57 protein-coding genes and 4 tRNA genes (1 of these 61 only partly in view) are annotated in these 54,045 nt (G+C 71.8%); 28 read left to right on the forward strand and 33 right to left on the reverse strand.

What is annotated here, in order from left to right; genetic code table 11:
* The 3 genes from JCO01S_RS16415 to JCO01S_RS06030 all read left to right on the forward strand — a co-directional run.
* Positions 1-168, forward strand: a 168-nt coding sequence (locus JCO01S_RS16415) for a DUF2017 family protein (protein ID WP_157074502.1), incomplete at its 5' end; no start/stop codon positions are given.
* A complete protein-coding gene (gene murI, locus JCO01S_RS06025; protein ID WP_068252306.1) occupies positions 165-983 on the forward strand; it encodes a glutamate racemase in 819 nt (272 codons plus the stop codon). The genes JCO01S_RS16415 and murI, both read left to right, overlap by 4 nt.
* Entirely contained in the window at positions 980-1,747 is a 768-nt protein-coding gene (locus JCO01S_RS06030; protein ID WP_068252309.1) for an MBL fold metallo-hydrolase, read from the forward strand. The genes murI and JCO01S_RS06030 overlap by 4 nt, the downstream gene beginning before the upstream one ends.
* Here the strand turns inward: JCO01S_RS06030 and JCO01S_RS06035 are convergent.
* On the reverse strand, positions 1,735-2,382 hold the full coding sequence (locus JCO01S_RS06035; protein WP_068252312.1) for an HAD family hydrolase: 648 nt from the start codon (positions 2,380-2,382) through the stop codon (positions 1,735-1,737). The two genes, JCO01S_RS06030 and JCO01S_RS06035, sit on opposite strands and share 13 nt — an antisense overlap.
* A gap of 54 nt (positions 2,383-2,436) precedes the next feature.
* On the opposite strand from JCO01S_RS06035, the gene JCO01S_RS06040 reads away from it, so the two are divergent.
* Entirely contained in the window at positions 2,437-3,462 is a 1,026-nt protein-coding gene (locus JCO01S_RS06040) for a S66 family peptidase (RefSeq protein WP_068252314.1), read from the forward strand.
* Here JCO01S_RS06040 and JCO01S_RS06045 read toward each other — a convergent pair.
* Positions 3,452-4,321 (reverse strand): alpha/beta hydrolase family protein, encoded by an 870-nt coding sequence (locus JCO01S_RS06045; protein ID WP_068252317.1) that lies wholly within the window; start codon positions 4,319-4,321, stop codon positions 3,452-3,454. The two genes, JCO01S_RS06040 and JCO01S_RS06045, sit on opposite strands and share 11 nt — an antisense overlap.
* 46 nt (positions 4,322-4,367) lie before the next feature.
* Here JCO01S_RS06045 and rph point away from each other — a divergent pair, with 46 nt between their 5' ends.
* Together rph and rdgB are read left to right on the forward strand one after the other, a co-directional pair.
* Positions 4,368-5,123 (forward strand): ribonuclease PH, encoded by a 756-nt coding sequence (gene rph / locus JCO01S_RS06050; RefSeq protein WP_068252319.1) that lies wholly within the window; start codon positions 4,368-4,370, stop codon positions 5,121-5,123.
* Positions 5,120-5,752, forward strand: a complete 633-nt coding sequence (rdgB, locus tag JCO01S_RS06055) for an RdgB/HAM1 family non-canonical purine NTP pyrophosphatase (protein ID WP_068252322.1) — start codon at positions 5,120-5,122, stop codon at positions 5,750-5,752. The genes rph and rdgB overlap by 4 nt, the downstream gene beginning before the upstream one ends.
* 5 nt (positions 5,753-5,757) lie before the next feature.
* Here the strand turns inward: rdgB and JCO01S_RS06060 are convergent.
* The 5 genes from JCO01S_RS06060 to JCO01S_RS06080 form a co-directional block, all read right to left on the reverse strand.
* Positions 5,758-5,840: transfer RNA gene (locus tag JCO01S_RS06060), tRNA-Leu, on the reverse strand.
* Between the two features lie 25 nt (positions 5,841-5,865).
* Positions 5,866-6,621 carry an energy-coupling factor ABC transporter ATP-binding protein gene (locus tag JCO01S_RS06065; protein ID WP_068252502.1) on the reverse strand — a complete coding sequence of 252 codons (756 nt, stop codon included), beginning with the start codon at positions 6,619-6,621 and terminating at the stop codon, positions 5,866-5,868.
* Positions 6,618-7,391 carry a cobalt ECF transporter T component CbiQ gene (cbiQ, locus tag JCO01S_RS06070; protein WP_068252325.1) on the reverse strand — a complete coding sequence of 258 codons (774 nt, stop codon included), beginning with the start codon at positions 7,389-7,391 and terminating at the stop codon, positions 6,618-6,620. Before cbiQ ends, JCO01S_RS06065 begins: the two co-directional genes overlap by 4 nt.
* Positions 7,392-7,715 (reverse strand): PDGLE domain-containing protein, encoded by a 324-nt coding sequence (locus tag JCO01S_RS15880; protein WP_068252331.1) that lies wholly within the window; start codon positions 7,713-7,715, stop codon positions 7,392-7,394.
* Positions 7,712-8,404 carry an energy-coupling factor ABC transporter permease gene (locus JCO01S_RS06080; protein WP_068252334.1) on the reverse strand — a complete coding sequence of 231 codons (693 nt, stop codon included), beginning with the start codon at positions 8,402-8,404 and terminating at the stop codon, positions 7,712-7,714. The genes JCO01S_RS15880 and JCO01S_RS06080 overlap by 4 nt, the downstream gene beginning before the upstream one ends.
* Before the next feature lie 173 nt (positions 8,405-8,577).
* Between JCO01S_RS06080 and bcp the strand changes: the two genes are divergently transcribed.
* On the forward strand, positions 8,578-9,045 hold the full coding sequence (bcp, locus tag JCO01S_RS06085; RefSeq protein WP_068252337.1) for a thioredoxin-dependent thiol peroxidase: 468 nt from the start codon (positions 8,578-8,580) through the stop codon (positions 9,043-9,045).
* 17 nt (positions 9,046-9,062) lie between these two features.
* Positions 9,063-9,383 carry a DUF3618 domain-containing protein gene (locus JCO01S_RS06090; protein WP_068252341.1) on the forward strand — a complete coding sequence of 107 codons (321 nt, stop codon included), beginning with the start codon at positions 9,063-9,065 and terminating at the stop codon, positions 9,381-9,383.
* A gap of 60 nt (positions 9,384-9,443) precedes the next feature.
* Here the strand turns inward: JCO01S_RS06090 and JCO01S_RS06095 are convergent.
* Both JCO01S_RS06095 and JCO01S_RS06100 read right to left on the reverse strand, forming a co-directional pair.
* Positions 9,444-9,519: transfer RNA gene (locus JCO01S_RS06095), tRNA-Lys, on the reverse strand.
* 68 nt (positions 9,520-9,587) lie between these two features.
* Positions 9,588-10,262, reverse strand: a complete 675-nt coding sequence (locus JCO01S_RS06100; protein WP_068252345.1) for a copper resistance CopC family protein — start codon at positions 10,260-10,262, stop codon at positions 9,588-9,590.
* A 105-nt stretch (positions 10,263-10,367) separates the two neighbouring features.
* Here JCO01S_RS06100 and JCO01S_RS06105 point away from each other — a divergent pair.
* A tRNA-His gene (locus tag JCO01S_RS06105) sits at positions 10,368-10,443 on the forward strand.
* A gap of 40 nt (positions 10,444-10,483) precedes the next feature.
* Here the strand turns inward: JCO01S_RS06105 and JCO01S_RS15885 are convergent.
* Positions 10,484-10,624, reverse strand: a complete 141-nt coding sequence (locus JCO01S_RS15885; protein ID WP_169796901.1) for a hypothetical protein — start codon at positions 10,622-10,624, stop codon at positions 10,484-10,486.
* A 211-nt stretch (positions 10,625-10,835) separates the two neighbouring features.
* On the opposite strand from JCO01S_RS15885, the gene JCO01S_RS06110 reads away from it, so the two are divergent.
* Positions 10,836-11,888 (forward strand): phosphatase PAP2 family protein, encoded by a 1,053-nt coding sequence (locus tag JCO01S_RS06110; RefSeq protein WP_084342683.1) that lies wholly within the window; start codon positions 10,836-10,838, stop codon positions 11,886-11,888.
* A 27-nt stretch (positions 11,889-11,915) separates the two neighbouring features.
* On the opposite strand, the gene orn is transcribed toward JCO01S_RS06110, so the two are convergent.
* A complete protein-coding gene (gene orn / locus JCO01S_RS06115; RefSeq protein ID WP_068252356.1) occupies positions 11,916-12,539 on the reverse strand; it encodes an oligoribonuclease in 624 nt (207 codons plus the stop codon).
* Positions 12,540-12,606: 67 nt separating this feature from the next.
* On the opposite strand from orn, the gene JCO01S_RS06120 reads away from it, so the two are divergent.
* Positions 12,607-13,902: a PrsW family intramembrane metalloprotease gene (locus JCO01S_RS06120; protein WP_084342691.1), complete on the forward strand. Its 1,296-nt coding sequence runs from the start codon at positions 12,607-12,609 to the stop codon at positions 13,900-13,902.
* Here JCO01S_RS06120 and JCO01S_RS06125 read toward each other — a convergent pair.
* Positions 13,899-14,582, reverse strand: coding sequence for a 4'-phosphopantetheinyl transferase family protein (locus JCO01S_RS06125; protein WP_068252362.1), 684 nt, complete (start codon positions 14,580-14,582; stop codon positions 13,899-13,901). The two genes, JCO01S_RS06120 and JCO01S_RS06125, sit on opposite strands and share 4 nt — an antisense overlap.
* An 82-nt stretch (positions 14,583-14,664) precedes the next feature.
* On the opposite strand from JCO01S_RS06125, the gene JCO01S_RS06130 reads away from it, so the two are divergent.
* From JCO01S_RS06130 to JCO01S_RS06140, 3 genes are all read left to right on the forward strand, one after another.
* A tRNA-Arg gene (locus JCO01S_RS06130) sits at positions 14,665-14,738 on the forward strand.
* Between the two features lie 120 nt (positions 14,739-14,858).
* Positions 14,859-16,571, forward strand: coding sequence for a GTPase domain-containing protein (locus JCO01S_RS06135; RefSeq protein ID WP_068252365.1), 1,713 nt, complete (start codon positions 14,859-14,861; stop codon positions 16,569-16,571).
* The gene (locus JCO01S_RS06140) at positions 16,568-18,229 is read left to right on the forward strand and encodes a GTPase (RefSeq protein ID WP_084342684.1); all 1,662 of its coding nucleotides are present in this window, start codon (positions 16,568-16,570) and stop codon (positions 18,227-18,229) included. The genes JCO01S_RS06135 and JCO01S_RS06140 overlap by 4 nt, the downstream gene beginning before the upstream one ends.
* A 34-nt stretch (positions 18,230-18,263) precedes the next feature.
* On the opposite strand, the gene JCO01S_RS06145 is transcribed toward JCO01S_RS06140, so the two are convergent.
* Complete coding sequence (locus tag JCO01S_RS06145) at positions 18,264-18,518, reverse strand: PspC domain-containing protein (protein WP_068252367.1); 255 nt, start codon at positions 18,516-18,518, stop codon at positions 18,264-18,266.
* Between the two features lie 359 nt (positions 18,519-18,877).
* Between JCO01S_RS06145 and JCO01S_RS06150 the strand changes: the two genes are divergently transcribed.
* The 3 genes from JCO01S_RS06150 to JCO01S_RS06160 all read left to right on the forward strand — a co-directional run bounded on the left by JCO01S_RS06150 (position 18,878) and on the right by JCO01S_RS06160 (position 21,796).
* Positions 18,878-19,351, forward strand: a complete 474-nt coding sequence (locus JCO01S_RS06150; protein ID WP_068252369.1) for a single-stranded DNA-binding protein — start codon at positions 18,878-18,880, stop codon at positions 19,349-19,351.
* 50 nt (positions 19,352-19,401) lie between these two features.
* Positions 19,402-21,084 (forward strand): energy-dependent translational throttle protein EttA, encoded by a 1,683-nt coding sequence (gene ettA / locus JCO01S_RS06155; protein ID WP_068252371.1) that lies wholly within the window; start codon positions 19,402-19,404, stop codon positions 21,082-21,084.
* 106 nt (positions 21,085-21,190) lie between these two features.
* Positions 21,191-21,796, forward strand: coding sequence for a pentapeptide repeat-containing protein (locus JCO01S_RS06160; RefSeq protein ID WP_068252374.1), 606 nt, complete (start codon positions 21,191-21,193; stop codon positions 21,794-21,796).
* A 41-nt stretch (positions 21,797-21,837) separates the two neighbouring features.
* Here JCO01S_RS06160 and JCO01S_RS06165 read toward each other — a convergent pair whose 3' ends face one another.
* A complete protein-coding gene (locus JCO01S_RS06165) occupies positions 21,838-22,446 on the reverse strand; it encodes a TetR/AcrR family transcriptional regulator (RefSeq protein WP_068252377.1) in 609 nt (202 codons plus the stop codon).
* Between the two features lie 85 nt (positions 22,447-22,531).
* On the opposite strand from JCO01S_RS06165, the gene JCO01S_RS06170 reads away from it, so the two are divergent.
* The 4 genes from JCO01S_RS06170 (at position 22,532) to moaA (ending at position 25,675) form a co-directional block, all read left to right on the forward strand.
* On the forward strand, positions 22,532-23,686 hold the full coding sequence (locus tag JCO01S_RS06170; protein ID WP_068252380.1) for an acyl-CoA dehydrogenase family protein: 1,155 nt from the start codon (positions 22,532-22,534) through the stop codon (positions 23,684-23,686).
* Between the two features lie 71 nt (positions 23,687-23,757).
* Positions 23,758-24,246 (forward strand): MogA/MoaB family molybdenum cofactor biosynthesis protein, encoded by a 489-nt coding sequence (locus tag JCO01S_RS06175; protein ID WP_068252383.1) that lies wholly within the window; start codon positions 23,758-23,760, stop codon positions 24,244-24,246.
* A complete protein-coding gene (locus tag JCO01S_RS06180) occupies positions 24,246-24,683 on the forward strand; it encodes a molybdenum cofactor biosynthesis protein MoaE (RefSeq protein WP_068252386.1) in 438 nt (145 codons plus the stop codon). Before JCO01S_RS06175 ends, JCO01S_RS06180 begins: the two co-directional genes overlap by 1 nt.
* On the forward strand, positions 24,680-25,675 hold the full coding sequence (gene moaA, locus JCO01S_RS06185) for a GTP 3',8-cyclase MoaA (protein ID WP_068252508.1): 996 nt from the start codon (positions 24,680-24,682) through the stop codon (positions 25,673-25,675). The genes JCO01S_RS06180 and moaA overlap by 4 nt, the downstream gene beginning before the upstream one ends.
* A gap of 7 nt (positions 25,676-25,682) precedes the next feature.
* Here the strand turns inward: moaA and JCO01S_RS06190 are convergent, their stop codons facing one another.
* The 12 genes from JCO01S_RS06190 to JCO01S_RS06245 form a co-directional block, all read right to left on the reverse strand.
* Positions 25,683-25,922, reverse strand: a complete 240-nt coding sequence (locus tag JCO01S_RS06190; RefSeq protein WP_068252387.1) for a MoaD/ThiS family protein — start codon at positions 25,920-25,922, stop codon at positions 25,683-25,685.
* Positions 25,922-26,791, reverse strand: coding sequence for an NTP transferase domain-containing protein (locus tag JCO01S_RS06195; protein ID WP_068252388.1), 870 nt, complete (start codon positions 26,789-26,791; stop codon positions 25,922-25,924). The genes JCO01S_RS06190 and JCO01S_RS06195 overlap by 1 nt, the downstream gene beginning before the upstream one ends.
* Positions 26,788-27,273 (reverse strand): cyclic pyranopterin monophosphate synthase MoaC, encoded by a 486-nt coding sequence (moaC, locus tag JCO01S_RS06200; protein ID WP_068252392.1) that lies wholly within the window; start codon positions 27,271-27,273, stop codon positions 26,788-26,790. The genes JCO01S_RS06195 and moaC overlap by 4 nt, the downstream gene beginning before the upstream one ends.
* Entirely contained in the window at positions 27,270-28,502 is a 1,233-nt protein-coding gene (locus JCO01S_RS06205) for a molybdopterin molybdotransferase MoeA (RefSeq protein ID WP_068252395.1), read from the reverse strand. The genes moaC and JCO01S_RS06205 overlap by 4 nt, the downstream gene beginning before the upstream one ends.
* Positions 28,499-29,686 (reverse strand): ThiF family adenylyltransferase, encoded by a 1,188-nt coding sequence (locus JCO01S_RS06210; protein WP_068252398.1) that lies wholly within the window; start codon positions 29,684-29,686, stop codon positions 28,499-28,501. The genes JCO01S_RS06205 and JCO01S_RS06210 overlap by 4 nt, the downstream gene beginning before the upstream one ends.
* 22 nt (positions 29,687-29,708) lie before the next feature.
* On the reverse strand, positions 29,709-30,458 hold the full coding sequence (gene narI / locus JCO01S_RS06215; protein WP_068252400.1) for a respiratory nitrate reductase subunit gamma: 750 nt from the start codon (positions 30,456-30,458) through the stop codon (positions 29,709-29,711).
* Complete coding sequence (gene narJ, locus JCO01S_RS06220; RefSeq protein ID WP_218002232.1) at positions 30,455-31,219, reverse strand: nitrate reductase molybdenum cofactor assembly chaperone; 765 nt, start codon at positions 31,217-31,219, stop codon at positions 30,455-30,457. The genes narI and narJ overlap by 4 nt, the downstream gene beginning before the upstream one ends.
* Positions 31,216-32,898, reverse strand: coding sequence for a nitrate reductase subunit beta (gene narH / locus JCO01S_RS06225; RefSeq protein ID WP_068252406.1), 1,683 nt, complete (start codon positions 32,896-32,898; stop codon positions 31,216-31,218). The genes narJ and narH overlap by 4 nt, the downstream gene beginning before the upstream one ends.
* Positions 32,898-36,638: a nitrate reductase subunit alpha gene (locus tag JCO01S_RS06230; RefSeq protein WP_068252409.1), complete on the reverse strand. Its 3,741-nt coding sequence runs from the start codon at positions 36,636-36,638 to the stop codon at positions 32,898-32,900. Before JCO01S_RS06230 ends, narH begins: the two co-directional genes overlap by 1 nt.
* A complete protein-coding gene (locus tag JCO01S_RS06235) occupies positions 36,635-37,396 on the reverse strand; it encodes a helix-turn-helix transcriptional regulator (RefSeq protein ID WP_084342694.1) in 762 nt (253 codons plus the stop codon). The genes JCO01S_RS06230 and JCO01S_RS06235 overlap by 4 nt, the downstream gene beginning before the upstream one ends.
* Positions 37,397-37,604: 208 nt before the next feature.
* Positions 37,605-38,558, reverse strand: coding sequence for an acyl-CoA thioesterase (locus JCO01S_RS06240; protein WP_245634344.1), 954 nt, complete (start codon positions 38,556-38,558; stop codon positions 37,605-37,607).
* A 39-nt stretch (positions 38,559-38,597) separates the two neighbouring features.
* Positions 38,598-40,730, reverse strand: a complete 2,133-nt coding sequence (locus JCO01S_RS06245) for a RecQ family ATP-dependent DNA helicase (RefSeq protein ID WP_068252415.1) — start codon at positions 40,728-40,730, stop codon at positions 38,598-38,600.
* Between the two features lie 88 nt (positions 40,731-40,818).
* On the opposite strand from JCO01S_RS06245, the gene JCO01S_RS06250 reads away from it, so the two are divergent.
* The 3 genes from JCO01S_RS06250 to JCO01S_RS06260 are packed head-to-tail and all read left to right on the forward strand — an operon-like array spanning position 40,819 to position 42,733.
* Positions 40,819-41,286 carry an acyl-CoA thioesterase gene (locus JCO01S_RS06250; RefSeq protein ID WP_068252419.1) on the forward strand — a complete coding sequence of 156 codons (468 nt, stop codon included), beginning with the start codon at positions 40,819-40,821 and terminating at the stop codon, positions 41,284-41,286.
* Entirely contained in the window at positions 41,283-41,912 is a 630-nt protein-coding gene (locus JCO01S_RS06255) for a DUF8185 domain-containing protein (protein ID WP_068252424.1), read from the forward strand. The genes JCO01S_RS06250 and JCO01S_RS06255 overlap by 4 nt, the downstream gene beginning before the upstream one ends.
* Before the next feature lie 20 nt (positions 41,913-41,932).
* A complete protein-coding gene (locus tag JCO01S_RS06260; protein WP_068252427.1) occupies positions 41,933-42,733 on the forward strand; it encodes an inositol monophosphatase family protein in 801 nt (266 codons plus the stop codon).
* An 18-nt stretch (positions 42,734-42,751) separates the two neighbouring features.
* Here the strand turns inward: JCO01S_RS06260 and JCO01S_RS06265 are convergent, their stop codons facing one another.
* From JCO01S_RS06265 to pepN, 5 genes are all read right to left on the reverse strand, one after another.
* Positions 42,752-43,549, reverse strand: coding sequence for a glycerophosphodiester phosphodiesterase family protein (locus JCO01S_RS06265; RefSeq protein ID WP_068252430.1), 798 nt, complete (start codon positions 43,547-43,549; stop codon positions 42,752-42,754).
* A 141-nt stretch (positions 43,550-43,690) separates the two neighbouring features.
* On the reverse strand, positions 43,691-45,382 hold the full coding sequence (locus JCO01S_RS06270; protein ID WP_068252434.1) for a glycoside hydrolase family 13 protein: 1,692 nt from the start codon (positions 45,380-45,382) through the stop codon (positions 43,691-43,693).
* Positions 45,379-45,783: a globin gene (locus tag JCO01S_RS06275; RefSeq protein WP_068252437.1), complete on the reverse strand. Its 405-nt coding sequence runs from the start codon at positions 45,781-45,783 to the stop codon at positions 45,379-45,381. The genes JCO01S_RS06270 and JCO01S_RS06275 overlap by 4 nt, the downstream gene beginning before the upstream one ends.
* 12 nt (positions 45,784-45,795) lie before the next feature.
* Entirely contained in the window at positions 45,796-46,710 is a 915-nt protein-coding gene (locus JCO01S_RS06280; RefSeq protein ID WP_068252441.1) for a mechanosensitive ion channel family protein, read from the reverse strand.
* Entirely contained in the window at positions 46,710-49,265 is a 2,556-nt protein-coding gene (gene pepN / locus JCO01S_RS06285) for an aminopeptidase N (protein WP_068252444.1), read from the reverse strand. The genes JCO01S_RS06280 and pepN overlap by 1 nt, the downstream gene beginning before the upstream one ends.
* Before the next feature lie 91 nt (positions 49,266-49,356).
* Between pepN and JCO01S_RS06290 the strand changes: the two genes are divergently transcribed.
* From JCO01S_RS06290 to trmB, 4 genes are all read left to right on the forward strand, one after another.
* A complete protein-coding gene (locus tag JCO01S_RS06290; protein WP_068252447.1) occupies positions 49,357-49,962 on the forward strand; it encodes a mycothiol-dependent nitroreductase Rv2466c family protein in 606 nt (201 codons plus the stop codon).
* 25 nt (positions 49,963-49,987) lie between these two features.
* On the forward strand, positions 49,988-50,455 hold the full coding sequence (locus JCO01S_RS06295) for a ribose-5-phosphate isomerase (RefSeq protein WP_068252450.1): 468 nt from the start codon (positions 49,988-49,990) through the stop codon (positions 50,453-50,455).
* Between the two features lie 118 nt (positions 50,456-50,573).
* On the forward strand, positions 50,574-51,656 hold the full coding sequence (locus JCO01S_RS06300; RefSeq protein ID WP_068252453.1) for a PP2C family protein-serine/threonine phosphatase: 1,083 nt from the start codon (positions 50,574-50,576) through the stop codon (positions 51,654-51,656).
* Positions 51,657-51,679: 23 nt separating this feature from the next.
* Positions 51,680-52,399: a tRNA (guanosine(46)-N7)-methyltransferase TrmB gene (gene trmB / locus JCO01S_RS06305; RefSeq protein WP_084342687.1), complete on the forward strand. Its 720-nt coding sequence runs from the start codon at positions 51,680-51,682 to the stop codon at positions 52,397-52,399.
* A 4-nt stretch (positions 52,400-52,403) separates the two neighbouring features.
* Here trmB and efeB read toward each other — a convergent pair whose 3' ends face one another.
* Together efeB and efeO are read right to left on the reverse strand one after the other, a co-directional pair.
* On the reverse strand, positions 52,404-53,723 hold the full coding sequence (gene efeB / locus JCO01S_RS06310) for an iron uptake transporter deferrochelatase/peroxidase subunit (RefSeq protein ID WP_068252456.1): 1,320 nt from the start codon (positions 53,721-53,723) through the stop codon (positions 52,404-52,406).
* Positions 53,720-54,045, reverse strand: partial view of an iron uptake system protein EfeO gene (gene efeO / locus JCO01S_RS06315; RefSeq protein ID WP_068252460.1) — the 3' end only. Its footprint extends 838 nt past the window's final position; 326 of the gene's 1,164 nt are visible here — the last part of the coding sequence; the start codon falls outside the window, past its right edge; its stop codon occupies positions 53,720-53,722. The genes efeB and efeO overlap by 4 nt, the downstream gene beginning before the upstream one ends.

A 54,045-nucleotide genomic window follows, 5' to 3' on the forward strand; every position in this document is an offset into this window, starting at 1 on the left:
GGCGAGCGGCTCGGCCTGCGCACCGACGAGGACGCCACCCGCCTCGAGGAGGTCGCGACCGACCTCGGCCCCGACGACCCGGCCCTCTTCGTGCTGAGCGTCTACGACTTCTTCACCTGGTTGCAGGAGTCGCTCACCCGCGCCCTCACCGCCGGGGGCGGGGAGTGAGCCAGCAGGACCCGAGCGGGCCCATCGGCATCTTCGACTCCGGGTTCGGCGGGCTCACCGTGGCCCGGGCGGTCATCGACCAGCTGCCGCACGAACCCGTCGCCTACCTCGGGGACACCGCCCGCGCACCGTACGGCCCGCGCCCCATCGCGCAGACGCGCGGCTTCGCCCTGGAGTGCCTCGACCGGCTCGTGGACCACGGGGTCAAGCTCCTCGTCATCGCCTGCAACACCGCCAGCGCGGCGGTGCTGCACGACGCCCGGGAGCGCTACTCGGTGCCCGTCGTCGAGGTCATCCGCCCGGCGGTCCGCCGGGCCGTGCTCGCGACGCGCAACAACCGGGTGGGCGTGATCTCCACCGAGGGGACCCACCGTTCGCGCGCCTACCTGGACGCCTTCGCGGCCGCCCCGCAGACGCACGTGATCTCCCAGCCGTGCCCACGCTTCGTCGAGCTCGTCGAGGCAGGGACGACCTCCGGCCCGGACGTCCTCGAGGTCGCCCACCGCTACCTCGACCCCCTTCGTGGTGCGGGGGTGGACACCCTCGTCCTGGGCTGCACCCACTACCCGCTGCTGACCGGCGCCCTCTCCTACGTGATGGGTGAGGATGTCACGCTCGTCTCATCTGCCGAGGAAACGGCCAAGGGCGTCTACCGTGTCCTTGCAGACCAGGGTCTGCTGCGCCCCGAGTCGCTGCCGGAGCCGGAGCACGGCTTCACCACGACCGGCGACCCGGAGCGCTTCCGGGTCCTGGCCGGCCGCTTCCTCGGCCCCGAGGTGGCGGACGTGTTCGGCGACCGAGGAGGAGACGGGTGAGGCTGACCGTCATCGGCTGCTCCGGCTCCTTCGCGGGACCCGAGTCCCCGGCGTCGTGCTACCTGGTCAGCGCCGAGCACGAGGGGAGAACCCACCACCTGGTCCTCGACCTCGGCAACGGGGCGCTCGGAGCCCTGCAGCGGCACGTGGACCCGGCGGACGTCGATGCCGTGCTCGTCAGCCACCTGCACCCCGACCACTGCATCGACCTGACGGGGCTCTACGTCACCCGGACCTACCACCCCGAGGGCGTGCCCTCCGACCGGCTGCCCATCCACGGGCCGAGCCGGACCGAGCAGCGGCTGCACGAGGCCTACGAGGGTCTCGGGGCGGAGGGGATGAGCAGCGTCTTCGAGTTCCACACGCTCGCCCCGGGGACGCCGACCCGCATCGGGCCCTTCGTCGTCGACGCCTTCCCCGTGAACCACCCCGTCGAGGCCTTCGGCTTCCGGGTCACCGCCGACGGCGCCGTCCTGGCCTACAGCGGTGACACCGACACCTGCGAGGAGCTGACCCCGCTGCTCACGGGGGCGGACCTGGCGCTCGTGGACTCGGCCTTCGTCGAGGGTCGGGACGAGGTCCGTGACATCCATCTGACCGGGCGCAGGGCCGCTGAGGCGGCGGTCGCGGCCGGTGGCGTGCGCCGACTGATGCTCACGCACATCCCGGCGTGGAACGACCCGGAGGTCTGCCGGTCGGATGCCGCGGCGGTCTGGCCGGGCGAGGTCGAGCTGGCCCGCCCGGACACGACCTACGAGGTCTGAGCCGGGGCGAGGGCGAGCAGCCCGTGCAGCGACTCCTCGAGCCGGTCCGGTGCGGCCGACGCGAGGACGTCGCGGGGATGGGTGGCCTCCGGGCGGCACACGGCGTAGGTGGCCAGCCCCGCGGCGCGCCCCGCCTCGATGTCGTGCGTGGTGTCGCCGACCATCCAGCTCCCTTCTGCGCCGAGGGCCCCCAGCGCCCGGTGGATGACGTGCGGGGCCGGCTTGGCGGGGAAGCCGTCGGTGCCCTGCACGTGGTCGAGGTGCTCCGCGAGCCCCAGTGCCGTGACGAGATCGCGCGCCATCGCCGTGCCCTTGGTCGTGGTCACCGCGAGCAGCCAGCCGCGTTCCCGGAGCGTCGCCAGCACCTCCGGCACCTCGGCGAAGGGGGCCGAGCTGCGGGTGAAGCGCGCCGGGTAGATCCGGCGGTAGCTCGCCGAGAGCGCGGCCGGGTCACCGTCGGGTGCCAGCCGGGCGAAGGTGTCCTCCAGCGGCAGCCCGATGAGCGGGCGCACGAGATCTGCAGGTGGGACCGGCAGCCCGTGCTCGGCGATCGCCTCGCGCTGGCTGGCGATGATGTCGGGCAGCGAGTCCACGAGCGTGCCGTCGAGGTCGAAGCAGATCGCAGGTACAGGCATGGGGGAGACGTTAACCCGATCGACCTCGCCCCTACGGGCTGGTTGGATGGAGCCATGCCCGCGCGCCTGCCCGACCCCCTTCGCCCCGGTGACACGATCGCGGTCACCGCCCCCAGCAGCGGTGTGCCGGCCCCGCTGCTGCCGCGTCTCGACGCAGCCGTGGAGCAGCTGCGGGGGCGTGGCTTCGAGGTGGTCGAGGGTGCCTGCCTGCGCGAGGGGGAGCATCACGTCAGCGGTTCGAAGCAGGCGCGTGCCGACGAGCTCATGGCCTTCCTCGTCGATCCCGACATCGCCGCCGTCGTCCCGCCGTGGGGCGGCGAGACCGGGATCGACCTGCTGCCGCTGCTGGACACCGACCTGCTCGCCGAGTGCGAACCCTGTTGGTACGTGGGCTTCTCCGACACCACGACGACGATGCTCCCGCTGACGCTGCGTGCCGGGTGGGCGACGCTGCACGGGTGCAACCTGATGGACACGCCCTACGAGCCGGCGCCGGGGCTGCTGCACTGGCTCGACGTGGCCACGAGCGAAGGGGGGACCCTCACCCAGACCGCCGCGACGCACCGGCGCGCCGCAGGGTGGGACGACTACGAGGCCGATCCACGGGTGTCGCGGATGACGCTGACCGAGCCGACGCGGTGGCGCAGCCTCTCGGGGGAGACGGTGGACGTCGCGGGGCCGCTCGTCGGTGGCTGTCTGGAGGTGCTGTCGCCGCTGGCGGGGACCCCCTTCGGTGATGTGCCACGGTGGGCGGCGGAGCAGCCCGACCCACCCGTGGTGCTGCTGGAGGTGGCCGAGCGGGACGCCTACGACGCCTGCCGGATGCTGCACGGGCTGCGACTGTCCGGGTGGTTCGACCGGTGCGCCGGAGTCGTGCTCGGCCGCACCCCGGCGCCGGACTCACCGACGATGACCCACCACGAGGCGGTGCTCGATGCGCTGGGGGACCTCGACGTGCCGGTGGTCCTCGACATGGACTTCGGGCACCAGCAGCCGATGATGCCGCTCGTGCTCGGGGCGCCCACCCGGGTCGAGGTGAGCGCGGGGCACCAGCGGGTGACCCAGGACCTCAGCCGGTAGGTCGGTCGGACGGGTGACGATCTCCCGTGGCGCCGACGACCCACTCCGCGACCCGCTCGCCGATGATCTCGGGGGAGCGGGCGAAGGAGAAGTGGTTCACCGGCTTGCCCGGGTCGTCCGCGTCCTTGGTGAAGGTGAACCGCTCGGTGCGCGCCGAGGGCAGCTTCTCGATCAGGGCGTCGACGGCCGCCCGAGGAGCGAGGTGGTCGCCGTCGAGGTCGACGACGAGCACCGGCAGGCTCCGATCGCGCAGCGCCTCGCGGATCGGGTGGCCGTCCGGCGCCAGCCGGCCGGTGCGGGCGAACGCCGCCCACTCGCGCACCAGCGTGCGCGCCTGCCGGCCGCCGAAGCCGAGCCGCTCACCGGGCCAGTAGCCCACCACTCGCGAGACGAGCGACATGAGCTGGGTCTGGGCCAGGGTCTTCAGTCCCTGCTGCCGCCGCCAGAAGGGGGTGCCCGCGCCGATGAGCACCGCCGCGTCCGGCAGCGGGTGGCCGCCCGCGAGGTGGGCGAGCAGGACGTGCCCGCCGAGGGAGTGGCCGAGCAGGACGAGCGGGCCCCCGTGCCCGGCCCGGAGCTCGGCGACGACCTTCGGCAGCCAGTCGTGGGCGATCTGGACGTACCCGTGGTCGTGGTGGCGGTCCACGGCGGGCACCGCCTCACCCTGGCCGGGGTAGTCCGCGACGGCCGCCGTGACGCCGGTCCGGGCCAGGTCGTCGACGAAGGGCTCGTAGTAGCCGGCCGGCACGCCCATGGCGGGCAGCACGAGCACGACGGGAGCCTGCGCATCGGCGGCCCGGGCCGTGTGCAGCACCGTGCGGCCGCCGTCGGACAGGGGGATCTCCGCGTGCTGCTGCATGGGCCCGAGCCTATGGGACGTGCTCGCGGTCGTTAGCCTGACGGTCATGACTGAGACGCCACGACACGACGGACGCACCCCCGAGCAGCTGCGCGAGGTGCGTATCACCCGGAACTGGCTGGACCACGCGGAGGGCTCGGTCCTCGTCGAGTTCGGGCGCACCCGGGTGCTCGTCGCCGCCTCCTTCGAGGCCGGCGTCCCGCGTTGGCTGAAGGGCCAGGGCAAGGGCTGGGTCACCGCGGAGTACGAGATGCTCCCGCGCAGCACCAACACCCGGAGCGGGCGCGAGTCCCGCAAGGGCAAGGTCGGCGGCCGCACCCACGAGATCTCCCGCCTCATCGGTCGTGCCCTGCGCGCCGTCATCGACACGAAGGCGTTGGGGGAGAACACGATCGTCCTCGACTGCGACGTCCTGCAGGCGGACGGCGGTACCCGCACGGCGGCGATCACCGGTGCCTACGTCGCACTCGTCGACGCCATCGCCGACGCGAAGGTCCAGGGGCTCGTGCCCGAGAAGGCGCAGCCGCTCACCGGCTCGATCGCCGCGGTGTCGGTCGGCGTGGTCGACGGTCGTCCGGTCTGCGACCTGGACTACCCCGAGGACTCGACCGCCGGCACCGACATGAACGTCGTCATGACCGGCGCGGGGGACTTCGTCGAGGTGCAGGGGACGGCGGAGGGGACTCCCTTCGACCGGGGCGTGCTGGACCACTTGCTCGACCTGGCCGTTGGCGGCTGCGAGCAGCTGACGAGGGCCCAGGAGGCGGCACTCGCCGACACCCCGCGGGAGCGCGTCCGATGACCTCCCGGGTCGTGCTCGCGACCCACAACGAGCACAAGGTGCACGAGCTGCAGGAGATCCTCGGCGGGGCTGAGCTCGACGTCGAGATCCTCTCGATGGCCGCCTTCCCCGAGGTCGGCGAGATCCCCGAGACCGCGGTGACCTTCGCCGGCAATGCCGGCCTCAAGGCCGATCACGTCGCCCGACGCACCGACCTGCCGGCGCTCGCGGACGACTCCGGCCTGAGCGTCGATGTCCTCGGCGGCAGTCCCGGCATCTTCTCCGCGCGGTGGTCCGGGCTGCACGGCGGCGCCGACCTGCCCCGCGAGGAGAAGGACCGGCGCAACCTCCAGCTGCTCCTCGACCAGCTCGCCGACGTGCCGGACGAGCACCGCCGGGCCGCCTTCCGCTGCGCCGCGGTCCTCGCGCTCCCGGACGGCACCACCGTGACGAGCGAAGGGGAGGTCCCCGGCCTCCTCGTGCGGGCGCCCGTGGGGGAGAACGGCTTCGGTTACGACCCGATCTTCGTCCCCGATGGCGGCACCCGCACGCTGGCCGAGTACAGCGATGCGGAGAAGAACGCGATCAGCCACCGGGGTCGGGCCTTCCGGGCCCTCGCGGAGCAGCTGCCCCGCTACCTCACCGACTGAGCCGGTGCCGAAGGCGGGACTTGAACCCGCACACCCATCGGGCACGAGAACCTAAATCTCGCGTGTCTGCCTGTTCCACCACTTCGGCTTCGCACGCAGTCTAGGCGCCCGGCTCACCGCGGCCCCGGCGCCACGTTGGCCGGGTCGAAGCCGTACGGCAGCTCGAGCCGGTGGGCGGCCATCAGCTCCCGGTCCCCGAGCACCTCGGCCGTCGACCCGTCCCCGACGATCTCTCCGTCGGAGAGGACGACCGAGCGCTCGCACAGCTCGAGGGCGTAGGGCAGGTCGTGGGTGACCATGAGCACGGTGACCTCGAGGCGGCGCAGGAGGTCGGCGACCTCGCGACGAGCGGCCGGGTCCAGATTGCTGCTCGGCTCGTCGAGCACGAGGATCTCCGGCCGCATCGCCAGCACGGTCGCGATCGCCACCCGGCGCCGCTGGCCGAAGGAGAGGTGGTGCGGCGGGCGGTCGGCGAGCTCGGCCACGTCGACCGCAGCCAGCGCCTCCTCGACCCGCTCCTGCAGCTCCTGACCCCGCAGACCGAGGTTGCGTGGTCCGAAGGCGACGTCCTGGGCCACGGTGGGCATGAAGAGCTGGTCCTCCGGGTCCTGGAAGACGATGCCGACCCGGCGCCTGACCTCCAGGAGCGAGTCGTCGGCCACCGGCAGCCCGGAGATGGTGACGTGGCCCGAGTCGGGCCGCAGGATGCCGTTCAGGTGCAGCACGAGGGTGGTCTTGCCGGCGCCGTTGGGTCCGAGCAGGGCGACGCGCTCACCCGGGTGCACGTGCAGGTCCACCCCGCGCAGGGCCGCGTGGCCGTCGGGGTAGGTGTGTCGGAGGTGGCGCAGCTCGACCACGGGGGTGCTCATGCCCGCCACCCCATCACGAGCGTCGCCGCCGCGAGGAGGACGGCCACGAGCGGCAGCGCCAGGGCGCCCAGCCACACCCGGGAGCTCGCCGGGGCTCCGTCCCCGAGGTGCAGGTCGCCGCTGTACCCCCGCGAGAGCATCGCGAGATGCACCCGCTCGCCCCGCTCGAAGGAGCGGATGAAGAGCGCCCCGGCGGACTCGGCGACGACCGGCCAGGCGGCGAGCGAGCGGCCGGCGAAGCCCCGCGACTCCCGCGCGACGCGCATCCGGCGCAGGTCCCCGGTGACGACCTCGAGATAGCGCACCATGAAGGCGAGGATCTCCACGAGGCGCCGTGGCAGGCGCAGCCGCGCCATCCCGGCCACGAGGTCCGGCGGGCGGGTGCTCGAGGCGAGGAGCAGCGAGGCCAGGGCGCCGAGGGTCCCCTTCGCCAGCAGCGCCCAGGCCCCCCACAGCCCGGCGACGGACAGCGACAGCGGACCGACCTCGACCGTTCGCCCGACGGCCACGAAGGGCATGAGCACCGCGAAGACGACGAAGGGGACCTCGACGACGAGCCGCTTGGCCAGGAGGAGGGGGGACACCCGGGAGATCACGATGGCGACCGCGAGCACGAGGGCGTGCCCGCCGAAGGCCCAGATGGACTCCCGAGGGGTGGCCACGACCGCCATGACGAAGACGAGCAGCGCGATGACCTTCACATGGGCCGGGAGCCGGTGGACGGGGGAGTCGCCGGTGGGCCTCGAGGGTCGGTCGTGCCGACCGCCCACTCAGTCCTCCTCGGAGGATCCGGTGCCGCGGCGGTGCAGCAGCCGCGTCAGGCCGAACATGAGTACTCCGACGACCACGACGCCGATGATGCCGGCGAGCCCGCCGGAGAGTCGGTCGCTATCAACGCCGGCGATGCCGTAGTCGGCCAGCGGCGAGGCGGAGCTCGCGTGCTCTCCGGCCGTGTCGGCGAAGCCGAGCCCCGCCGCGACGTGCTCCAGCCCGTCGGGGGAGGAGGAGGCGTAGAAGGAGACGACGCCGGCCAGCAGCAGCGCGACGACGACGCCGACGAGGACCACGGTCCGCACCGTGGTGCGGGGCCTCATGCCGCCACCTCCCGGGAACCGGCGGTCGCGAGGTCGGCGGGGCGCCGCCCCACGCTCCCGGAGACCAGGTCGGGGCGCGTCGCGCTGATCGAGGCGACGACGAGGAAGGTGATGACCGACTCCCCGAGCCCGATGAGCACGTGCCAGCCGACCATCGCCGTGGTCAACGCCTCCAGCGGGATCGGCGCCTGCCCCCCGATCGCGTACAGACCGACGAAGCCCAGCGCCGCCACGGGGACGGAGACGAAGGCGCCGATCGCCGCGGCCACCGGCACCGACCCGGTCCGGCGCGGCAGCAGCGCGAGGGCGGCGCGGAAGGCCAACCACCCGACCCAGACGCCGACGATGCCCATGAGGGTGACATTCGTGCCCAGGGCGGTGATGCCGCCGTCGGCGAAGAGCAGTGCCTGGACCACGAGGACCACGCTCACGCAGAGAGTGGCCGTCCAGGGCCCGACGAGGACGGCGGCCAGTGCCCCTCCGAGCATGTGTCCGGAGGTCCCGGCGCCCACCGGGAAGTTGAGCATCTGCGCCGCGAAGATGAAGACCGCGACCATCCCCGCCATCGGTGCGCTGCGGTCGTCCAGGGTGGATCGGCTCCGCCACAGCGCGATCCCGATCCCGGCAGCTGCGATGACGGCGGTCCCCACGGACGTGGGGGCGTCGAGGAATCCGTCGGGTACGTGCATCGACGGACACTCCCTTCGATGGATGCGGCGAGGACCCTCCACTATTGCACAGGGCTCGCAACTCTGGATCCGTCAGCCGAAGGGGGCCGGGCCCCGTTCCTCGGCGGCCCCGTCGGCGGCGGGATAGGTTTGGGGGCGAACCACAGGCAACGACGGCAGATTGCGAGGAACTCGTGGCCGAGCGACTGGCTCCGGGCGATCCGGCCCCCGACTTCACCCTCCCCGACGACGCCGGCGGCTCGGTGTCGCTGTCGGACTTCCGCGGGAAGCGCGTCATCGTCTACTTCTACCCGGCGGCGATGACTCCCGGGTGCACCACCCAGGCCTGCGACTTCAGCGACTCCCTGGAGGCGCTGCAGGCGGAGGACACCGAGGTCGTGGGCATCTCGCCGGACGGCCCGGCGAAGCTCGCGAAGTTCCGCGAGCGCGATGGGTTGACCATCACACTGCTCTCCGACGAGGACAAGTCGGTGATGACGGCCTGGGGCGCTTATGGTGAGAAGAAGCTGTACGGCAAGGTCGTCGAGGGAGTCATCCGCTCGACACTCGTCGTCGGTCCCGACGGCGTGGTGACCCACGCCCGGTACAACGTGAAGGCGACCGGCCACGTGGCCCGGATCCGCCGCGACCTCGGCATCTGAGAAGGACGGAACACCGCGTGAGCAACGAGAACCCGAGCATGACCAAGCTCGAGAACGACATCGTGACCAGCCGCGACCGGCTCGCCCAGACGATCGACGAGCTCGCCGAGCGGGCGGCGCCGAAGAACGTCTTCGCGCGCCAGAAGGAGCAGGCCAAGGCCTCCTTCGACAACGCGACCCGCACCGAGTCCGGTGAGCTGCGCATGGACCGCGTCGCCATCGCCGGGGCCGTCGTCGGCGGGATCATCCTGCTGAAGCTGATCTCGTCCCGTCGTTCCAAGAACAAGAAGATGACCTTCGCGGACTGGGAGCGCCAGCGGGCCAAGCGCTCCTGGTGATCCGAGGAGCGGACACAGCAGCAGGGCCCCGGTCGCGATGACCGGGGCCCTGCTGCTTGGTGGTGCGCCAACAGGGACTCGAACCCCGAACCCGCTGATTAAGAGTCAGCTGCTCTACCACTTGAGCTATTGGCGCGCGAGGAGAGACATTAGCACCGTGGACGCCGGCTGCGAAATCCGGGTGCCGCAGGCTCCCTTCGGCCGCTATCCGCGGTGGTCGTCGAGGTCGATGTCCTCCTCCTCGGAGCTGCTTCGACGACCCCGGGCGAGCAGCGTGACGGCGATGATGACGAGGATCACGCCGAGTGCGCCCACGCCCCAGATCCACCCCGGCAGGCCGCTGTCCTCGCCGGAGGCGGGGGCGGCGGAGTCGCTCGGGCCGGAGGTGGCGCTCGGCGCCGCGCCCTGCGAGGAGCTGCTGGGGGAGCTGGTGCCGCTGGAGGTGCTCGTGGCGGAGTCCGAGTCCTGCTCGCCGCCCCCCGGCGCCGTGTAGGTGAAGTCGAAGGTTCCCGAGACCGGGTGCCCGTCGGCGCTGACGACCTTGTAGGTCACGGTGTAGTCGCCCTCGGGCATGTCGGAGTCCAGCGGCTGGTAGAGCGAGTCGCCCTCGACGTCGACGGAGCCCTTGGCGACGTCCGTCGAGCCGGTCTTGACGGTGACCTCGCTCAGGTCCCCGTTGACCACCTCGTTGAAGCGCAACATGATCTCCGGAGGGGCCGCGGTCAGGCTGGCGCCGTCGGCCGGGCTGGTCTTCTCCAGGCGCGCGTGCGCCGACGCGGGGGCCGAGACCACCACCTGCGCGCAGAGCAGTGCCAGGAGGCCCGCGAGCGCGGCGGCGACGCGGAGGACGGGCGGTCGGGTGGTCCGTGTTGTGCTCACCCGTCCATGGTGCCGGACGGTGCCCGAGGGGGTGGGGGGAGGTGCGTTCGGAGCACCGCGGGAGAGCCTGTACAGTGGTCCGCGCTGCCCCGGAGGGTGGCCACGGTGGGTGTAGCTCAGTTGGTAGAGCATCGCGTTGTGGTCGCGAGGGTCGCGGGTTCGAATCCCGTCACTCACCCCAGTGTCCTGAGCCGCGACGCCGTCCTACGAGGGGTCGCGGCTCAGGACTTTTCTGTCGTCGTGTCCCGGGCCCTCAGCGCTGCGGGACCTGCGATCTGGGAGGCGTAGAGGGCGCCGAAGAGCCAGCCGGAGCCGATGATCGCCCCGACACCCGTGAAGAGCAGGCTGACCCCTGCCGACATCCCGCTTCAGCCCCGTGTCGAGGTGGACGTCCACCTTGGTCGGGGGTGCTGGACACTCGTCATCGAGGTCCTCCTCGTCATCGTCGACGGGACCGGGGTCGGTCGGCCCCCTGGTCAGGACAGGGGGTGACGGTACTCCTGGCGCCCCCGGACGATGGCGCTCGTGGGGTGTCGATTAACCATTTGTATGCGAACACGTCATAATTGATCGATGCAGTTCGTCCGCAGGTCTCCCTACGGCGTGATCCTCATCGTGTCCTTCGTGGTATTGGTGGTCGCGCTCGTGGGGTCGCAGTCCGCGGGGATTCCGCTCCAGGACCCTGAGGGCTTCCTCGGACCTGCCTACATCCGTTTCCCGCTCCTGGCGATCGGTCTGCTCTCCGTGGCCATCGTGCCGATGGCGATCCAGCGGTACGGCTGGCGTCACATCCCGAGCGGTGTGGTTCAGGTGATCCGGTCCGAGTGGAGCTGGCAGCGGGTCCTGTCCATCGCGCTGGGTTTCTTCAGCTTCTACGTCTGCTACGTCTCCTACCGGAACCTGAAGAACTTCCTCCCGGTCTACCGGGAGGGTGTCCTCTACGACGAGCAGCTGCTGGACTTCGACAAGTGGATCTTCGGCGGGACCAGCCCGGCCATCATCCTGCACGAGCTCCTCGGGACGGACGTCGCGGCACAGCTGCTCTCCCTCGTCTACCTCTCCTACCTCCCCCTCGTGCCGATCACCCTCGCGATCGTGCTCGTGATGAGCCGCAGCCACGCGGTCGGGGCCTGGTTCGCCACCGCCGTCAGCCTGAACTGGGTGCTCGGCGCCCTCAGCTACTACCTGCTGCCGGCCCTGGGGCCCATCTACGTGCGCCCCGACCACTACACCGGCCTCGCGGACACCGGCGTGAGCGGGCTGCAGCAGGCGCTGCTCGGCAACCGTCTGGAGTTCCTGGCCAACCCCATGCACAGCGAGGCCATCCACGGCGTCGCCGCCTTCGCCTCGCTGCACGTCTCCGTGGCCTTCGCGGTGGCCCTCTTCCTGCAGCGCACCGCTCAGAGCCGGACGCTGCGTGTCATCGGGTGGACCTTCTTCGTGCTGACCTTCGTGGCGACGCTCTACTTCGGATGGCACTACATCGCCGACAACATCGCCGGCGTCGCCATCGGCTACATCTCCGTCTCGGTGGGCGCCTGGGCCACCGGGTGCAGCGGCTACCGGCAGGGCGCGACGGCGCCCTCCGGTCTCGTCGAGACCTACGGCAGCCGGCAGGCCGCCTGAGCGACGCCGGTCGGTCCGGGCCCCCGGTCAGTCGACAGTGTGCCGGGCCGCGATGTCCTTCAGCGCCGCGGTCTCCAGTCCGGGCTGTGGCCGGAAGACCGCCTCCCGGTAGTACCGCAGCTCCGCGATCGACTCGGTGATGTCGGCCAGCGCCCGGTGCCCTCCGTGCTTCTCCGGTGAGGCGAAGTAGGCCCGGGGGTACCAGCGGCGGGCCAGCTGCTTGATCGAGGAGACGTCGATGAGCCGGTAGTGCAGGTGGCTCTCGAGGTCGGGCATGTCCCGCAGGAGAAAGGCGCGGTCGGTGGCGACGCTGTTGCCGCCGAGCGGCGCCCTGCCGGCCTCGGGCACGAGTTCCTTGACGTGGGCGAGCACCGCATCCTCGGCGTCACCGAGGGTCATGCCCTCAGCGAGGACGTCGAGCAGGCCCGAGGTGGTGTGCATGTCTCGCACGAAGTCGTTCATCTGGGTCAGCGCCTCCTCCGGAGGCCGGATGACCACATCGATGCCTTCACCGATCTGCGTCAGCTCGTAGTCCGTGACCAGGGCGGCGACCTCGATGAGCGCGTCGTCGCGCAGGTCGAGACCGGTCATCTCGCAGTCGATCCAGATGATGCGTTCGGAGGAGGTGGAGGAACTCACGCCCGTCACCATAGCGATCCGCCCCACAGGAGATGGTTCGGACCACCGGGTTCGGCTCCCGGTGAACTACATTGCGGCCATGAGCACGCCCCCTTCGCACCAGCCGGCGTGGCACCGCGAACAGGTGGAGGCGGTCACCGGCGGACATCTGCGCCAACCGCCGATCCCGCAGCAACCACCTGCACCCCAGCAGCACCCGCAGGTACCGCAGCCCACGTGGCCGCAGCAGCGCTACACCCCGCAGTACGTGCCCACGCAGGCGCACGCGAACCCGACCGTCCGCCCGGGGCTGCGTACGTGGCTGCTCGCCGGGTCGATCGGCGTCGTCTCGGTCTTCCTCGCGATGCTCTTCGCGCTCTACTACGGCTTCAGCTTCGGTGTCGTGGCGACGCTGGTGGGGCTGATCTTCGCGCTCATCCCGCTGGTGATCGTGCTACCGATCTTCCTGTGGCTGGACCGCCTCGAGGCGGAGCCCTGGCAGTACCTCGTCACCGCCTTCCTGTACGGGGCGCTCGGCTCGACCTTCATCGCGCTCATCGTCAACACCTCGTTCGGGATCTTCCTCACGGCCTTCACCGACCCGGCATCCGCGGGCATGCTGGGCGCGGTCCTCGTCGCGCCGCCGGTCGAGGAGTCGGTCAAGGGCGTCTTCATCCTCATCATGTGGGCCGTCGCCCGGAAGCGCTTCAACGGGCTCACCGACGGCATCGTCTATGCCGGTGTCGTCGCGGCCGGTTTCGCCTTCACCGAGAACATCATGTACCTCGCCGGTGCCCTCCAGGAGGGTGGCGTTTACGGTTTCGCCGCCACGTTCGTCATTCGTGGAATCCTCAGCCCGTTCGGGCACCCGATCTACACGAGCATGATCGGGATCGGGATCGGCATCGCCGCCACGACGGGTTCGGTGGCCCTGCGCTTCGTGGCGCCCGTGGCCGGTTGGACCGCCGGGGTGGTGCTCCACGGTCTGTGGAACTTCAGCGCCGGCTTCGGTCTCGCCGGACTGCTCATCGGGCTCGGGGTCGGCTTCGTCATCTTCTGCTGCTTCGTCGGCTTCGTGGTCTGGACCCGCTCCCGTGAGGCCCAGATCATCACCGAACACCTGCGGCCCTACGTCGCGACCGGGTGGCTGGCACCGGCCGAGCTGTCGATGTTGAGCTCGATGAAGGAGCGCCGTCTGGCGCGCGGTTGGGCCCGCAACTACGGTCGGCCGGGCAGCCTGAAGGCGATGCGCGCCTTCCAGGACACCGCCTCGGAGCTGGCCCTGCTGCGCTTCCGCATGACCCGGCAGTTCGCGGACCCGGAGACCCTCCACGATGAGCTGGTGCTGCTGGACTCGATGACGGCGCGGCGCCGGGAGTTCGCGGGGGTCGGTTAGCCCCGGCCGAGGTCGATGCGCAGCGGTCGGTCGGTGAGAGCCGCGACGGCCGCCCGGTGGTCCTGGGCCTCCGGCTCGAGGTCGGCCAGCGTGGCGAAGGGGGGCCGGGGCTCCTCGGCGCGCCAGTCCACCATGGTCGGGGGCTGCGATGGTCCGCTGACGAGGACCTCCGCGGGGTCGACGACGAGCCCGTGGCCGGTCGCCTTGAGGATCGCCTCCTTGCGGGCCCAGACACGGGCCCGGGCGACGAGCAGCTCATGACCGGACAATCCGTCGAAGGCGGGCACCTCCTCGGGCGCCAGTGTGGCCGGTGCGAATCCCTCGAAGCCGGCGTCGTCGAGCTCCTCGACGTCGACACCCACGTCGACCCCTTCGGTGACGGCGACGATGGCCAGGTTCGCGGTGTAGGAGAGGGAGAAGAACCACCCGGGTGCATCGATGGGGCTCGGCTTGCCGTGCTGCTCACTGCCGCAGGTGGCGCAGCGCCGCACGAATGCCAGCTCGGCGGGGTCCCGATCGAGCAGCTCCCCGAGGGAGCGCCGCACGAGGGCATGGCCGGTGACGAAGGGGGTGGAGTCCCGCTTGCGCTCCGCCCGAGCGCGTTCCGAGGCATCGAGCACGGTGAGGTCGGCAGAGGACTCGCTGACGCGTGCCTCACGCACGAAGACACTCAGGGACATGTGCCGATCATGGCAGGTCGGTGTGGCTCATTACACTGTGACCCGTCCGCAGGTGCTGCATCCGCCGCCCTGCCGGGCGCCAGCCCCCGTAGCTCAGCTGGACAGAGCAAGGGCCTTCTAATCCCGAGGTCGCAGGTTCGAATCCTGCCGGGGGCGCTCGTGTCCTGGGTCGCGTCATCGTTGACACGGTGACGTGCCCCAGAGGTGCCCACCCCTGCAGCTCGCAGGTGATCCGTCGCGGCATGCGGGAGGGCCCCGGGCGTATATGTTGTGCCCATGGCGACGAGCGGCGACACCCGTGACCTGCTCGCCCGGGTGGTGGCACTGCGCGACGAGGTGGAGCGCAGCCGGCTGACCCTCGAGCTCGCCTCGACCCGCGAGGCGCGTGCCGAGCGCGAGGCATTGCTGGACCAGCTCGACGACCACGTCATCCCACGGCTGGAGTCCATCGACGCCCCGCTGCTCGCGGTGGTGGGTGGTTCGACCGGTGCGGGCAAGTCCACGCTGGTCAACTCGGTGCTGCGCCAGGAGGTCAGCCGGCCGGGCGTGCTGCGTCCGACGACGACGAGACCGGTCCTCATCCACCATCCCGAGGACGAGGCGTGGTTCCGGGAGAGGAGGGTGCTCCCTTCGCTCCCGAGGGTCACCGGAGCGATCGACCCGGAGTCCGGCGCCCGTACCCTGCAGCTCGCGCCGACGGAGCTCGTCCCGCCGGGCATGGCGATCCTGGACGCCCCGGACATCGATTCGGTCGTCGCGGCCAACCGGGAGCTGGCCGCCCAGCTGCTCGCCGCGGCGGACCTGTGGATCTTCGTGACGACGGCGGCTCGCTATGCTGACGCGATCCCGTGGCACCTGCTGCGGCGGGCCGGCGACCGGGGTACCGCCGTCGCGATCGTGCTGGACCGGGTGGACCGCCCCGCCATGGCGGAGATCAAGTCCCATCTCAGCGAGATGCTCCGGGAGCAGGGGATGGGCACGACGCCGGTCTTCGCCGTCCCGGAGGTGACCCTGGACCCCAACGGACTGGTCCCCGACGAGGACATCGAGCGGGTGCGCTCCTGGCTGCACGCGCTGGCCGTCGACGAGCAGGCCCGCGCGAGCATCGTCCAGCAGACCCTCGACGGGGCGGTGCGCTCGATCGAGGAGCGCGTCGCCGCCCTCGTCGAGGCCGCCCGCGGTGAGCGGGAGCAGGTCAGTGGACTCGCGGCCGCCGCCTACCTCGCCTATGACGAGGCGGAGGAGGGTGTCGGCGAGGGGATGCGCGACGGGCAGCTGCTGCGCGGAGAGGTCCTGGCCCGGTGGCAGGAGTTCGTCGGCACGGGGGAGTTCTTCCGGCGGGTCGAGCGCGGTGTCGCCCGGCTGCGTGACCGCATCGGCGCGGCCGTGCGCAGCGGACCTCCGCCCTCACGGGAGCTGGACGAGGCCCTGCAGAGCGGCGTCAGCGCGATGATCGTCTCCGCCGCGGACACCGCGGCCGCCGACCTCACGCGCACCTGGCGGGGCACCGAGGCGGGAGAGGTGGTCCTCGCCGGTCACCCGGGCCTCTCCCGCTCCTCCGCCTCCCTCGAGGGCGACGTGGAGCGGCTCGTGCGTGACTGGCAGTCCGACGTGCTCGACATCGTCCGCTCCGAGGGCAGCAGCCGACGGGTCAATGCCCGGATCGCGGCCTACGGGGTCAACGGCGTCGGGCTCTTCCTCATGCTCGTCTCCTTCGCGCACACCGGCGGTGTCCTCGTCGCGCCCGAGGTCGCCATCGCCGGCGGTACGACAGCGCTGGCGCAGAAGGTGCTCGAGGCGATCTTCGGTGACCAGGCCGTGCGACGGATGGCCAAGCGCGCCCGGGAGCTGCTGCTGGAGCGGGTGGCCGACCTGTACGGGAGGGAGCGCGGGCGCTACACGGCCCTGCTGGACGGGGCCGCGCTCAGCGAGGCGCAGATCCGCAGGCTCGAGCGGGCCAGTCAGTCGATCGGGGAGGTGACGTCGTGAGCGGGGCCGTCCCCCTTCGTGCGGATCGCGCGGAGGCGCTCACCACCGAGGAGCTGGCCACGCGGGTCGATGCCCTCTCCGGCGCCCTGGACGCCGGAGGTGACCGCTTGGACCCGCGGGCGGCGGAGGACGCCCGCGCCGTGGCGGAGAAGGTCTCGGAGCGCACCCGGATCGTCGGGGGCCACACGGTGGTGGCCCTCGCCGGCGCCACCGGGTCGGGCAAGTCATCCCTCTTCAACACCCTCGTGGGTGCGGACGTGGCCACGGTCGGGATGCGACGGCCGACGACGTCGACACCGACGGCCGCGGTGTGGGGCACGGAGCCGGCGGGCGAGCTGCTCGACTGGCTCTCCGTGGGCAGCCGTCACCAGGTGCCCCCCGACGAAGGGGACGACCTCGACGGGCTCGTGCTGATCGACCTGCCCGACTTCGACTCCCGGCAGGTGGAGCACCGGGCCGAGGCCGAGCGCGTCCTCGAGCTCGTCGACGTCTTCGTGTGGGTGACCGACCCGCAGAAGTACGCCGACGCCGTGCTGCACGAGGATTACGTGGGCGTGCTGCGCGAGTACGGCGCGGTGACCGTCGTCGTGCTCAACCAGGTCGACCGGCTGCCCCGGGGCGGTGCCGACGAGGTGAGCGCGGACCTCTCCCGGCTGCTCACGCGCGACGGCCTGACCGACCACGAGGTGATCGCGACCTCCACCCTCAGCGGCGCAGGCACGCAGACCCTGCGCGCCCGGCTGCAGGAGGCCGTGGAGCGCTCCGACGCCTCGCGGCACCGGCTGGCCGCGGACCTGCGCTCGGCGGCCGAGTCCCTCTCGGCATCGGTGGCGGAGGGCGAGCCGCGGATCCCGCGACGGGCCGGCGGGGAGCTGGTCGACGCGCTCGCTCGCACCGCCGGGGTACCGACGGTCGTGGACGCGGTCGCCAGGGACCACCGGTTGGCGGCGTGGGCGCAGACCGGGTGGCCCTTCACCCGCTGGGTGCACGCCCTCCGGCCGGCACCGCTGCGCCGGCTCCGGCTGGACCGGGAGCGCGACCCCGATGCGCCCGACATCACCGACCGGGACGTGCGCGCGGTGCTGGGCCGCTCGTCCCTCCCGCCCCCGGCCCCGTCGGCGCGGGCCTCCGTCGACCTGGCGGTCCGGCGGGTCGGGGCGCAGGCCGGCGAGGGGCTGCCGACCCGGTGGGCGGACGCGGTCGCGCACGCGGCACGACCGGTCGAGGACGATCTCGCCGACGAGCTGGACCTGGTCCTCGTGCGCACCCCGCTGCGTGGTCGTCGACCGCTGTGGTGGGCAGTCGCGGGGGCACTCCAGGCGATCCTCGCGCTCGCGGCCGTCGTGGGCCTGGTCTGGCTCCTGCTCGGCGGCATCGTCGCGTGGTTGCAGCTGCCCGAGCTGCCCCGGGTCGAGGTCGTGGGGGCGATCACCCTGCCCTTCGTGCTGTTCGTGGGCGGGCTCCTGGCGGGGCTGCTGCTCGCCGGCCTCTCCCGGTGGCTGGCCGGCCTCGGCGCCCGGCGGCGGGCCAGGGACGCGGACCGGGCCCTGCGCAAGGCCATCGGTCAGGTGGCACGGGAGCAGGTCCTGGACCCGGTCGAGCGGGTCCTCGCCGACCACGCCCGGACCCGGGAGGGCCTGGCGGTCGTCGCCGGCTGAGACACCCCGGGCGTTGCGTCGAGCAGGACGGGCGTCAGGCCCCGTCGCGGCGCCCTCCCAGGGCCTCCTCGAGCGGGATGCTGCCGTCCTGCCACGGTGTGACGGCCCAGGCCACGAGGTACGCGGCGACGCCGACGACCGGCAGGCAGAAGGAGATGAGGACCAGCAGGCGCACCAGCCACACGTTGAGGCCGGACTGCTCGGCGAGACTTCCGCAGATCCCTGCCACGAGACGTTTCGGCCCTCGCCGGAAGCCCAGACCACGGATGGATTCGAAGACGCTGTTCATGGCCTCGACGCTAGGCGTGCTCGGCCTCGCGCGCAGTGGGGGTAGCCCCCGAGTCGGACGTGGGACCAGCACCGGCTCGGGTCAGCGCACGACGACGGTCGAGCGGAGCAGTGCCCGCCACGGTGCGCGCCTGCCGGGCCGGCCGCGGCCGCGGTCCGAGCCGCGTGCCGCAGCGCCCCGAGGCCACGGTTGCACTTCACAACCGGCGGCAGGTGCTGAGCGCTCCGCCCACATCCCCTCGCCGCGGTCCGGCGTCGTCCACAGGTGTGGTCCGCCCCTCCGAGTGCGTCCGGTGCCGAGGCGAAGGTGGTGGCACGCGCCCGGCGACGAGGCCGGGGCGTCACCGAAAGGGGAGTGCCATGAACGAGACCGAACTGACCATCGGCGGCCGGGTCGTCGCCGACCCGGAGCACCGGACCACGCGGGCGGGGATGCAGTTCACGATCTTCCGCATCGCGAGCACCGTGCGGCGGCGCAACAAGGAGGGGGTCTTCGTCGACGTGTCGACGAGCTTCTACAACGTCGCCGCGTACCGGTCGCTCGGGATGAACGCCTTCGCCTCGCTGCGCAAGGGTGACCCGGTGGTCGTCCACGGCCGCCAGACCGTCAACTCCTGGCAACGGGCCGACGAGTCGTGGGGCAGCTCGGCCGAGATCGAGGCGATGAAGATCGGCCACGACCTGACTTACGGCACCACGCAGTACGCCAAGTCCGGCACGGGCAGCGTCGAGGCCGACAGCGAGGAGGAGGCCCGGCGGGCCGACACGGGGGCGCCGGACCCGTTCGTGGCCGGGAGCGAGGAGCACGAAGGGGGTGTGCCACTGTCGGCGTGAGCCTGGCCGACGATTCGGGCGTGGGGGCGGGGAGTGGATAGCCTGCCTCCATGGCCGACTACATCTACACCATGGTGCGTGCGCGCAAGGCGCACAACGAGAAGGTCATCCTCGATGACGTCTCGATGTCCTTCTTCCCCGGAGCCAAGATCGGGATGGTCGGCCCCAACGGGGCCGGCAAGTCGACCATCCTGAAGATCATGGCCGGGCTGGACCAGCCGAGCAACGGCGAGGCGAGCCTCAAGCCGGGCGCGACGGTGGGCATCCTGCAGCAGGAGCCGCCGCTGAACGAGGAGAAGACCGTCCTCGGCAATGTCGAGGAGGGCGCCGGCGAGATCAAGGCCAAGCTGGACCGGTACAACGAGATCTCCGAGCAGATGGCCGACCCGGACGCGGACTTCGACGCGCTCATGGAGGAGATGGGCAAGCTCCAGGAGGACATCGACCACGCGGACGCGTGGGACCTGGACTCCCAGCTGGAGCAGGCCATGGACGCGCTGCGCTGCCCGCCGGCCGACGAGCCGGTCACCAAGCTCTCCGGCGGTGAGCGCCGCCGCGTGGCGCTGTGCAAGCTGCTCCTGCAGAAGCCGGACCTGCTGCTACTCGACGAGCCGACCAACCACCTGGACGCCGAGTCGGTGCTGTGGCTGGAGCAGCACCTCGCGGAGTACCCCGGTGCCGTCGTCGCCGTCACGCACGACCGGTACTTCATGGACAACGTCGCGCAGTGGATCGCCGAGGTCGACCGCGGACGCCTCTACCCCTACGAGGGCAACTACTCCACGTACCTGGAGAAGAAGCAGGAGCGCCTGCAGGTCCAGGGCAAGAAGGACGCCAAGCTCGCCAAGCGGCTGAAGAACGAGCTGGAGTGGGTCCGCTCGAACCCCAAGGCGCGCCAGAGCAAGAACAAGGCGCGACTCGAGCGCTACGAGGAGATGGCGGCCGAGGCGGAGCGGACCCGGAAGCTGGACTTCGAGGAGATCCAGATCCCGCCGGGCCCGCGCTTGGGCAGCAAGGTCATCGAGGTCACCGACCTCAAGCAGGGTTACGGCGAGCGTGTGCTCATCGACGACCTGTCCTTCACGCTTCCGCGCAACGGCATCGTCGGTGTCATCGGTCCCAACGGCGTCGGCAAGACGACCCTCTTCAAGACGATCGTCGGCCTCGAGGAGCCGATGGGCGGGACCGTCGACATCGGGGACACCGTCAAGCTGTCCTATGTCGACCAGTCCCGCGCGGGGATCGACTCCGAGAAGAACGTCTGGGAGGTCGTCTCCGACGGTCTGGACCACATCCAGGTCGGCAACGTGGAGATCCCCAGCCGCGCCTACGTCAGCCAGTTCGGCTTCAAGGGCCCGGACCAGCAGAAGAAGTCCGGCGTGCTCTCCGGCGGTGAGCGCAACCGGCTCAACCTGGCCCTGACGCTCAAGCAGGGGGGCAACGTGCTGCTCCTCGACGAGCCGACCAACGACCTGGACGTCGAGACGCTCGGCTCGCTGGAGAACGCACTGCTGTCCTTCCCCGGTTGTGCCGTGGTCATCTCCCACGACCGGTGGTTCCTCGACCGCGTCGCGACCCACATCCTCGCCTACGAGGGCACCGAGGAGAACCCGACCGCTTGGTACTGGTACGAGGGCAACTTCGAGGGCTACGAGGCCAACAAGGTCGAGCGTCTCGGTGAGGAGGCCGCGCGCCCCCACCGCGTGACCCACCGCCGCCTCACCCGCGACTGAGCCCCGCTCCGAAACGAAGGGCGTTCGCCCCCCGATCCGGGGGCGAACGCCCTTCGTCGTGTGGTGCGGGACGGTGGTGGGCGGGGACGCTCGGTAGCGTGCGGGCATGCCGTCACTCACCGAGGAGATCGCTGGTCGCTCCAGCGTCGTCGAGGAGGTCCTCACCGGCTCCCTGGCCGAGGGGGACGTGCTCGGGGACGTCGAGCTGGTCGGCTGCACCCTCCGCGACACGGAGCTGGCCGGAGCCACCCTCGCGCGGGTGCGGTTGGAGGGCTGCACGCTCGAGCGGGTCGACCTGTCCCGGCTGCGGCTCCCCGACTCCGTGGTGGACGGGTGCACGTTCACCGGCTGCCGGGCGCTCGCGACGTCGTGGTCGATGCAGCGGGCCCCGACCCTGGCGCCCGAGCCCTCGAGGTGGGTGGACTGCCAGCTGTCGATGGGCAGCTTCAGCGGGCTGGACCTCACGGGCGCGCGCCTCACGAGGTGCGTCTTGACCGAGGCCGACTTCGACGAGGCGGTGCTGCGCGAGGTGGTCTTCGACGACTGCTCGCTCGCGGGCGCCAGGTTCGTGCGGGCCGACCTGCGGGATGCCGACCTGCGCACCGCGCGTGACTACGCCATCGACCTGCGTGAGGCACGGGCGAAGGGGATGCGCGTCGACCCGGTCGGGGCGCAGGGGCTGCTCGCCCCCTTCGGCGTCGACGTCGGGTGAGCGGGGGGGGGGCGGTGGACGAACGCCGCGGCGCGAGGGGATCACCCCCTCGCGGCCCCCACCAGACGCAGGGCCAGCATCGCGTAGGTCTCGCCGATCTCCTGCTGCGTGCGTCGCACGCCCGGGTGGTACCACCGCGCCACGTCGACCACGAGGGAGAGGGCGGCCAGCGCCGTGGACTGCGGGTCGGTCACGTCGAACTCTCCGCTCGCGACGCCGTCCGTGATGATCCGCTCCACCACCGCGTCGATCTCGCGCCGGAGGGTGAGCACCTCGCGACGGTGCTCGGGGGAGAGGTGACGGAACTCGTACTGGACGATGCGCGCCACCTGGTGCTCGCGCACGTGCCACCGGACGAAGACCGAGATCACCTCCGCCAGCGCCTCGCTCGGGGAGGCCGCGGTCTCGGCCGCCTGCGCGAGGGCGTCTCGGGCCTGGCTGTGACCGACCCGGCTCAGCTGGAAGAGCAGGTCCTCCTTGCTCGCGAAGTGCACGTACACCCCGGCGGGGGACAGGCCCGCGCGGGAGGCGATGTCCCGCGTCGTCGTGCCATGGAAACCCTTCTCCGCGAAGGCATCCGCGGCCGCCTCGAAGAGGCGTCGCACGGTGGGGTTGTCGGGCACGGTCTGGCTCGGAGTGGTCGCGGACACTTTGACAGCATGCAGGGCGGGCAGGAGACTAAGCAAGCGCTTAGGCCCCGTTTCCGCACGTCACGTGCCAGAGAGGTGACAGTCCATGCCCCGCAGCATCTACGACCAGGACCACGAGTCCTTCCGGTCCTCCGTCCGTGAGTTCGTCGACCGGACGCTCGTGCCCCGGGCCGAGTCGATGATCGCCGAGCACACCATCCCGCGGGAGGTCTGGCTCGAGGCGGGCAAGCAGGGCTTCTTCGGGCTGACCATCCCCGAGGAGTTCGGTGGTGCCGGGATCGATGACTACCGCTTCAACGCGATCCTGGGGGAGGAACTGGGGAAGTTCAACGCCGCCACCTCCTCCTGCTTCGGCATCCACGGGGACATCACTGCCCCCTACATCGTGGCCCTGGGGACGCAGGAGCAGAAGCAGCGCTGGCTCCCGCAGGTGGCCTCGGGAGAGAAGATCCTCTCGATCGGCATGACCGAGCCCTCCGGCGGCTCCGACCTGGCCGCGCTGAAGACCACGGCCGTCAAGGCCGACGATGGCTCCGGGGACTGGATCATCAACGGGTCCAAGACCTTCATCACCAACGGGTACCAGTGCGACCTCGCGGTGGTGGCCGTGCGCACCGACCCGACCAAGGGTGCCAAGGGGATCTCGCTCTTCGTCCTCGAGAAGGAGGACGAGGGCTTCACCAAGGGCAAACCGCTGGACAAGGTGGGCCAGCCGGAGTCCGACACCTCCGAGCTCTTCTTCGACAACGTCCGCGTCCCTGCCGACCGGCTCCTGGGGGATGAGGGGATGGGCTTCATCTCGATGATGCAGAAGCTCCCGCAGGAGCGCCTCGGCAACGCGGTCGGGAACATCGCCAATGCCCGCCAGATCCTCGAGGAGACGATCGAGTACACCAAGGAGCGCAAGGCCTTCGGCCAGCCGATCGGCTCCTTCCAGCACAACAAGTTCAAGATCGCCGAGCTGGTCACGAAGGTCGAGGTCACCGAGGCCTACATCAACGACTGCGTCATGGCCCACACCGAGGGCGACCTCACAGCGGTGGACGCCGCCAAGGCGAAGTGGTGGGCCGGCGAGATCCAGTGCGACGTCCTCGACGAGTGCGTGCAGCTGCACGGCGGGTACGGCTTCATGAACGAGTACCGCGTCGCCCGCGCCTGGAAGGACGCCCGCGTGCACAAGATCTGGGCGGGCACCAACGAGATCATGAAGGAGCTCATCGGCCGCGATCTCGGTCTCTGAGCACCCTGTTGGTGGGTTCCCGACGTGACCTGAGACACTGGGGGAACCCACCAACACGAAGGGGGCAGCCGATGGTCGTCGCCCACGTCATCACCGTCTCCGACCGGGTCGCCCGCGGCGAACGGGAGGACCGCTCAGGGGAGCTCGCCCGTGACGCACTCACCGGAGCCGGTCACCAGGTCACCTCCAGCGTCGTCGAGGACGGCGTGGAGTCGGTATCCCACTCGCTGCACGCCGCGCTGACCGCCGGCGCCCGGGTGATCATCACCTCCGGCGGCACCGGGGTCCATCCGAAGGACCGCACCCCCGAGGGGACTCGCGCGGTCATCGACCGTGAGATCCCCGGCATCGCCGAGATGCTGCGGGCGGAGGGCGCCAGGAAGACCCCGATGGCGGCGCTGAGCCGCGGCCTCGTCGGAGTCGTCGACGACTCCGCGACGTCGGAGGGGGCCGTCATCGCCAACCTCCCCGGCAGCCCGAAGGGGGTGGACGAGGGGCTCTCCGTCATCGTGCCCCTCCTGCCCCATCTCATCGACCAGCTGGACGGGGGTGACCACTGATGAGCATCGTGCGAGCAGAGGTGACCGCGGAGGCGATCGACCTCACGGCGGCCCTGGCCGACGTCGACGACGCGACCCACGGCGCCGTCGCCTCGTTCGTCGGCCAGGTGCGCGACCACGACCCCGAGGTCCGCGGCCCGGTGGCCTCGTTGGATTACTCCTGCCACCCCGACGCCCCGGCGATGATCGAGTCGATCGTCGCGGAGGCACTGGCTTCGGCGGACCCACACGGGGATGCGCGCGTCGTCGCGCTGCACCGGGTCGGTCACCTCGAGATCGGGGACCTCGCGCTGGTCGTGACGGTCGGCACCGCCCACCGCGGCCTGGCCTTCGAGGTCTGCCGCGCCGTCGTGGAGGCGGTCAAGCACGAGTTGCCGGTGTGGAAGAAGCAACACGGGGCCCACGGCGGCCACGTGTGGTCGGGGATGGCCTCATGAAGCCGCTCATGGACACGCACGGTCGGCTGCACCGCGACCTGCGCATCTCCCTCACCGACCACTGCAACCTGCGCTGCACCTACTGCATGCCCGCCGAGGGGGTCCCGTGGATCCCCAAGCAGGAGCTGCTGACCACCGAGGAGCTGCTGCGGGTCGTCGGGATCGCCGTCGACGCGGGCATCGAGGAGGTTCGGCTGACCGGGGGCGAGCCACTACTGCGCCCGGACGCGGTCGACATCGTGGCAGGAATCTCGGCGATGGAGAGCGCGGCCGGGCCCGTCGAGGTCTCGATGACCACGAACGCCCTGCGCCTGCCGAAGCTGGCCCAGCCGTTGAAGGAGGCCGGTCTCGCCCGGGTCAACATCAGCCTGGACACCTTGGACCCGGAGCGCTTCAAGGCGATGAGCCGGCGGGACCGTTTCGCCGACACCATGGCCGGCATCGACGCCGCGGACGAGGCGGGCTTCCACCCGCTGAAGGTCAACACGGTCCTGCTGCGCGGGGTCAACGACGACGAGCCGGTCCGGCTGCTGCACTGGGCGCTGGAGCGCGGCTTCGAGCTGCGCTTCATCGAGCAGATGCCCCTCGACGGCGGCCATGAGTGGAAGCGCGCGAACATGATCACCGGGGCGGAGATCCTGGAGAAGCTGCGCACCGAGTTCACCCTCACCGAGGTACCCGGGCGGGGCGCGGCGCCCGCCGAGCTCTTCCACGTGGACGGCGGACCCGCGAAGGTCGGCGTCATCGCGTCCGTGACGATGCCCTTCTGCGGGGCGTGCGACCGGCTGCGGCTGACGGCGGACGGTCAGCTGCGCTCGTGCCTCTTCGCACGGGGCGAGACCGATCTGCGGGGCCCGTTGCGCGACAACGACGACCCGAACGAGATCGTCGACCTCATCCACTCCTGCCTGGCGGGCAAGAAGCCGGGCCACGGGATCAACGAGCCCGGCTTCCTGCAGCCACCGCGCCCGATGAGCGCCATCGGGGGCTGACCGGCACTCACCCCCCGGCGAAGGGGGGCAGCACGTCGATCGTGTCGCCGTCCGCGACGGGCCGGTCCCGGGTGTCGACGTACCGGCCGTCGTGCAGCACCGAGCAGCGCTCGAGCACGTCGGTGAGCCGGTCCCCGTGGACGGAGCGGGCGGCATCGAGGACCGCCCCGATCGTGCTGCCCTGCAGCTCCTCCTCGTCCTTCCCGGCGGCCTCGGCCGCCGCAGCGAAGTACCTCACGTGGGCCATCAGTGATCGTCCTTTCGTGGTTGGTCCCGGGCCGTGGCGGCGATCGCCTGCCGCAACGACTCCTTGTCGATCGGGCGCCCCTGCTCCTCGAGGCGCCCGACGGCGACCCCGAGGATGTAGGCGCCCACGGGTGCCATGGGGCGTTCGAAGTCGTGGGCGACCTGCCGGGCCAGGGTCTGGATGCCCGGCACGTCGACCGACTCGGGGTCGATCCCCACCGCCTCGCTGGCGTCCTCGATCCAGTCCGCCCAGCGCTCCTGCGCGAGGCGTTCACTCCACCGGGCGTGGTCGCCCCACGTGTCGATGTCCGCGACGTCGTCGTCGCCGGCAGCCATGGTCACGAGCGTGGACTCGGCGAAGAGACTCCTCATGGAGCGGTCCCTGGGGTCCCCGAGGCGGGTCAACGCCGTGCGGAGGGAGTCGGTGCGGTGGATGCCGAAGAGCCACTGCGGGCTGCCGCCGGAGTCCTCGAGGCACCAGCCGTCGTGCTCCTCGCTCGCCACGTCCGGGGAGGACTGCGCGTGGGCCCAGGCGGCCACGAGCCGGCCGAGCGCGGGCACCGGGTCGGCCAGGTCGCAGGCGAGCAGCACCGTCCAGGGCGCGGGCCCGCCCACCCGGGCGAGCTCGTCCAGGCCCGCTGCGACTCCGGCGGCGGGTCCGCCGTACGGCGGGTCCTCGAGGGTCCGGTGCACGCCCTTCGGCACCTCGACGTCGCCGACGACGACGATCTCACGGGCGTCGGAGACCGCGACGAGCACGCCGTCGACGAGACGCCGGCCGGCCAGCTCGACGTCGGGCTTGCTGATCCCGCCGAGTCGCTGGCCAGCACCCCCGGCGAGGACCACGGCGTCGAAGTCGGGGATGCTCACGAGCCCTCCCGGCGCCAGGTGCCGCTGCGCCCACCGGTCTTCTCGAGCAGCTGCACGTCGGCGATGTGGGCCCAGCGGTCCTTCCCCTTGACCATGTCGATGACGGCCAGGGCCGCGACGGACACGCAGGTCAACGCCTCCATCTCCACCCCGGTCCGGTCGGCGGTGCGCACGGTGGCGGTGACGTCGACGCCGTCGTCGGTGATGTCCAGGTCCACGGTGGCCCCGTGCACACCGATGACGTGGGCGAGGGGCAGCAGCTCCGGGGTCTTCTTGGCGGCCTGGATGCCGGCGATGCGCGCGACGGCGAGCACGTCCCCCTTCGGCACGGCGTCGTCGCGCAGCAGCGCCACGACGTCGGGGGAGATGCGCACCCGCCCGGTGGCGGTGGCCGAGCGCACGGTCGGGACCTTCTCCGTGACGTCCACCATCCGGGCCTCGCCCCGTGGGTCCAGGTGGGTCAGTGCATGTTCCTCGGTCATCCGAGCCTCCTGATGGTCACGACGTCACCCGGCGCGACCTCGTCGACGTCCGCGGCCACGACGGCCAGCGCGTCGGCGCCGGCGAGCGAGGTGACCATGTGCGACGCGGACCCGCGGCGGTGTGCGGGAGTGGCCACGAGCCGACCGGACTCGTCGCTGTTGAGCCGGACCGGCAGGTACTGGCGCCGCCCGGAGGGGGAGCGCCACCCGGTCGCGGCGACGGCGGCGTCCGGCCCCGGTCGGAGCTGGCGCCCGAGCAGCCGGTCCAGCACCGGACGCCCGAAGACCTCGAAGGAGATCGCGGTGCTCATCGGGTTGCCGGGAAAGGCGAGCACGGGGGTGCGGCCGCGCCAACGGCCCCACCCCTGGGGCTTTCCCGGCTGCATCCGCACGTGACGGAAGACCCCCTCGCCGGACTCCTCGAGGGCGATCCGGGAGACGTCGAAGGCACCGACGCTGACCCCGCCGGTGAGGAGGACCAGGTCGCAGTCGGCAAGCTCGTCCAGGGCGGCGCCGAAGGTCGTGACGTCGTCCGCGACGGCCGCGACGTGGCGGGTGCTCACGCCCATGTCGATGAGGGAGGCGACGAGGTGGGTGCCGTTGGACTCGTAGATCTGGCCGCGCCGCAGCGTGCCCCCCGGGGCGACCAGCTCGTCGCCGGTCGTCACGACGGCCACGACCGGCCGGCGTCGCACGAGGACGCTCGGGGCCCCGGCGGCGGCGATCGCGCTCAGGTGACCGGGGGTCAGCGTCGTGCCGGCCGGGACCACGACGTCACCGGCGGCGAGGTCGCCCCCGGCGGCGCGCACGTGCCGGCCCGCGCCGGGCGCCTCCGTGATCGTCACGGTCTCGGCGCCGCCGTCGGTCAGCTCCACGGGCACGACCGTGTCGGCGTCGGAGGGCATGGGCGCGCCGGTCATGATCCGCACGCAGTCACCACCGGCGAGGACGGGGTCGCGGCGTGAGCCGGCCGGCACGTCGGCGACGACGCGGAGGGTGGCGGGCAGGGTCTGCACGTCGGCCTGCCGCACGGCGTAGCCGTCCATCGCGGAGTTGTCGAAGGCCGGGACGTCCCCGCTGCTGCTCACGTCGCGGGCGAGCACCCGGCCGAGCCCGTCCACGAGCGCCACCTCCTCGGTCCCGGGGAGGGCCCCCGAGCCGGCCAGCAGGTGCTCGAGGAGCTCATCGCGGTACTCCTCCACGTCCAGCACGGTGCGCCGCGTGCTCATGCGCTGCTCCTTGTCATCTCTTCGGGTGTCCGCGTCGGTCCCTCCCAGGCCAGCATCCCGCCCTCGAGGACGGCCAGGCGGGTGAAGCCCCGTGCCCGCAGCGCCGTCGCGGCCAGGCGGGCGCGGGCACCGGAGCGACAGACGAGCACCACGTCGCGGTCGGTCGGCAGGTCGGCGCTCGCGGCGGTGTCCGAGGTGAGCGTCGCGACGGGGATGTGGTCGGCGCCGGGGATGACGCCCGTGGCCACCTCCGCCGCGTCCCGCACGTCGAGGACGAAGGGGGCCTGCCCGCCACCGAGGCGGCCGGCCAGGTCGGCGGCGGAGACGGTCGGCGCGGGTTCCTGCGCCTCGGCGCCGCTGGCCGCTTCGCCGGTGTCCCGGACGGCCGTGGGGACGGCCCGGGGTCGTGCGGGGTCCCGCGGCCGGACCGGGATCTCGCGCTGGGTCGTGGCGAGCACGTCGATGAAGAGCAGCCGACCGAGCAGGGGGGTGCCGGTGCCGGTGATGAGCTTGATCGCCTCGGTGGCCATCATCGCCCCCACCTGGCCGACGAGCGGCCCGATGACGCCGGCATCGCCGCACGCGGGGACCGACCCCGGTGCCGGGGGCGTCGGGAAGAGGTCGCGCAGCACGGTCGCGGGCAGCCCCTCCGGGGCGGCGGACCAGAAGAGCGTGAGGTGGGCCTCGGTGCGGTACACCGCGGCCCACACGAGCGGGATGCCGAGCTCGGCGCAGGCATCGCCCACCGTGTAGCGGGTGTCGAAGTTGTCGCTCCCGTCGAGGACGATGTCGTGCCCGCCGAGCAGATCGCGCACGTTGCCCGGGTCGAGGTGCTCGCTGACGCCGACGACCTCGACGTCCGGGTTGAGCGCGCGCACTCGCTCCACGGCGCTGTCCACCTTCGGGCGGCCCACGTCCTCGGTGGCGTGGATGACCTGGCGCTGCAGGTTCGTCGTGTCCACGAGGTCGTCGTCGATGACGGTGATCCGGCCGACCCCGGCGGCGGCGAGGTAGAGCAGCGAGGGTGAGCCGAGCCCGCCGGCACCCACGACGGCCACCCGCGCAGCGAGGAGGCGGCGTTGGCCCCCTTCGCCGACCGTCGGCATGAGCAGGTGCCGGGAGTACCGGCTCACCTCGTCCGCGGTCAGGGGAGGGCCGGCTGGGACCAGCGGTGGAACTGTCATACCCACGAACCTAGTCCACTCCTCATCGGCGCTGCTTCAGCTCCGGCTTGTCCCAACCCCGCTGCGGTCCGCTGATGCCCGCGCCGCGGCGGTGGTCGTCGCGGCTGCGGTAGACGATGTAGGGCCGGGTCAGGTAGCCCACGGGTGCGGAGAAGACGTGCACGAGCCGGGTGAAGGGCCACATCGCGAAGAGGATCATCGCGGCGAGGGCGTGCAGCTTGAAGCCCAGCGGAGCCTCCGCCATGAGCTGCGCATCCGGCTGGAGCAGGAAGACCCCGCGCCACCAGGGTGAGACGCCCTCGCGGTAGTTGTAGTGCCCGCCGAACTCCAGCAGCGACCCGGCCACGGTGTTCCACATGCCGAAGACGATGACGGCCGCGAGGAAGACGTACATGACCTTGTCGTTGGTCGTCGTCACCGAGAAGACCGGGCCGTTGGTGCGTCGCCGGTAGATGAGGATGGCCAGCCCGACGAGGGCGGCGATGCCGGCCGGGATGCCGCCGGCGAGGGCGATGACGTGGTACACCTCGTCGCTGATGCCGAGGAAGTCGGTCCACAGCTTCGGGATGACCAGGCCGATGACGTGCCCGATGACGACGCCGAGGATGCCGAAGTGGAAGAGCGGGCTGCCGATCCGCAGCAGCCGGCTCTCGTACAGCTGGGAGGAGCGGGTGGTCCACCCGAACTTGTCGTAGCGGTAGCGCCAGATGTGGCCGATGACGAAGGTGGCCAGGGACAGGTACGGGACGATCACCCACAGGACGGTGCTCATCGCGGGACTCCTACGGGGATGTCGGGGCCGAGGTCGGCCCGGGTGGGCGAAGGGGAGGAGGCGCAGCCCTCACCGCTCGTGGGGGAGGACATGCGTTCGTCGAGCTCGGGGTCCACGGCGTAGGGAGAGGTGTCGATGCCGACGTCCTCCTGTGGCGGACCCTGTGCGATGAGCGCCGCCAGCGCCTGTTCGTCGTCCCCGTCGAGAGTGGGCAGGGTCGCCCGCAGCGCCTGCACGACCGGGAGCCACGGGGAGGAGCGGGAGAGAAGCGCCGCGTGGAGCAGCTCGATGCTGACCCGGTGGTCGTTGAGCAGCTTCCAGGCGGTGGCGGGGTCGGCGCTCGCGCCGAACTCGAGGAGCACGCACAGGTGGTCGGGCAGCTCGCCGTCGGTGTCGGACAGCTCGACCCCCGCCCGGCGGTAGGCCTGCCGGAACTCGACGAGGGCGGCCCCCCGCCGTCGGGTGTCGCCGTGCAGGGCGTAGGTCAGGTGCAGTGCGCACTTGCGGGTGTAGTCGAAGGTGTCGACGTACTCGGCCCGGAGCTCCTCCGGGTCCGCAGAGATCGCGTGCTCGACGAAGGTGGTGAGGGGGCCGCCCACGTGCTCCGGCAGCCCGGCGGCGGTCTCGCCCAGCAGCGGCAGCAACGAGAGGAGCCGCTCGTCGGGGTAGTCCAGGAGGAGGGAGACGGCCTGCCACGCGTCGGCCTGGGCCCGCTCGTCGAGGGCCGGCCGCTTCCTCCGGTGCCGTCGCCACGGCATCATCGGGAGTCCCCCGCCGTGTCCTCGGAGCGCCTCTCGGGGAAGAGCCCCTCGGGGGTTCCCTTGCCGTCCCAGTTGAGCAGGTTGACCCGACCGGCCTTGTCGCCCCCGCCGACGAGCTGGTCGGAGGTCTGGCGCTGCTGCAGCATGTGGAAGTTCTCCACGGCGACCGGCGTCATGGATGCCGTCCCGGACCCCTCGCCGAAGGGGCCGGAGGCCTCGTCGAGCTGGGTGTCGTACCCGGAGACGGCGCAGTCCGTCGCCAGCTCCTCCAGGGAGTGGGCCTGCTCGCCGTGGGCCGTGGGGATGACGTACCGCTCGTCGTACTTGGCCAGCGCGAGCAGCCGGTACATCTCGTACATCTCCTCCTCGCCCATGCCGACGGCGGCGGGGATCGACTCGTCCGGGTCGCGGCCGAGGTTGATGTCGCGCATGTAGGAGCGCATCGCTGCGAGCTTGCGCAGCACCGTGTCGACCGGCCCCACGTCGCCGGCCGTGAAGAGGTTGGCCAGGTACTCGACGGGGATGCGGAGGGTCTCGATCGCCGCGAAGAGGTTGTCGTGGCTCTCCCCGTCGAAGCCGGTGTCCTTGATGACGTCGACCACGGGGGACAGCGGCGGGATGTACCAGACCATCGGCATGGTCCGGTACTCCGGGTGCAGCGGCAGCGCCACCTTGTAGTCCATGATCAGCCGGCGTACCGGGGAGCGCTGGGCGGCCTCCACCCAGTCGCCGGGGATCCCGGCCCGCTCGGCCTCGCGCTGGACGTCCGGGTCGTAGGGGTCGAGGAAGACCTCGCGCTGGGACTCGTAGAGGTCGTGGTCGTCCTCGACCGAGGCGGCGTCGAGCACCTTGTCCGCGTCGTAGAGCATGATCCCGATGTAGCGCAGCCGCCCGACGCAGGTCTCGGCGCACACGGTCGGGATGCCCACCTCGATCCTCGGGTAGCAGAAGGTGCACTTCTCGGCCTTGCCCGTCTTGTGGTTGAAGTAGATCTTCTTGTACGGGCAGCCGGTGACGCACATCCGCCAGCCGCGGCACGTGTCCTGGTCGACGAGGACGATCCCGTCCTCGGAGCGCTTGTAGATCGCGCCGGAGGGGCAGGACGCCGCGCAGCTGGGGTTGAGGCAGTGCTCGCAGATGCGCGGCAGGTAGAACATGAAGGTCTGGTCGAACTCGAACTTCACCTTGTCCTCGATGCCCTTCAGCATCGGGTCCTTGGCGGCGTGCTCGCCGCTGCCGGCGAGGTCGTCGTCCCAGTTCGCCGACCAGGTGATGTTCGTCGGCTTGCCGGAGATGAGCGAGTACGGACGGCTGACCGGGAAGTACTTCTGCGTCGGCGCGTTGAGGACCGTCTCGTAGTCGTAGCTCCACGGCTCGTAGTAGTCCTGGATGCTCGGCATGAGCGGGTTGGAGAAGATGTTGAGCAGCTTCTTCAGCCGGCCGCCGGCCTTGAGCTTCAGCCGCCCGTTCGCGGTCCGGGTCCACCCGCCCTGCCACTTCTCCTGGTCCTCGTAGGAGCGCGGGTAGCCGAGCCCGGGTCGGGTCTCGACGTTGTTGAACCACACGTACTCCATGCCGGCGCGGTTGGTCCACGCCTGCTTGCAGGTCACCGAGCAGGTGTGGCACCCGATGCACTTGTCGAGGTTCATCACCATCGCCATCTGTGCCATGACGCGCATCAGTAGGTCACCTCCTGGTTCGAGCGCTTGCGGATGGTCGTCACTTCGTCGCGGTTGTTGCCGGTCGGCCCGATGTAGTTGAAGAAGTAGGACAGCTGGGCGTACCCGCCGATGAGGTGGCTGGGCTTCATGAGGATCCGGGTGAGGCTGTTGTGGATGCCGCCCCGCGTGCCGCTCGTCTCCGTCAGTGGCACGTCGATGAGCCGGTCCTGGGCGTGGTGCATGTAGACCGTGCCCTCGGGCATGCGGTGGCTGACGATCGCGCGGCACGCGACGACGCCGTTGCGGTTGACCGCCTCGATCCAGTCGTTGTCGCGGATGCCGGCCTTCGCGGCGTCCTTGTCGGAGAGCCAGATCGCCTGCCCGCCTCGGCTCAGGCTGAGCATGAAGAGGTTGTCCTGGTACTCGCTGTGGATGGACCACTTGTTGTGCGGCGTCAGGTAGCGCACCGCCACCGAGATCTCCTGCTGGTCCTCCCGCCGGGTGTCGCCGATCTCGCGCTCGCCGAAGAGCCGGGTCATGTTCAGCGGTGGTCGGTAGGTCGGCAGCTCCTCGCCCATCCCGAGGATCCAGTCGTGGTCGAGGTAGAACTGCTGACGCCCGGTGAGGGTGTGGAAGGGCTTGAGCCGTTCGATGTTCTGGGTGAAGGGGGCGTAGCGCCGACCGCCGGCCTCGCTGCCGGACCACTCCGGGGAGGTGATCACGGGGGTGGGGGCCTGCTGGGTGTCGGCGAAGCTGATCTTGCGCCCCTCCTGCTCCGCGGCCATGTCGCGCATCTCCTGGCCGGTCTGGCGTTCGAGGTCCCTGAAGCCCTCCGTCGCCAGGCGACCGTTGGAGGTGCCGGAGAGACGCAGGATGGCCTCGGCGACGTGGACGTCGGTCTCGAGCCGAGGCTGGCCCTTGGCCGGGCCGCGGGTGACGGCGCCGTTGGTGCGGCGCAGCTCCTCGACCTCCCGGGTCGGGTCGTACCTGACTCCCTTCGTCACCATGCCGAGGTCCTCGAGCAGCGGCCCGACGGCGGTCATCTTCGCGTGGATCGCGGGGTAGTCCCGCTCCACGACCGCCAGGACCGGCAGGGTCTTGCCGGGCACCGGCTCGACGTCACCGTCCTTCCAGTCCAGGACCCGGCCGTGCACGCTGGCCATGGCCTCGGCGGTGTCGTGCCAGAGCGGCTTGGCGACGACGTCGGTCCGCGTGCCCAGGTGGTCCTCGGCCATCTCGGAGAAGCGTGCCGCGATGATCTTCCAGGCGTCCCAGTCGTTCTTGGACTGCCACGGCGGCGCGATCGCCGGGTTGAACGAGTTGATGTACGGGTGCATGTCCGTGGTGTTGAGGTCGTACTTCTCGTACCACGTCGCCGCCGGCAGGACGACGTCGGAGAGGATCGTCGAGCTCGTCATCCGGAAGTCGATCGTCATGAGCAGGTCGAGCTTGCCCTCGGGGGCCTCCTCGGGCCACGCGACGTCCGTCGGTCGCATGTCCTCCGGCGCCTGGCTCGCCCGCACCGCGTTGTCCGTGCCGAGCAGGTGCTTGAGGAAGTACTCGTTGCCCTTCGCCGAGGACCCGAAGAGGTTGGAGCGCCAGAGGGAGAGCACCCGGGGGAAGTTGTCCGGGTCCTCGGGGGCCTCGACCGCGAAGGTGAGGCTGCCCTCCTTGAGCGACCGGGCGACGTAGTCACCCACGGTCATCCCGGCCTCGGACGCCTCGTCGGCGACGGCCAGCGAGCTGCGGTCGAACTGCGGGTAGGACGGTGCCCAGCCCAGCCGGACGGCCTGGGCGAAGAGGTCCATGGTCGTCTTCCCGGGGAAGGCGCCCGGCGAGCCGTTGATCTCCTCGGCGGTGAAGGTGTCGTAGCGGTACTGGCTGGTGTTCACGTACCAGTAGGACGTCTGGTTCATGTGGCGTGGCGGGCGCACCCAGTCCAGGGCGAAGGCCATCTGCTGGAAGCCCATCAGCGGGCGGACCTTCTCCTGGCCGACGTAGTGGGCCCAGCCGCCGCCGTTGCGCCCCTGGCACCCGGTGATCGTCGTGAGCACCATCATCGTGCGGTATGCCTGGTCGGCGTGGAACCAGTGGTTCACGCCCGCCCCCATGATGATCATCCCGCGACCCTCGGTGTCGATCGCGTTCTGCGCCCACTCGCGGGCGATCCGCACGATCTGCTGCGGCGGGACCCCGGCGATCTCGGCACCCCAGGCGGGGGTGGCCGGCACGCTCGGGTCGTGGTAGTCCCGCGGCCAGGTACCCGGCAGGCCCTCCCGGGCCACGCCGTAGTGCGCGAGCATCAGGTCCAGGACGGTGGTGACCAGCCGTCCGCCGACACGGCGCACCGGCACTCCGCGCCGCTCCCGGCCCAGCGCGCCCTCGACGTTGTCGAAGCGGGGGAAGGACACCTGCACCGACTCCGTGGCCTGCGGGTCGTCGTAGAGGGTCAGGCGGGGCCGCACGTCGCCGAGGTCGAGGTTCCAGCGGCCCTCCTCGGAGCCGAAGCGGTGACCGATCGAGCCACCCGGGATGACCACCTCGCCGGTTGCCTCGTCGATGACCGCCGGCTTCCACATCGCGTGCTCGGAGCCGGACTCCGGGTGCTCCAGGTCCCCGGCGACGACGAACTTGCCGGGGCGGTGGCCCCCTTCGTCGGTCTCGTCCAGGGCGACGAGGTACGGGGCATCGGTGAACCGCTGGTTGTACTCCGTGAAGAAGTCCACCTGCCGGTCGACGAAGTACTCCTTGAGCACGACGTGCGCCATGGCCATGGCCAGCGCCCCGTCGGTGCCGGGGGCCGAGCTGACCCACTCGTCGGCGAACTTGACGTTCTCGGCGTAGTCGGGGGAGATCGCGATGACCTTCTGCCCCCGGTAGCGGGCCTCGGTCATCCAGTGCGCGTCGGGGGTCCGCGTGAGCGGGACGTTGGAGCCCCACATCATGAGGTACCCGGCATCCCACCAGTCACCGGACTCGGGGACGTCGGTCTGGTCGCCGAACATCTCCGGGGAGGCCGGGGGCAGGTCGGCGTACCAGTCGTAGAAGGAGAGCATCGGGGCGCCGATGAGCTCGTGGTAGCGGGCGCCGGAGGCGTAGCTGACCTGCGACATGGCGGGGATGGGGGAGAAGCCGGCGATCCGGTCCGGGCCCCAGCGCTTGATCGTGTAGACGTGCGCGGCGGCGATCATCTCGATCGCCTCCTCCCACGAGGTCCGCACGAGACCGCCCTTGCCGCGGGCCTGCTTGTAGCTGCGGCTGGCCTCCTCGTCCTGGACGATCGCGCCCCACGCGACGACGGGGTCCCCGTAGGTGGCCTTGGCGCGGCGGTAGAGCTCGAGCAGCTGGGTGCGCGCGTAGGGGTAGCGCACCCGGGTGGGGGAGTAGGTGTACCAGGAGAAGGCGGCGCCTCGGGGGCACCCGCGCGGCTCGTACTCGGGGCGGTCGGCTCCGGTGCTCGGGTAGTCGGTCTGCTGCGCCTCCCAGGTGATGATCCCGTCCTTGACGTAGACCTTCCACGAGCAGGACCCGGTGCAGTTCACCCCGTGGGTGGAGCGGACCACCTTGTCGTGGCTCCACCGGTCGCGGTAGAAGACGTCTCCGGAGCGGCCCCCTTCGAGGAACATCGCCCGCTGGTCCGGGCTGACGCCGGCCTTGGTGAAGAACCGTCGGGTGCCCACCAGGGCCGAGGAGAGGGGGCCGTCCACCCCCGCGGACCGGGGCAGGCCGGAGTCCGGGCGTCCGCTCGTCGTGGTCATGTGCTTCCTCCTGGTGCGCTGGGATCGGCGGGCGTGGTCACGAGTGCCCGGCAGCGGTTCGGGCCGACGAAGGGCTCGAGCGTCATCCGCGCGTCCTCCTCGCCGAGCCGGTCGAGGGTGCCCCGCATGAGGCCGCGGTGGATGCCGCAGGCGACGTCCGGGTGGCTGCGGGCCAGCTCGATGAAGGGGCAGCCGACGAGGTCGATGCGCGCGGTGCGCCCGCCCTCCTCGGAGCCCACGTCCGGGTGGTAGCCCCACGCGCGCAGGACGTCGACGAGGGCCGTGACCACCGCCCACCACGGGACGGTGGTGTCGGTCGGTCCCTGCCCGGCCGCGTCGGCCGGAGCCTGCCGACGTGCCCACCGGGCACCGGCCTCCTCGGGGCGAAGGGGGCTGCCGTCCCCGTGGCGGGCGCCGAAGGACTCGGTCAGCAGCCGCGCGAGCAGCTCGTGGGGGCGCTCCGGTGCCTCCGGGGGGAGGGACCGGTAGCGCTTCGGGGGGCGGCCGGCGCCGGGCGTGGGCACCGACTGGCTCGCGATGAGCCCGCCCTCGAGGAGGCGGGTGAGGTGGAAGCGCACCGTGGTCACGTGCAGCCCGACGTGCACGGCGAGCTCGGCGGCGCTCAGGCCGTCGGCGCGGCGCTCCGGCGGCAGGTCGGCGAGGACGTCGACGAGCTCGCGGCGCACGGCAGAGCGGAGCAGTCCCTCGGGGGTGTCACCGGCGCCGGTGCCTCCCGGCGAGCCCGCCGCTGAGACCATCACGAGCCTGACGGTGCCAGATAAAGATGATGGTGGCGAGGGACTGCCGGGCGATCGTTACGCTCTCGATTTGGGCAACGACGAGGTGGCCGAATTCACCGGCACGTCGGCGATCCGGCGCCTGCAGCACTCCGCCGGACGGGATCGGGTGCCGGTGCCGAGCGGCGTGCGCGCCCGATCCGGACGGGAGATTTGGAGGAACCCCCGGTCAGCTCTCCTTGACCCGGATCATGCCCTCCTGGGTGATCGTCGTCGTCAGGGTCCCGTCCCGGGTGAAGACCCGCCCGATCCCGAGCCCGCGGCCGCCCTGCGCGGAGGGCGACTCCTGGGAGTAGAGCAGCCACTGCGAGGGGTCGACGGGGCGGTGGAACCACATCGAGTGGTCGAGGCTGGCCACGCGCAGGCTGGTGTCGGTCCAGACCCGGCCGTGCCGGCGCAGGACCGACTCCAGCAGCGTGTAGTCCGAGAGGTAGGCCATGACGCAGGCGCGGAGGAACGGGTCCTCGCCGACGTCGGAGACGACGCGGATCCACACGTTCTGCCGGGCCTCGTGGGGCCCGTCGATGCGCATGGCGATGTCACCCTCGACGTAGCGGTGGTCCACCGGGCGGGCGATCAGGTGCTGCGCGCGGGCGTTGTCGAACTGCCCGTACTTCGAGGCGAGCGAGGGCAGCTCCTCGGGGCCCGGGACGTCCGGCATCGGGTCGTGGTGGTCCAGCCCCCCGGCCGGGTCCTCGTAGGAGGCGGTGAGGGAGAGGATCGGTCGGTCGTTCTGCAGCGCGTGCACCCGTCGGGCGGAGAAGGAGCGCCCGTCGCGCATCCGCTCGACCGAGAAGCGGACCGGCTGGGTGTCGTCGCCGGGCCGCAGGAAGTAGGCGTGCAGCGAGTGCGGCAGCCGCTGCGGGAACTGCTCGCGCACCGTGAGGTTGGCCGCCATGAGGGACTGGGCCAGCACCTGCCCGCCGTAGATCCGGTGGTGCGGCTGCTCGAGGCTGTCGCCCTCGTAGACGTCGATCTCCTGGGCCCCGACACCGACGGAGGCCTCGTCGGACCCGCTGACGGTGATCCTGCCCGTGCCCATGTGCCGCAGCCGCAGGACCGCGAGCATGTCGGACAACGAGCGTGCCTGGCGCTCGGCGGCGGTGGTGGGATCAGGGCTCACGCGATCTCCTTGGTGACGGTCTGTCCGAAGACTATGCGATCACCCGTCGAGCCCGAGGACCAAGGGAAGCACCTCGCCCACGCCGGCCCGTCGCAGCGCCCGGCCGGCGACGGTGAGGGTCCAGCGGGAGTGCGCGACGTCGTCGAGGAGCAGCACCGGGCCGGTGACACCGGCCAGGGCGGCGCCGAGCTCCTGCCCGACGACCAGTCGCTCCCAGACACCCGCGAGCCGGTACGCGGAGTTGCCGCCCGGCTCGCCGATCGGCCCGCCGTCGACGAGGTCGAGGGCGCCGAGGACGGGGAGCCGGCCGATCTGCCCCAGCTGCTCGGCGAGCGAGGTGACCAGGGTCGGCCGGCTGCGTGAGGGCACGGTCACGATCCCCACCGGGCGGGTGGCCCAGCCCCACTCCGCGAGCACGCGCACGACGGCGCGCACGGTGGTCTCGGGCACCGGCTGGTCGGCCGCGAGCAGCTCACGCACGCGCGGCCCCCACCCCAGGTCGGTGACGCGGGCGAGGGCGCGTCCGGCCGAGAGTGCCTCGTCGGCGGGGATGCGCCCCTTGACGGGAACGCCGAGCCGGTCCATGCCGGAGGGCCACTGGGCCCGCGGGGTCAGGTCGACGCCCGCCCGGTCCAGGCTCGTGCGCGCCGAGCCCACGGCCTCGTCGGGCACCTCCGCCTCGATCCACGGCCCGGCGCAGTTGTCGCAGCGGCCGCACGGTGCGGCGCTCGGGTCGTCGAGGCACTCCTGCAGGAAGGCCATCCGGCACTGCCCGGTGGCGATGTAGTCGAGCATGTGCTGCTGCTCGGCCTCGCGGGCCGCGGCCACCCGCTCGTACCGCTCGGCGTCGTAGACCCACGGCTGCCCGGTGCTCGTCCACCCGCCCTTGACGCGCTGCACGGCGCCGTCGACGTCGAGGACCTTCAGCAGCAGCTCCAGCCGGGTCCGTCGGATGTCGACGATCGTCTCCAGGGCAGCGGTGGACAGGGCTCCACCGGACTCGGCGAGGGCGGTCAGGACGGCGCCGGCCTGGTCCTCGCGCGGCATCGACGCGGAGGCGAAGTGCTTCCAGATCGAGACGTCGTCGTGCCCCGGCAGCAGCACGACGTCGGCCCGCTCGGTGGCGCGACCGGCGCGGCCGACCTGCTGGTAGTAGGCGACGGGGGAGGAGGGCGCGCCCAGGTGGACGACGAAGCCCAGGTCGGGCTTGTCGAAGCCCATGCCCAGCGCGCTCGTCGCGACGAGCGCCTTGACCTCGTTGTCGCGCAGCGACTGCTCCATCGCGGCGCGCTCCTCCGTCCCGGACCGGCCGGTGTAGGCCGCCACCTCGTGGCCGGCCTGCTGCAGGGCGGCGGCCACGTCCTCGGCGGCCCCCACGGTCAGGGTGTAGACGATGCCGCTGCCCCGGAGCTGTCCCAGGTGGGTGGACAGCCAGGCGAGGTGGTGGTCCGTGCCGGCACGCGGGAGCACGGCCAGCCGGAGGCTGTCCCGCGCCAGGGGACCCCGGATGGTCAGCGCCCCGGCCTCGGTGCCGACCGCCAGCTGGTCGGCGACGTCGCGCACGACCCGCTCGTTGGCGGTCGCCGTCGTGGCCAGGACGGGGGTGCCCTCCGGCAGCTCTCCGAGCAGGTCCTTGATCCGGCGGTAGTCGGGGCGGAAGTCGTGGCCCCAGTCGCTGACGCAGTGCGCCTCGTCGACGACGAGGAGCCCGCAGCGCCGGGTCAGGTCCGGCAGCTGCTCGGCCCGGAAGCGTGGGTTGTTCAGCCGCTCTGGGCTCACGAGGAGGACGTCGACCTCGTCCGCGGCGAGCCGGGCGCGCACCTCGTCCCACTCCTGGGCGTTCGAGGAGTTCATCGACACGGCGCGCACGCCCGCCCGCTCCGCGGCGGCGATCTGGTCGCGCATCAGCGCGAGCAGCGGGGAGACGATCAGGGCGGGGCCGGCCCCCTTCGCCCGCTGCAACCGGGAGGCGACGAAGTAGACCGCCGACTTGCCCCACCCCGTCCGTTGGACCACGAGGACCCGGCGGCCACCGTCGACGAGGGCGTCGATCGCCTCGAGCTGACCGTCCCGGAAGGTGGCGTCCTCGCGCCCGACGAGCCGGCGCAGCACCGCGGTCGCGTCCTCGGCCAGGGTCGTGGTGGGCGAGGACGTGGGAGTGGATGAGGTCATCCCGCAACGGTAGGCGAGGGCACCGACCTCGCACTCCCGGCGGGGAGACCCTGGGGACGGTGGGGATGGCCTCTGCGAGGATGTGGACATGGTCCAGCCGAACGTCGCCCACCACCCCTTCGGCGTCGAGGTCCCGATGCGCTGGGGCGACATGGACGCCTTCGGTCACGTGAACAACGTCGCCTTCCACCGGTACCTCGAGGAAGCGCGGATCCTGGCCTTCGCCGAGTGGTTCGAGGGGTGGACCGGTGGTGCCCAGGACCGGCCGGTCGTGCTGCTCGCCCGGCAGGAGGTCGAGTACCTCGCCCAGCTGCACTACGGCCCGAGGCCCGTGTTCATCGAGATGTGGGTCAGCGACGTCGGCGGGGCCAGCTGGGACCTCGGCTACGAGATGCGCTCGGGTCCCGACCCGGAGGAGACGCTCTACCTGCGGGCCGAGTCCACGATCGTCGCCTTCGACGTCGAGCGCCAGAGCCCCCGGTCGCTCACCGACCACGAGCGCACGGTGCTCGGTCGGTACACCGGTGAGCCGGTGGCGATGAGGCGGCGCCGGTGACCACCTTCCGGCTGCCCGACGACGCCAGCGCCGGCGACCTGCGGACCTATCTCGCCAGGGCCCGCAAGGCCGACCCCGACGGTGACGTGCGGCTGCAGGCCGTGGGCCCGGTCCTCGCCGCCTGGACCTGCGTCGTGCCGGGCCGGGGCATCAGCAGCTCCGGTCTCGTCCTCGGCCTGCGGACCTTCGCCCTCGCCGAGCACCTCACCCACGACGTCACCGTGCCGGTCAAGGCGGTGAGCGACCGGTTGGCCCGTGGCGGCCGCGAGATCCCCGAGCCCCCGGTCACCTCGGACCCCACGTGGCGGGCGCTCTCCCCGCCGCGCTCGGGCTGGGAGCGGGTCGGGGGACTGCCTGCCGAGGACCTGCGCCAGGTCGCGCTCGCCGGCATCGCCGAGGTGACCCGCGGAGCGCCCGAGGGGTCCGGCTCGGCGGCGGTCGCCGATCTGCGCTCGCGGATCTGGGGACGTCCCACCGACACCGTCCCACCGGTGCCCGCCGGGGGCGCCTACGGCCTGCACGTTCTCGGCTTCCTCGGTGGCGGGGCAGCGGACGAGGTCGAGGTGCACGCCGTCGGGCCCTGGACCCGGCTGAGCACCCCACGCGGCTTCGTCGTCTGCCGCTGAGCCCGACCTAGGGTGGGGCCATGCAGCACTCCACCGTGCCCGGGACCGAGGACATCCCCGAGGGGATCTCCGACGCCGACCTCGCGGCGGAGCTGACCCGCCGCGCCGCCGAGCTCGCGCAGCGCATGCGCGAGGAGGGGGTGCGGGGCCGGCGCAAGACCTCGGTCTCCGACGTCGTGACCGAGGCCGACCACGCCGCCGAGGAGCTCGTCGCCGGCACCCTCGCCCGGCTGCGTCCGCAGGACGGGATCGTCGGCGAGGAGGGGGCGGCGCGCCCTTCGTCCTCCGGGCGCACGTGGGTCATCGACCCCGTGGACGGCACCTACAACTTCCTCGCCGGGCTGGACACCTGGTGCAGCGCCCTCGCCCTGCGCGGGGGCGATGAGCTGCTCCTCGGGTCGGTGCACCGGCCGGCCTCCGGGGAGGCCTGGCGCGGCGGTCGGGAGCTGCCGACCACGCTCGGCGGCCGGCCCCTCGGGGAGCTGGCCGACCTGCCACTGGCCGAGGTCGCGATGGCGACCTACCTGCACCCGGGCGTGCTCGACCGGGAGGACCTGCGCGAGCCGTGGCTGGCCGCGATCTCCGGCGCGGCGACGGTGCGGATGTTCGGGTCCGGGTCCTGCGACCTCGGGGCCGTCGCGACCGGCCGGGTCGGTGTGTGGGCCCAGCAGTCCGTCCCCGACTGGGACTGGCTCCCCGGCGCCGCCCTCGTGCAGGGGGTCGGAGGTCGCACCGAGCAGGTGCGCGTGCGGGGGACGGTGTGGAGCGTCGCCGGTCGGCCGACCGCCGTCGAGGAGGTTCTCACGGCGCTACGGCGCTGAGTCCACCTCCACTCTGGGTCAGGGGCGAAGGGGGTGGCCCCGCTCCGCGAGCACGTCCCGGAGGGTGTCGATCCGGTCGCTGACGATCCCGTCGACCCCGAGGTCGAAGAGGCGGTTCATCTCGGCGGCGTCGTCGATGGTCCACACGTGCACGTGCTTGCCCAGTCGGTGGGCGGTCTCGAGCAGTCGGCGCGTCACGAGGGTCACCGTCACCGGCCCGACCGGGTGCGTGACGGGGATCTGCAGCGCCTGGGCGGGGGAGCGCAGCAGCCGGGAGATCGTCGCGGGCAGCAGCCGCAGCGAGGCGACACCGGCCGGCCCGGCGGAGGTCGCCAGGTGCGGGCCGAGGGCCTTGCGCACCGCGCGCAGCCGGGTGTCGCTGAAGGAGCCGACGCAGACCCGTTCCAGCGCACCGTGGCGGCGGACGGCCGCGACGAGCGGCTCGACGGCGCCGGGCGCCTTGACGTCGATGTTGAAGCGGACGTCGGGGAAAGTCTCGAAGAGCTCGTCCATGAGCGGCACGCCCTCGCTGCCACCGATGCGCGCCTCGGCCACCCGGGCCCACGGCAGGTCCGCGATCGCGCCCTGCGCGTCCGTCACCCGGTCGAGGACCTCGTCGTGGAAGGCGACCAGGCGCCCGTCCGCCGTCGCGTGCACGTCGGTCTCGAGGTACCGGTAACCCATGTCGACCGCCCGCCGGAAGGCCGCGACGGTGTTCTCCCGCCCGACGTTCGGCGCGTATGTCGACCCGCCCCGGTGGGCCAGGCCTACGGGCCTCGTGTCGGCGAAGTAGGGGAAGTCCGCGGCGGCTCTCACGTGCTCACCGTACGCGCGTGCGCGTGCTCGCCGCAGGAACGCGTCGATCCAGTGGGCCGCTGCGGCAGGCACCGTGACGCGAAGGAGTGGGCCCCCGGGCCGCCGCCCGGGAACGGAGCAGCAGGGGCACCGTCGCGGTGATCAGATCTCCGCCCAGACGCAGGTGTCGGTGGGCAGCCCACCTTCGACGAGCTCATCGGAGGCGACGAGCACCCTTGTGCCCGCGGGCAGCTCGATCGACTCGGGGGAGAGGTTGGCGACCACCAGCGTCCGGGTCCCGTCGGGAGCGGTGGCGAGGTAGGCGAGCACCTCATCGCCGAGGCCTTCGACCTCGGCGAGCCCGGCGCGTCCCAGGTCCCGCTCCCGGCGCAGCGCCAGCAGCTGCCGGTAGAGCTCGAGCGTGGAGCCGGGGACGCCGTCCTGCTGGTCCACCGCGAGGTCGGCGTAGGAGTCCGGCTGCGGCAGCCACGCGGCGCCGGTGTCGTTGAAGCCGAGGGCGGGAGCCCCCTTCGTCCACGGCATCGGCACGCGGCAGCCGTCCCGTCCCTTCTCCGCCCCGCGGGTGCGGGTGAAGGTGGGGTCCGCCCGTGCCTCGTCGGGCAGGGTGGTGTGCTCGGGCAGTCCGAGCTCCTCCCCCTGGTAGACGTAGGCGCCACCGGGGAGTCCGAGCATGAGGGTCGTGGCGGCACGCGCGCGGCGCAGCCCGAGTGCGGCGTCCGGCTGCAGGTCCTCCGGCCCGATGCCGTTCGGGGGCTCCTCGTCCTGCGGCAGACCGAGACGGCTGGCGTGGCGCAGCACGTCGTGGTTGCTCAGGACCCACGTCGTCGGGGCGCCGACGGCGTCGCTCGCGGCGAGCGATCCGGCGATGACATCGCGCATCGGCTCTGCGAGCCACGGGGTGTCGAGGAACTCGAAGTTGAAGGCCTGGTGGAACTCGTCCTCGCGCACGTAGCGCGCGGCCCGGTCGGCCGGGCTCACCCACGCCTCGGCACACATGATCCGCTCGGGGGAGTACTCCTGCAGCAGCTCCCGCCAGTCGCGGTAGATCTCGTGCACGCCGTCCTGGTCCCAGAAGGGGGCATCGGAGGTCACCTCGAGCAGTCCACCCGGGGGAGTGCCGAAGGGCGGGAAGGTCGGGTCCTTGACGAGCCCGTGGGCGACGTCGACGCGGAAGCCGTCCACGCCACGGTCGAGCCAGAAGCGCAGCGTCGACCGGAAGTCCGCCCGCACGTCGCAGTTCTGCCAGTTCAGGTCCGGCTGGCTGGGGTCGAAGAGGTGCAGGTACCACTGGCCGGGGCGGCCGTCGGGCTCGGTGACCCGGGTCCACGCCGCGCCCCCGAAGTTGCTCTGCCAGTTGGTCGGCGGCTCCGAACCGTCCTCGCCGAGGCCGTCGCGGAAGTGGTACCGGTCCCGCTCCGGGCTGCCCGGCCCGGCGGTGAGCGCCTCGCCGAACCACGGGTGCTCGGAGGAGGTGTGGTTGGGCACGAGGTCGACGATGATCCGCAGGCCGAGCTCGTGGGCGCGGGCGATGAGGGCGTCGGCGTCCGTCAGGCTCCCGAAGAGCGGGTCGACGTCCCGGTGGTCCGCGACGTCGTACCCGGCGTCCCGCTGCGGGGAGGTGTAGAAGGGGGAGAGCCACACCGCGTCGACGCCCAGCGCGGCCAGGTGCGCCAGGCGGGAGGCGATGCCCCGCAGGTCCCCGATCCCGTCCCCGTCGGCGTCGGCCCACGAGCGTGGGTAGACCTGGTAGATGACGGCGTCGCGCCACCAGGGGTCACCGGCGGACCCGGGCGCGTGCAGCTCGCGGGTGGCGAAGGGGGTCGCACCGGTCACAGGGGGTTGCCCTCCTCGTCGGCGTTGATGAGCATGTCCGCCGCGCGTGTGAAGTAGTCACGCATGGCCGCGTCGTGGGCCTCCGGCAGGTCGAGGGAGTCCATCGCGGCGAGCATGTGCCGCATCCACCGGTCCCGTTGGTCGGGGGTCACGGCGTAGTGCACGTGCCGCATCCGCAGCCGCGGGTGGCCCCGCTGCTGGCTGTAGGTGTTCGGGCCGCCGAAGTACTGCTCGAGGAACATCCGCAGCCGCCCCTCGGCGGGACCGAGGTCCTCCTCCGGGTACAGGGCGCGCAGCGTCGGGTCCTGCGCCACGCCCTCGTAGAACTTGTGGACGAGGGCCTCGAAGGTCTCGTGGCCCCCGACCTGGTCGTAGAAGCTGTCACCGGGTTGTGCCGTCACGGCACCACCATCTCAGATCTCGTGCTCGCCCCCGGTCAGCGGGATGGGCGGTCCGGCGACGCCCTCGCGGTCGAAGGCCTCCTTGACCCGGCGGCGGATCTCCCGCTGGATGCCCCAGTTCTCATTGGGCGCGCACGTGGCGAAGACCCGCACCGTGACCGTGCCCCCGGTGATCGACTCGACGCCGAGCACGCTGGGTGCCTCACGGAGCACGGTGTGCCACTGCGGGTCCCGGTCCATGTGCTCGACCTGCTCGCGGATGATCCCGATGACGCGGGCGGTGTCCTCCCGGTAGGAGAAGGGCAGGTCGACCATGACCGTGGACCACCCCTGCGAGCGGTTGCCGACGCGCAGGATCTCGCCGTTGCGCACGTACCAGACGACGCCGTCCAGGTCCCGCAGCCGGGTGACCCGCAGGGTGACCTCCTCGACGGTGCCGACGGCCTCGCCGGCGTCGATGTAGTCCCCGACGCCGTACTGGTCCTCGAGGATCATGAAGACGCCGGAGAGGTAGTCCCGCACGAGGGACTGCGCGCCGAAACCGAGTGCGACGCCACCGACACCGGCCGAGGCGAGCAGCGGGGCGAGTGGGATGTCCAGCAACGAGAGCACGGTGAGCACCGTGAGGATGATGATGACGAAGGTCGCGATGCTGCGCAGCAGCGATCCGGTCGTCCTCATCCGCTGCCGGTAGCGCTCGCCGGCAGCCACGCCGCGGTCGCGCCCGTGGTGGTCCCGTCGGGCACGCGTGGCCTCGCGTCGGGCGAGCGCCTGGTCCACCGCGCCGGAGATGGCGCGGTGGACCAGGTAGCGCGCGACCCAGGCGAGGACCACCGTCAGGAGGATCCGCAGCGGTGCTCCGAGCAGGAAGTCCGCTGCGGCGGCCCACGTGAGGTCGATGGCCATCAGGTGGTGCACGAAGTTCATCACCCCGAGTGTGCGTCCCGCTCCTGAGCAGCAACTGCACGGGCGACGGTGTCACGGCTCTCCGCGACGAGGCGCCGCAGGCCTGCGGGCGCCTGCGGGTGCTCCTCGAGCCAGGCCCGCGTCGCCGCGAACAGCACCGGGCCCGCCAGCGCCATCGGGTAGAAGCCCAGGACGATGCCCTCCGCGATGGCGTGGGTCCTCTCGGCCCAGACCTGCTCGATGACCTCGTGGTAGCGCGGGACGAAGGGGGCCAGCAGTGCCGGGTCGTTGGCCCGGCCGAAACCGAGCGCGTAGGCGTCGACGACCGAGTTCGGGGTGTCGGTGGCGACCACGCCGGAGGCCCAGGCCTCCTCCTTGGCCGCCGCCGTCGGGATGCTCGCGACCGCGCGGGCGGCGCGCTCCCGCCCGGTGGCAGTGTTGTCCCCCTTCGCCTCCGCCGCAACGGCATCGGCGTCGGCCGAGCCGGTGGCGGTGAGGGCGGTGAGCAGCGTCCACCGCATGTCGGCGTCGACGGCGAGGCCCTCCAGGGTGCGGCTGCCGTCGTAGAGCGCGGCGACGAGCGAGGTGTCGTCACCGGGGGCGAGCATGCCCGCGTGGGCGGTGACCAGCTGCAGCTGGGCGTCGCTGCCCGGGGCGGCCCGTTCGGCGAGCTCGCCGAGGAGGCTGACGACACGGGAGCGCAGCGCCTCGCGGTGCTCCGGTGCCGAGTAGGTGCCCACCGACGTCGCCAGCTGGGCCAGCAGCGTGCGCAGCAGCGTGGAGTCCTCGAGTCCGTCCAGGACCGGCAGGACCAGCTCGACGTACTCGCTGGCGGCCATCTCCCCGTCGCGGGTCATGTCCCAGGCGGAGGCCAGGGCGAGGGATCGGGGCAGGGAGTCCTCGAAGGCGGTGGGGTGGGCCAGCAGGGTGGACAGCGACCGGTCGTCCAGACGCAGCTTGGCGTAGGTGAGGTCCTCGTCGTTGACGAGCAGCAGCGCGGGCTGCTCGTGCCCCACGAGGTCGCCGACCGGCGTGCGCTCGCCGTCGACGTCCAGCTCCACCCGGTGGGTCCGGGTCAGCCGGCCGTCGACCAGGTCGTAGCAGCCCACGGCGAGGCGGTGCGGGCGCAGCGTCGGGTGCTCCTCGGTGGCGGTCTGCTCGATGACGACGTCGACGATCCGGCCGCGGTCGTCGACGTCGACGTGGGTGCGGAGGGTGTTGACCCCGGCGGTCTCCAGCCACTGCGACGACCAGGAGCGCAGGTCCCGGCCGGAGGTGGCCTCGAGCTCGTCGAGCAGGTCATCGAGGGTGGTGTTGCCCCAGGCGTGCTTGCGGAAGTAGGCGCGGATGCCGTCGCGGAAGGACTCCCGCCCGACGTAGGCGACGAGCTGCTTGAGGACGGAGGCGCCCTTCGCGTAGGTGATCCCGTCGAAGTTGACCTCGACGTCGTCGAGGTCCCGGATCGGGGCGACGATCGGGTGGGTCGTCGAGAGCTGGTCCTGGCGGTAGGCCCAGGCCTTCTCGTGGGTCGCGAAGGTGGTCCAGGCATCGGACCACTGCGTGGCCTCGGCCTGGCAGGTGGTGGAGGCCCACTCGGCGAAGGACTCGTTGAGCCACAGGTCGTTCCACCACTTCATCGTCACGAGGTTGCCGAACCACATGTGGGCCAGCTCGTGCAGCACGGTGAGGGCACGCCGCTCGACCAGGGCGTCGGGGACCTTGGAGCGGAAGACGTACATCTCGTGGAAGGTCACGCACCCGGCGTTCTCCATCGCGCCCATGTTGTACTCCGGCGTGAACACCTGGTCGTACTTGGTGAAGGGGTAGGCGCGGTCGAACTGCTCCTCGTAGAAGGCGAACCCGGCCTTCGTGAGGGCGAAGAGGTTGTCGGCGTCGAGGTACTGCCGCAGTGACCGGCGGCAGAAGATCCCGAGCGGGACCTCCTTGTCACGCGAGGTCAGCGAGTCCCGGACGACGTCGTAGGGGCCGGCGACCAGGGCGGTGATGTAGCTGCTGATCCGCTCCGTCGGCGCGAACGCCCACGTGGCCACGCCGTCCCGGCCGGGAACCGGCGTCGGCTCCGGGGTGGGGGAGTTGGCGATGACCTGCCAGTGGGCGGGGGCGGTCACGGTGAGGGTGAAGCTCGCCTTGAGGTCCGGCTGCTCGAAGACCGGGTACATCCGGCGGCTGTCCGGCACCTCGAACTGGGTGTAGAGGTAGACCTCGTCATCGACCGGGTCGACGAAGCGGTGCAGTCCCTCACCGGTGTTCATGTACGTCCCCGTCGCCCGGATGGTGACGACGTTGTCCTCGGCGAGGCCCTCGAGCCGGATGCGGTGGTCCGCGAAGACCTCCGCCGGGTCCAGGGCCGTGCCGTTGAGCTCGACCTCCTCCACGGACTCACCGATGAAGTCCACGAAGGTGGTGGCGCCCCCCTTCGCCGTGAAGCGGATGGTGCTGGTCGTCGCGAAGGTCGACTCCGAGGTCGTCAGGTCGAGGGTGATCGCGTGGCTGTCCACGTCGACGAGGGCGGCGCGGTCGGCGGCCTCCTCGCGGGTCAGGTTCTTCCCGGGCACGGGCGGGCTCCTTCGGGTCGGGGATGCTGCTCATGCTGCCACGCCGTGGCCGGGAGCACCGACCGCGCGGCTGCGTGCGACGATTGGGCTCATGAGTGCGCAATCCGTGGAGATGTGGTTCGACCCGCTGTGCCCGTGGGCGTGGATGACCTCGCGCTGGCTGATGGAGGTCGAGCAGGTCCGCGACATCGACGTCACCTGGTCGCAGATGAGCCTGTCGGTCCTCAACGAGGGACGGGACCTGGACGAGGGCTACGCCGAGCTGATGACGCGGGGCTGGACGCCCGTGCGGGTCATCGCCGCCGCGCGGAAGGCCCACGGCGACACGGTTACCAAGCCGCTCTACGACGCCATCGGCCGCCAGATCCACCTGGAGGAGCAGAAGGACTTCCGTCTGGCCTGCACCGAGGCCCTCGCCGAGGTCGGTCTGCCGGCCGATCTCATCGGGGCCGCGGACACCGACGAGCACGACGACTTCCTGCGGCAGAGCCACGCGCGTGCCATCGACCTCGTCGGCGACGACGTGGGCACCCCGGTGATCTCCGTGGGTGACGTCGCCTTCTTCGGCCCCGTTGTCTCCCCGGCACCGAAGGGGGAGGAGGCCGGCCGCCTCTTCGACGGCTGCGTCCTCGTCGCCGGCACCGACGGCTTCTTCGAGATCAAGCGCAGCCGCACCCGCGGCCCCATCTTCGACTGACCCCCACACACACCAGGAGACTGCCGTGCGCGTCCACATCGGTGGCGACCACGCCGCCTTCGAGCTGCACCAGGAGCTGCTCACCTTCCTCGAGGCCGAGGGCCACGAGGTCACCGACCACGGCCCCTTCGAGCTGGACCCCGTCGATGACTACCCGGTCTTCGTGCTGCGTGCCGCGGAGGCCGTGGCCGCCGACCCCGGCAGCCGCGGCATCGTCCTCGGGGGATCCGGCAACGGCGAGCAGATGGCCGCGAACAAGGTCGCCGGCATCCGGGCGGCGCTGTGCTGCAACACCGAGCTGGCACGGTTGGCCCGCGAGCACAACGACGCGCAGATCATCTCGCTCGGGGGCCGGATGCAGCCGGTCGCCGAGGCCAAGGAGATGGTCCGGGTCTTCCTCGGGACCGACTTCACCGGCGAGGAGCGACACCAGCGGCGGATCGACATGGTGAGCGGCTACGAGGCCGACGGGAGCCTGCCCCCGCTGCCCTGAGCGACCGCCCCGGATGTTTCCGAACGGTCACAAGCCCTTCCCCGCAGCCGAATTCGGTCTTATGGTGCCTCTGAGCCGCTCACCGGAGCGGGACGCCACAGCTTGGGGAGCCATTCACGTGTCCGCGATCCTTCCTGGTAGGGCCCCGGCGCTGGGGCACCGCCCGATCCGGATCCGGCGGACCGTCTCCATCGAGGGGACCGCGCTGCTGCTCATCCTCTTCACCGGGGTGGTCGGGGTCGCGGTCGGCCACTACGTCTGGCCCGAGCACCTCCCGCTCGCGGGCCTGCTGCCGGCCTGCCTGCTGGCGACGACGCTGTGCCACATCGGTCAGGCACGGCTCATCCTCGTCACCGCCGTCGCTGCCGCCGGCTGGATGGTGCTCGTCTCCGGCGAGGGCCTCACCCGGTACGTGCCCCTGCTCATCTCGATCGCGCTGCTCTACGGGGTGGCCGTCTCCCGGGCCCACCACGGCGCGGCCACCTTCGCCGGGGACCGGATGCTCGGCGACCTGCGCTCCCGGCTGCACGCGATGGGGGCCATCCCGCCGCTGCCCGCCGGGTACCACGCGGAGCGCTCGATCGCGACGGCCCACGGCAGCGCCTTCGCCGGCGACTTCCTCATCATGGCCCAGCGCGAGGCCGGTGAGGTGGAGCTCGTGCTCGCCGACGTCAGCGGCAAGGGCCAGGAGGCCGGGACCCGCGCGCTCATGCTCGCCGGCGCCCTCGGCGGCGTCCTCGGCTCGGCGCAGCCGCAGCGGGTACTGCCCATGGCGAACGAGTTCCTCGACCGGGCCAGCTGGAAGGAGGGCTTCGCTACCGCGGTGCACGTGCGGATCGACTTCACGACCGGTGCCACGACGATCGCCTCGGCGGGCCACCCCCCGGCCCTGCACTACGACGCCGGATCCGGTCGCTGGTCGCGGGTCGACGCCGATTGTGGCCCCGCCCTGGGGATCCTCGGCCACGCGGAGTACCCGCAGGTGGAGACCGTCCTGGGCCGTGGCGACGCGCTGCTGGTCTACACCGACGGTGTCATCGAGTCCCGCTCCCGCTGCCTCGACGACGGCATCGACTGGGTGCTCGGCGAGGCAGAGTCCCGTCTGCCGCAGGGGCTCTCTGGACTGGCCGACGTGCTCGTGCAGGAGGGGCGCGCCGGGGTCTCGGACGACCGCGCGGCCGTGGTGATCTGGCGCGACTGACCGGGTCGGTATCCTCGTCGGCCGTGACCACCTCCGAGCCGGACCACCACCGATCCCCGTTGGGGGACACCCCCGTGACGCCCGAGGGGCGCCACCGCGCGACCGTGCGCACCTTCACCCCCCGGTGGCGGATCTCCCGTCTGACCGAGGAGCGGATGGAGCGCCTGCTGCCCCGCTACACGGTCCCGGAGGGCCCACTGGAGGCCGCGGCCGCCTTCGGGCGCGAGCTGCCGGTCGTCCTGGAGATCGGTTCCGGGCACGGCGATGCCGCGATCGCGTACGCGCGCGCCCACCCCGAGCACGGCATCCTCACCGCGGAGGTCCACGTCCCCGGAGTGGCCCGGATGATGGCCGCCGCCGAGGAGGCGGGGGTCGAGAACCTGCGGGTCTTCCGCGGCGACGCGATCGAGTACCTCACCCGCTGCGTGGCCACCGACCAGCTGGAGGCCGTCCACCTCTTCTTCCCGGACCCGTGGCCGAAGGCACGCCACGCCAAGCGCCGCTTCGTCCAGCAGGACACCCTGGACCTCGTGCTGGACCGGCTGCGTCCCGGCGGGCACCTGCTCATCGCGACCGACCACGCCGTCTACGCCGAGCACGTGCGCAGCCAGCTGGCGGCGCACGAGGGACTTCGGTGGAGCGAAGGGGACCGCCCGGCCTGGCGTCCCGACGCCGGCTTCGAGGCGAAGGGGGTCAGCGCCGGCCGGAGCATCCACGAGTTCCGCGTGGTCGGCGCCGCCTGAGCCCTCAGGTGAAGAGCGGCTCGGCCACGTACTCGCCCTCGCCGATGCCGGGCGGGATCGCGAAGAGCGCCGAACCGGTGAACTCCAGGTACTCCATCATCGCGTCGCTGTTGGCCATCGAGTTCTGCATCGGGATGAACTGCGTGCTCGGGTCGCGCACGTAGGCGAGGAAGAACAGCCCGGCGTCGAGATTGCCGAGGTCGGTGGAGCCGTCGACGAAGTTGTAGCCACGCCGCAGGATCCGCGCGCCGTCGTTGTGGCTGGGATGGACGACGCCCACGTGGGCGTCCTTCGGGATGATGGGGCCGGTGGACCCCTTCATGGCGAAATCCGGGTCGGAGTGCTCCTTGCCGCCGGACAGGGGGGCGCCGGACCCCTTCGCACGGCCGATGATCTCGTTCTGGGAGCCCAGGCTCTGCCGGTCCCAGGTCTCGATGCGCATGTTGATCCGCCGCACCGCGAGGTAGGACCCGTCGGCGAGCCAGTCGGCGCCCTCGTCGTCGCCGCGCTGGACCCACACGTGCTTCTTCAGCGCCCGCTCCTCCTCGCCCGTGATGTTCGCCGTCCCGTCCTTGTACCCGAAGAGGTTGCGGGGGGTCTCCTCGCCGGAGGTCGTGCTCGAGGTCTTGCCGAAGCCGAGCTGGGACCAACGGATGGAGACCGTCCCGAAGCCGATGCGGGCGAGGTTGCGGATGGCGTGCACGGCGACCTGCGGGTCGTCGGCGCAGGCCTGGATGCACAGGTCGCCGTTGCTGCGGGCGGGGTCGAGGGCGTCCCCGGGGAAGTGGGGGAGGGGCTCGAGGACCTCCGGCCGCCGGTCGGCGAGACCGAACCGGTCCCGGCCCTTCCCGTCGACGAAGAGGGAGGGGCCGAGGCCGAAGGTGATCGTCAGCCGTGAGGGGGGCAGCCCGATCGCCTCGCCGGTGTCGTCCGGGGGCATGGCGTAGTCCCCCTGGGTGGGCCCGACCGGTCCCGCGGAGTGGCCGTGCACGAGGCGCTCGGCGGCCTTCGTCCACTCCTTGAGCAGACTGATCAGCCGCGCGCGCGACGTCGTCGTCACGTCGAAGGCGGCGAAGTGGAGCCGGTCCTGCACGGGAGTGGCGATCCCCGCCTGGTGGGAGCCACGCAGCGCGAAGGATCCCGGCCCGTTGCCGCCGGTGTCGGCGCTGGCCCGCCCGGCCGCGAAGCCTCCCGCGAGGCCCGCGACACCGAGGGCGCCACCGCCGCCGAGCAACGCGGCCCGCCGGGACAGCCGGCCGCGACCGGCCTGCTCCGGCTGGTCGGTGCCGGTCCCCGTCGGGTCCTGCTCGCTCTCGCGGGTCACACGATCTCCCCCGTCAGCCGCGAGAGGGGCTCGGAGAGGGCGCTCACCTGGTCCGAGAGCTCCTTGACCTCCTTGTCGGAGAGCTCGGTGTAGGAGACGAAGCCGTCCTTGCCGTCGCGGTGCTGGTCCAGCGAGGCCTGCAGCTCCTTGAAGCGCTTGTCCAGCTCCTTGGCCAGCGCCTTGTCCTTCGTGAGCAGGATCGGGCGCACCCCCTCGTAGGCGACGCGGGCGCCGTCGACATTGGCCTGGAAGTCGTAGAGGTCGGTGTGGCTCCAGATCTCCTCCTCACCGGTGATCTTGCCGCTCGCGACCTCCTCGAGCA

Origin of the sequence: Janibacter corallicola NBRC 107790 (assembly GCF_001570965.1) — a bacterium.
In the GTDB taxonomy this organism is placed as follows: Bacteria; Actinomycetota; Actinomycetes; order Actinomycetales; family Dermatophilaceae; genus Janibacter; species Janibacter corallicola.

What these genes read in the sequence shown, in the direction of transcription:
- JCO01S_RS06035 (WP_068252312.1), bottom strand. Translation starts at nt 2,382, where the DNA reads ATGCCTGTACCTGCGATCTGCTTCGACCTCGACGGCACGCTCGTGGAC.
- JCO01S_RS06040 (WP_068252314.1), top strand. Translation starts at nt 2,437, where the DNA reads ATGCCCGCGCGCCTGCCCGACCCCCTTCGCCCCGGTGACACGATCGCG.
- JCO01S_RS06045 (WP_068252317.1), bottom strand. Translation starts at nt 4,321, where the DNA reads ATGCAGCAGCACGCGGAGATCCCCCTGTCCGACGGCGGCCGCACGGTG.
- rph (WP_068252319.1), top strand. Translation starts at nt 4,368, where the DNA reads ATGACTGAGACGCCACGACACGACGGACGCACCCCCGAGCAGCTGCGC.
- rdgB (WP_068252322.1), top strand. Translation starts at nt 5,120, where the DNA reads ATGACCTCCCGGGTCGTGCTCGCGACCCACAACGAGCACAAGGTGCAC.
- JCO01S_RS06065 (WP_068252502.1), bottom strand. Translation starts at nt 6,621, where the DNA reads ATGAGCACCCCCGTGGTCGAGCTGCGCCACCTCCGACACACCTACCCC.
- JCO01S_RS15880 (WP_068252331.1), bottom strand. Translation starts at nt 7,715, where the DNA reads ATGAGGCCCCGCACCACGGTGCGGACCGTGGTCCTCGTCGGCGTCGTC.
- JCO01S_RS06080 (WP_068252334.1), bottom strand. Translation starts at nt 8,404, where the DNA reads ATGCACGTACCCGACGGATTCCTCGACGCCCCCACGTCCGTGGGGACC.
- JCO01S_RS15885 (WP_169796901.1), bottom strand. Translation starts at nt 10,624, where the DNA reads ATGTCGGCAGGGGTCAGCCTGCTCTTCACGGGTGTCGGGGCGATCATC.
- JCO01S_RS06110 (WP_084342683.1), top strand. Translation starts at nt 10,836, where the DNA reads ATGCAGTTCGTCCGCAGGTCTCCCTACGGCGTGATCCTCATCGTGTCC.
- orn (WP_068252356.1), bottom strand. Translation starts at nt 12,539, where the DNA reads ATGGTGACGGGCGTGAGTTCCTCCACCTCCTCCGAACGCATCATCTGG.
- JCO01S_RS06120 (WP_084342691.1), top strand. Translation starts at nt 12,607, where the DNA reads ATGAGCACGCCCCCTTCGCACCAGCCGGCGTGGCACCGCGAACAGGTG.
- JCO01S_RS06125 (WP_068252362.1), bottom strand. Translation starts at nt 14,582, where the DNA reads ATGTCCCTGAGTGTCTTCGTGCGTGAGGCACGCGTCAGCGAGTCCTCT.
- JCO01S_RS06135 (WP_068252365.1), top strand. Translation starts at nt 14,859, where the DNA reads ATGGCGACGAGCGGCGACACCCGTGACCTGCTCGCCCGGGTGGTGGCA.
- JCO01S_RS06145 (WP_068252367.1), bottom strand. Translation starts at nt 18,518, where the DNA reads ATGAACAGCGTCTTCGAATCCATCCGTGGTCTGGGCTTCCGGCGAGGG.
- JCO01S_RS06150 (WP_068252369.1), top strand. Translation starts at nt 18,878, where the DNA reads ATGAACGAGACCGAACTGACCATCGGCGGCCGGGTCGTCGCCGACCCG.
- ettA (WP_068252371.1), top strand. Translation starts at nt 19,402, where the DNA reads ATGGCCGACTACATCTACACCATGGTGCGTGCGCGCAAGGCGCACAAC.
- JCO01S_RS06160 (WP_068252374.1), top strand. Translation starts at nt 21,191, where the DNA reads ATGCCGTCACTCACCGAGGAGATCGCTGGTCGCTCCAGCGTCGTCGAG.
- JCO01S_RS06170 (WP_068252380.1), top strand. Translation starts at nt 22,532, where the DNA reads ATGCCCCGCAGCATCTACGACCAGGACCACGAGTCCTTCCGGTCCTCC.
- JCO01S_RS06175 (WP_068252383.1), top strand. Translation starts at nt 23,758, where the DNA reads ATGGTCGTCGCCCACGTCATCACCGTCTCCGACCGGGTCGCCCGCGGC.
- JCO01S_RS06180 (WP_068252386.1), top strand. Translation starts at nt 24,246, where the DNA reads ATGAGCATCGTGCGAGCAGAGGTGACCGCGGAGGCGATCGACCTCACG.
- moaA (WP_068252508.1), top strand. Translation starts at nt 24,680, where the DNA reads ATGAAGCCGCTCATGGACACGCACGGTCGGCTGCACCGCGACCTGCGC.
- JCO01S_RS06190 (WP_068252387.1), bottom strand. Translation starts at nt 25,922, where the DNA reads ATGGCCCACGTGAGGTACTTCGCTGCGGCGGCCGAGGCCGCCGGGAAG.
- moaC (WP_068252392.1), bottom strand. Translation starts at nt 27,273, where the DNA reads ATGACCGAGGAACATGCACTGACCCACCTGGACCCACGGGGCGAGGCC.
- JCO01S_RS06205 (WP_068252395.1), bottom strand. Translation starts at nt 28,502, where the DNA reads ATGAGCACGCGGCGCACCGTGCTGGACGTGGAGGAGTACCGCGATGAG.
- JCO01S_RS06210 (WP_068252398.1), bottom strand. Translation starts at nt 29,686, where the DNA reads ATGACAGTTCCACCGCTGGTCCCAGCCGGCCCTCCCCTGACCGCGGAC.
- narI (WP_068252400.1), bottom strand. Translation starts at nt 30,458, where the DNA reads ATGAGCACCGTCCTGTGGGTGATCGTCCCGTACCTGTCCCTGGCCACC.
- narJ (WP_218002232.1), bottom strand. Translation starts at nt 31,219, where the DNA reads ATGATGCCGTGGCGACGGCACCGGAGGAAGCGGCCGGCCCTCGACGAG.
- narH (WP_068252406.1), bottom strand. Translation starts at nt 32,898, where the DNA reads ATGCGCGTCATGGCACAGATGGCGATGGTGATGAACCTCGACAAGTGC.
- JCO01S_RS06230 (WP_068252409.1), bottom strand. Translation starts at nt 36,638, where the DNA reads ATGACCACGACGAGCGGACGCCCGGACTCCGGCCTGCCCCGGTCCGCG.
- JCO01S_RS06235 (WP_084342694.1), bottom strand. Translation starts at nt 37,396, where the DNA reads ATGGTCTCAGCGGCGGGCTCGCCGGGAGGCACCGGCGCCGGTGACACC.
- JCO01S_RS06245 (WP_068252415.1), bottom strand. Translation starts at nt 40,730, where the DNA reads ATGACCTCATCCACTCCCACGTCCTCGCCCACCACGACCCTGGCCGAG.
- JCO01S_RS06250 (WP_068252419.1), top strand. Translation starts at nt 40,819, where the DNA reads ATGGTCCAGCCGAACGTCGCCCACCACCCCTTCGGCGTCGAGGTCCCG.
- JCO01S_RS06260 (WP_068252427.1), top strand. Translation starts at nt 41,933, where the DNA reads ATGCAGCACTCCACCGTGCCCGGGACCGAGGACATCCCCGAGGGGATC.
- JCO01S_RS06280 (WP_068252441.1), bottom strand. Translation starts at nt 46,710, where the DNA reads ATGAACTTCGTGCACCACCTGATGGCCATCGACCTCACGTGGGCCGCC.
- JCO01S_RS06290 (WP_068252447.1), top strand. Translation starts at nt 49,357, where the DNA reads ATGAGTGCGCAATCCGTGGAGATGTGGTTCGACCCGCTGTGCCCGTGG.